This is a genomic window from Streptomyces sp. NPDC044719 (genome assembly GCF_056433405.1).
This window is the reverse complement of the sequence record NZ_JBWKHE010000006.1, coordinates 57,031-108,638: the sequence shown is the minus strand read 5'-3', so window position 1 is coordinate 108,638 and position 51,608 is coordinate 57,031. Positions and strand designations below refer to the sequence as shown.

Here is a 51,608-nt window from a genome sequence, read left to right as displayed (position 1 = left end):
CCGGTCGCGGGTGGTCCCGTGTGGACGCGTCCGGTGACTCCGGGGGCGTACTCGGGCCCGGTGGGTCAGTTCTGGTGGCGGCGGGTGAGGGCCTTGTTCAGGGCCGTGCGGAGTTCGGGGGGCGGGGGCGGGCCGTCGGACTCCGCGCTGGCCGTGACCGCGGCGGCCACGTCGCGGAGCTTGGTGTTGGAGAGCTGGGACGTCTCCCGGAGGATGTGCCAGGCCTGGTCGGAGGTGCAGCCGTGGGTGGCCATGAGGATGCCGCGGGCCTGGTCGATGACCGGGCGGGAGGCGATGGCCTGACGGAGCTGCTCGACCTCCGACTGGAGGAGGTGCAGGCGCTCCGCGCGTTCCATGGCGACCGCCGAGGCGGCGGCCGGGACGGGATCGTGGGGCGCGGGCCGCAGCGGATCCGTGGTGTCCAGGCCCGCCAGCTCCAGGATCCGGCGCGGCTGGCCGTTCCAGTTCGCGGTCGTCACCGCCGTCGCACGCGCCCGGCTGTAGTCCGCCAGGGCGTCCAGGAACTGCAGTCCGGCCGTGTCCATGAAATGCACGCCCCCCATGTCGAGGTCGACCCGGGTGATCGTGGCCGGCAGCTCGGCCAGCGTTCTGGCCAGGATGTCCGCACAGCCGTGAACGAGCTCACCACGCGGGGTGAGCTCGGCACGGTCCGCGTCGACGCGGCCACTGATGACCAGGGTGTTCAGCCCTCCTGTGAGGTGTGGTGATGCCGCTGACGTCATGTCACCGCCTTGTCGGTCCTCGTCGGTCGTCATCGGTCCCAGCCGGACTGTGCAACGATCACGTCGCCCCCCCGGGTGGACGTCGGTGTCAGGTGCGCCTGCCCGCCTTACGGCGTACTACACCCGGTTCGGGGGAATGAGCTTTCCCCGGACGGGTACGAGCGCTGTGGACCAGAGCGTGGGGAGAGGGGCTTGAACACTCGACATCAGGTGCCGGCCGCCGGGCCCCGCGTGCCGGGCCTGGCGGTGTTTCCGCTGGCCGGGCGGCAGGGAGTCCGGGCGGCGGGAGAAGTCGGCCTGACGACCCGTGCCATCTGGGAAGGCGTACTGGAGCAGGCCGTTCGCGAGGATGAGGACGTGTACTACCTGGAGCTCTCCGACGTGACGTTCGTCGACGTCGCGGGCGCCGGTGCGCTCGCGGCCGCGGCCGGCCAGCTCAGGGACGGCCGCAGGTTCGTCGTGCGCCGGCCGCCGCCGGCCCTGCGCCGGACGCTGGACCTGCTCTGGCCCGACCAGGCCGGGATCGAGGTGGCGACGTCATGACCACTGCCGTCACCGAGCCCTTCGGCCCCCTCGACCCCTTCGTCCACCCCGCGCTCTTCTACCGGGACGAGCAGGAGTACCTCGACGGCACCGTGTCCTTCGTGCGCGACGGCCTGGCGGCCGGCGAGCCCGCGGCGGTCGCGGTGCCCGGCAAGAACCTCGCGCTGATCCGGGACGCCCTTGGCGAGGCCGCGGGCAGCGTGAAGTTCCTGGACATGCGGGAGGCCGGGCGCAACCCGGGCCGGATCATCCCGGGCGTGCTGCGCGCGTTCGCCGACGCCCAGCCGTCCGGCCACCGGGTGCGGATCATCGGCGAGCCCATCTGGGCCGGGCGCTCCGCCACCGAGTACCCCGCCTGCGTCCAGCACGAGGCGCTCATCAACGCGGCCTTCCGGGGCCGTACGGCGACCATCCTGTGTCCGTACGACGTCGAGCAGCTCCCCGAGCACGTCCTCGCCGACGCGTACGCCACCCACCCGACCGTCATCCCCTCCGGCTCCCGGGCGGAGCAGGACAGCGAGGCGTACGCGCCCTGGGCCGTCGTCGACCGCTACAACGAGCCGCTGCCGCCCGTGCCGGACGCGCTGACGTTCCCCTTCGACTCCGACTCGCTCTCCCCGGCCCGGCACGTGGCCGTCGGTGAGGCGGCGCGGCTCGGTCTCACCGGCGTCAAGCTGGACGACCTGGCCCTCGCCACGGCCGAGCTCGCCACGAACAGCGTGGTGCACGGCGGTGGTTCGGGTGTGCTGCGGATGTGGGCCGAGGACGGGTTCGTGGTGTGCGAGGTGCGCGACGAGGGGCGGCTCGCGGACATCCTGGCCGGGCGTCGGCCCGTCCCTCGTGACCAGCGCGGCGGGCGCGGGATTCTGCTGGTCAACCTGATCGCCGACCTGGTGCGGGTGCACCGGAGCGACGTGGGGACGACGGTGCGCTGCTGGTTCGCCCGCTGAGGGCCTCGGCCTCCCCCGGGCGGCTCATGCCCCCAGCGGATCCAGCGCCAGCGGCTCGATCCTGCCCTCCAGCATGGCGCCGAGGCCCTGTACGGCGCACACGTCCGGGCGCTCGGCGATGCGCACCGGCATGCCGGTCGCCTCGTGCAGCATCTCGTCCAGGCCCGGCAGCAGGGCGCTGCCGCCGACCATCATGATCCCCCGGTCGGCGAGGTCGGCGACCAGGTCGGGCGGGCAGTCCCGGAGCACCTTGCCGATGCCGTCGAGGATGGCGGTGAGCGGCGTCTGGATGGCGTCCCGTACGGCGGCGGTGTCGACCTGGACCGAGCGGGCCAGGCCCGTGGCGACGTCCCGGCCGTGGATCTCCGTCGAGGCCGGGCCGTGCGGGGTGAGGCCGTTGCCGGACAGGGCGAGCTGCAACGGCCGTACCGACTGGCTGGGCAGCATCAGCTCGTGCTCGTGACGCAGGTGCTGCACGATCGCGTGGTCGACGGCCTCGCCGCCCACCGGGATGCGCTCGGCGGTGACGATCGCGCCCAGGGACAGCACGGCCACCTGGGTGGCCGCCGCCCCGCACACCATGATCATCGTGGCCTCGGGCTGCTCCACGGGCAGTCCGCAGCCGACGGCGGCGGCGATCAGCGTGTCGACCAGTTCGACGCGGCGGGCCCCGAGGCCGACCAGTGTCTCGATCGCGGCGCGCTGGGCCAGCGGGTCGGCGTCGTGCGGGGTGCAGGCGGCGGCGCGCAGGATCGGCTTGCGGCGCAGGCTGCGGCGCATCTTGTCGCCGAGCAGATGCCGCAGCATGCGCTGGGCCATCTCGATGTCGACGACGGTGCCGCCGGAGACCGGCCTCGCCACCCGGATGTAGTGCGGCGTACGGCCCGTCATCTTCTCGGCGAGCTCGCCGACCGCGATCAGGGCTCCGGTGCGGGTGTTCACGGCCGCGGCGGACGGCTGGTCGACGACGAGCCCTGCGCCCTTGACGTAGACGCGTGTGCGGGCCGCGCCCAGGTCGACGGCGAAGTGGCAGCGGCGCAACTGCTCCAGACTGGCGGTCATGGCAGGTCCTCCCGAGAGCACAGACCGTGGAGGGCCGCCAGACGGCGGGCCTCCCTCGCATCGTGCGCGGGAGGGACCGAAGCCGCCTTTCCAAGGGGGCCGGGTGGGGCGCCGCCGAACGGGGGGTTCCCGCTAGGCCGTGTCCGCAAAGTCCCGCCTGCCCCGCGACGCCTGGCACGCACTCTCGCCGCAGACGCCGCGGGGCCCGCCCTCCGGGCGGACGCCGGGACTTTGCGGACACGACCTAGGGCCGGAGTGAGCGTGTGGCGTTCAGCAGGGGGGCCAGGGAGGTGACCGTGGTCTCGCAGCCCGCTTCGTGGAGTTGCCGGCCGGCGGTGGTGTTGCGGGCGAGTCCGACGAAGCGCAGGCCTGCCTGCTGGGCCGCGGTGAGCTCGGCGACCGTGGAGCCGATCAGTACGCCGGTCGCCGCGGCGCCGCCGGAGGAGTGCATCGCGCGCAGCAGGCAGTCGGGGTGCGGGGTCAGCAGGGTGAGGTCCTCGCCGCGGCCGTGGATGCCGTCCAGCGGAAGGCCGTAGGGCTCCAGATAGCGGTGGACGGCCGGCGCGCCCACGTCCGACACCACGCTCACGCGGCGGCCGAGGTCGTGCAGGGCGCGCACCAGCGGCACGGAGTTGTGGGTGGTGGGAGCGTCGGGGACCGCCTCCAGTTCGCGGGCGTCGAGGCGTTCGCGCAGGAGCGGGCCGAGCCGGTCCCGTGCGAAGGCCCGCAGCACGTCCAGCGGATGCGTGAACGTGTCCCGCACCGCGCCCGGCAGCGCGTCCCGCGGGTCGCGGTGCTCGTCGACGAGGGCGAGCAGGTCGAGCGCGGCCTGTGCGGCGGTGGTCGCCGAGAACAGGCGGGCCATGGGCCCGTCGAAGCCGAGCAGCACAGTCTCGGCCTCGTCGAGGAGACGGGACAACGGCCGTTCCGAGGGAGCGGCCCCCTGCGGTCCGGGCAGGGCCGCCCCTTCCGGGGCCAGCTGCACCGACGCCGTCACCGACAGCCCGGGCACGGGCCACCGGCGCAGCCCGGCGTTGACCGCGCGCTGGGCGGCGCCCGCCCGGCGCAGCGGATGCCGGCGGGTGATCCGGGCCGCCTCCTCCAGCAGATGGTCGAGCAGCGGCCCGGACACCCGGGCGACCTCGCCGCGGACGAAGGCGACCGGGTCGTCCACGTGCCAGGACAGCTCGACCGCGGCGGCGAAGGCGCCCTTGCCGGAGCTCGGCAGGGAGACCCGGTGGTGGGAGTGGTGCGTGGTGAGGTCCACCTCGTAGTACGTCACGTGCCGTGGCGGCCGGGCGCCGTGCGGCTGGGCGGGGTTGAGGAGGGTCAGCGGGCCGTCGGGCCGGGTGTGGACGACGGCCGTGCGGCCCGGGGCCGGTATGCCGAGCCGGCGCAGGTCCTGCGTGATGAAGGGGCCCTCCACCAGGTCGCGGGCCTCCGGTTCGGGGGCCGTGGAGGGGGACAGCGGGCAGTACCAGGCGACGGGCGGCGTGTCGGTGGCGCCGCCTTGGTAGAGGGGCTGGAAGCGCTGGGGTCCCTGGGCCGCCGAGCTGCCGGCGAACTGCTCGTACACGTCCGGGGAGACGACCACCTGGATGTCGGCGGGCACGGGCGGCGGGACCGCCGGCGGGGTAGGCCGGTCCCAGAACGTCACGGTGAGGGGCGGCGGGTCCACGAGCCCGGCCAGGACCTCGGGGAGCCCGCGCAGGACCGCGACCAGCACGGGAAGGACGTAGGTGCCGGGCTCGGTGTGGACGACGTAGCCGTTGCCGCGGACCCGGACGTCGAACCGGTGGGTGGCGAGGGCGCCGCGGGAGAGCATCTCGTGCACCGCGTACTCGAGGGTGATGCGGGCCTCGGGGTGGCCGGTGAGGTCGTCGGCCTCGAAGAGGATCGTGGGGCCGGTGGCCTCTTCGGACGCCCTCTGCTCCAGTTCGGCCTGCCTGGTCTCGAGGTCCAGCCTGAGGCCGCGCAGGCGGTCCCGGGTGGCCGCGGCGGCGGGGCCGGGGATGCCGTCGAGGGGGTCGCCGTACCAGAGGTCGAGAGCGTGCCGGAGCTCTGCGGGCCGGCGCAGCGGGTCGCCGAGCAGCTCCTCGCAGTGGAGCGCGTCGACGTACACGTCCGGCAGGTGCACGGCGTACGCGTGCGAGAAGGAGACGAGAGCGCCTGGGGGCAGCACGGGACGTACCTCCGCTGCCAGCTGCTCGAGGCGGGCGGCGGCCTCGTTCTCCGGCGGGGGCTCCTCCCACAGCCCGCCGGCCAGCTCGGTGTGGGGAACGCGCCGTCCGTGGTCGAGGAGCAGCATGCACAGCAGGGCCTGGGCGTGCGGTGAGGAGGGGGGTTCGATGGGCTCCGTGCCCTCGCTGATGCGCAGCGGGCCGAGCAGGGTGACGTGGCGCGGCGGCGACAACGGGGCGATCGCGGTCACGCGTGCGGCGTGGTCGGCGGCTTCGGACAGCCGGTGTTCGTCGACCAGGTCGAGCAGACGCCCGTGCTCGACCGGAACCGACATGCCCGCGGTCAACTGGCCGAGCAGCCAGCTGAATTCGGCGAGATCCGACTCGGGGTCCTTGCCGTCGGACTCCTCGCCCAGGGCGAACCGGCTCAGCAGCACGGTGCCGTCGGGCCGCAGCAGCAGACCCGCGGGGCCGCGCTCCCCACGCACCAGCCCCTCCCTGTGGAGGGCCTCGAGGCCGGCCAGCCCCTGGCACAGCAGGCGGGCGAACGTCGGGAAGGAGATGCCCGACAGCACTTCGGACAGCGACAGGCCGTCCACGAACTCCGTCACCAGGTACGGCGCGTCGTCCTCCACCCCGAAGTCGAGCACGCGCACCAGATGCGGATGCTCCAGCTCGGCGAGTGCTCGTGCCTCCCTCAGGAACCGCTCGTGCGGAGCGGGCTGGTCGCGATACCGGCGGACGATGACCTGCTGGCCTGTGTGGACATCCACGGCCGTGGACACCCGGCTGCTCCACCCCCGCCGCCCGATCAGCCGGTAGCGGCCTCCGACAAGGTGCTCCGATCCGGCGCCGCCCAGCCGCCGTACCGTCTCTTCGCTCACCGTCGCGAACGCGGGCCCCGAGCCGTGCCGGCCGGTGTCCGTCTCGGCCCGGAACTCCCCGGCCGCGAGCCCCGCCCGTTCGTCGATCAGGCCGCCGACGCGTTCGAGGAACTCCCGGGTGCGGCCCCGGGCCGTGCGGGGCAGGGAGCGCAGCAGCAACTCCCTTACGCCGGGCCGGAACTCATAGGAGCCGGGCGGGCCGGGGGCCGCGGCGAGCATGCCGCTGAGGATCACCTCGGCGAGGTGCTGGGGGTGCGGGTCGCGGGCCACGGTGCGCTGGACGAGGCGCATCACCGGCACGGACGGGACCGCCAGGGCGAGATGCCCGGCGAGGCGGAAGGCCTCGGGGGACGCGGTCGCGCGGAAGCGCAGCACCAGGTCCTCCGAGGACACCGACGCGAGGTCGGGGGCCGGTTCGGCGGGTGGTGCGGGGACGGGCGGCAGCCAGGCCGCCGCGCCCGGGGTGCGGGCGCCGCCCGGGTCGGCGACCAGGGCCGCCCAGTGGGCGAGCCACGGGGCGGCCGGTTCCAGGACCGGCAGGGGCAGGGCCCGGTCGGGGGCAGGCGCGGCTTCGTACGGGGTGAAGGCGAGTGCCCCCGAGGGCGCCGCCGTGGCCGGGGCGGTCAGCAGGCCCGGTTCGGCGGGCAGTGCCGTGGTGGACCAGAGGTGTTCCGGCAGGGGCTGGACCACGGCGAGCGGCATGTGGCGGGCCCAGCGGCGCAGGGTGCGGTACCAGCGGTCGCCCGCCTCGCCCGGGCGCCACTGCGGGCCCATGCAGTCGCTGATGACGAGGGTGACCGTACGGCCGTCGTCGAGGACGGGGACCTGGCGGGCCCGGCCGTCGGGCGTGGCCGGATGCAGGGTGACCGTACGGAAGATGCCCGACTGGGCGAGGGCCGTGTGCAGTTCGCTCACCAGGGGGCGCCAGACCGGCATGGTGGGGCCCGTGTCGTGCACGAGGTTCAGCCGCAGCCAGCGGTCGGGGGCCGGGCGCAGCACCGGGAGCCACACGTCGGGGTGGGCGCCGAGCCGGGCGATCCGGTCGGCCGTCGCCCGTTCGTCCAGCACCCGCAGGTGCGGTGAGGGCACCTTGCGCTGCAGCGGGCGCAGGGCGCGCTGGAGTGCGAGGGGGTGGGGCAGCATCGGGGGTGCGGGGGCGAGGAGGGGGGAGCCGCCGCCTGCTCCGTCCCCCTGTGCGGGGCCCGGGGAACGAGGGGCGGGAAGGCGCAGGGGGACGCGGTCGGGCGCGGGGGCCGGGGGTGGTGGCTCGGAGGCACGTGGTGGCACGGGGGCGGCCAGGGGGTCGCCCTCGGGCGTGGAGGCCTCGGCTGTCTTGCCGGTCGTGACTGGGCCGATGGTCGCAGGCTCCTCCGCTGACGGCCCGTCCGCCTCCAACCGGCCCGCCAGCCACAGCAGTTCCGCGAGCTCCCGGGGCGTCGGCGACGCACCCGCCGCGGACAGCGCCGCGGCCAGGCGGGCGAGTGGGGACTGCCCCGCCTCGCGCTCAGTGTGTGCGTGTCCAGCCCCGGCCGCGCGGCGGCTGATCCCCGAGGAACCGTCACCGGGGACGCGGCCCGCCCCGCGAGCGCCTGCCCCGTCTGCCCGAGGGCCCTCCCACTCGTGCTCAGAATCCATCGCCGTCGGCCGTCGCGCTGAGGTACGGCATCAGCTGCTCGGCGAGGTCGTCGCGGGACTCGGCGTCCAGGCCGGAGACTCCGGTGAGGTAGAGGGCGTTCAGGAGCTGGTCGGTGGCGAGTTCGCCGCCGTTGGCCCGCTCGAGAAAGCGGGTGATCAGACGGTCCGCGGCGGCGTCCGGCGTGTCGAGGTGGGCGCGGACGATGTCGGTGAGCTGGTCCCGGTCGGGGCGGCGCAGCTTCAGCCGGACGCAGCGGCGCAGGAAGGCCGGCGGGAACTCGCGTTCGCCGTTGCTGGTCAGTACGACGAAGGGGAAGGCCCGGCAGCGGACCCGGCCGCGGTGGACGGCGACCGGCGTGTCCGTGCCGTCGGCGAGGACCTCGGCCGCCGTGTCCTCCGAGTGGCGGGCGGCGCGGACCAGTTCGGGGATCTCGTACTGGCCCTCCTCCAGGACGTTCAGCAGGTCGTTGGGCAGGTCGAGGTCGCTCTTGTCGATCTCGTCGACGAGCAGGGCACGGGGCCGGTCGTAGGGGAGCAGTGCCGTGCCGAGCGGGCCCAGGCGCAGATGGTCCTCGACGTCGCCGGCGGCCGGCCGGTCCCGCCCCTCCCGGTCCTGCCGCTCCCGGGCGGCGTACAGCCGGGACAGCGGGTCGTACTGGTAGAGGCCGTCGCCGAGGGAGCTGCGGCTGGTGATGTTCCAGCGCAGCACCGGGCCGAGGCGCAGCTCTCGGGCCACCGCGTACGCCAGTGAGGACTTGCCCGTGCCCGGCGGGCCGGTGACGAGCAGGGGGCGGCGCAGACAGAGCGCGGCGTTGACGAGCCGGACGCTCTCCGGGGTGGCCACGTACGACTTGGCCCGGTGCACACGGTCGGGCGAGACGGCCGTCGCGTCGTCGGTGTCGTCGGGCGGCGGCAGGGCGGGCCCGCCGTCGAAGGCGCGCCAGGGCGGTGGGGCGGGGAGGTGGTCGATGCCGTCGTGCGGCTCGTTCCTGCCGGTGTAGACCGACCAGTGCGGCATGGGGGGTGGTCTCCGCTCTCCGTTTTCGTGCTGGTGTTTCTCAAGGCGCCCCGGACCGCGTCCGGGTGGGTCAGGACACCGGCGACCCCGCGTGCGCGGCGGTGACCGCGTGCGGGTCGGTGAAGACGCGCGGGTCGTCCCAGAGCAGCTGGATGCCGTGGGCCCAGTGGTCCTCCTCCGCGTCGGCCTCCTCGCGCAGGGCCAGGACGTGGCGCGGGAGTTCGGCGGGCGGTACGGCCGCCACACAGGCGTCGAGCGCGTCGAGGAAGGCCTTGCCGGTACAGCCGTCTCCGGCGCACTCCTCCTGCCCGGAGTCGCAGCCGCCGCGCGACCACACGATGACCGGGGCCGGTGCGGTGAGCGAGGTGTCGAAGTGCGGCCGGGTGCGGGCGGCGGCCGGGGCGGTGCCGAACCCGGCGAGGCAGGCGTCGGGCCGCCGCATCCGCATCCGCAGCCGTCCGGGTTCCTCCGGGCCGCCGCACTCCACACGGTGCATCCGCGCGCCCGGCAGGGAGTCCAGGCGCTTCCACGCCCGGGTCAGGACATGCCGGGTGCTGGCCTTGCGCCGGGCGTGGTCGGTGACGACCAGCGGGTAGACGCAGCCGAGCGGGGTCGCGTCGTCGGGGGCGCTCTCCCAGAGGTCGACGGGCCAGTCCAGCCAGTCCCGGGGCAGCGCGAACGCGACCAGCTCGTCGGCGCCGGGCGTCAGATACCGGAAGGCCGCCTCGATGCGGTCCCGCACATAGGCGTGCAGCCGGTGCTCTTCGACCGTGCCGGAGTCCACCGGGTGCCGTCGCCCCTCGCTGTACGCGGACACCTCGACCCGGACCAGCCCGTCGCCCGCTCCGCTGTGCCCCAGTTCTACGAGGATGGGCGACCAGTCGGGCGCCGACGGCTCCACGGCCGGGGTGTGCAGCAGGGCTTCGAGCCGGTCGGCGAACCGGGACACGGTCCGCGCGGCGCCCGGGCCGTCGAGTTCGCACAGCACGAACAGGGCCGCCGACCACAGCGAGTCGAACCCCTCCTCGGGCGGCGGCGGGTCGAACGGATCGGCCGCCGCGGTGTAGAGCCGGGCCGGGTCGCAGTCCACGCCCGCGCGGGCCGCCTTCTCGACCAGGGCGCGCAGCCGCGCCCGGTCGGCACCGGTGTGGTCCGAGGTGGGCACGAGGCTCTGCAGGCCGGGCCAGTAGCGGGCCATGACCTGGGTGGGCATCATCCGGCCGTTGCGCACGTCCCGGCTGCCGGCCGCCGCCGTGACCATGCCGATGACCTCGCCGGTCTCGGCCAGGGTGACGGCGGCTCCGCTGAAGCCGGGGGCCAGGGGCTGGCCTCCGGGGTGCCAGGCCTCCAGTTGGAGCCACTCCCGTTTGATCAACTGGGCTGCGGTGACCCGGTACTCGGCGAGGGTGCCCTCGTCGAAGCCGGCCGGGAAGCCGTAGACGACGAGCTTGCGGGGGCTCGTGCCGTGCGCGGCGTCGACGGGTGCGAGCGCGGCCGGGGCGATGTGCATCTCCCGGTCCAGTTCCAGCACGGCGAGGTCACCGAGGTCGGTGCCGGCGCCGGTCCAGCCGCCGTGGGCGACGACCCGGGCGGGCACGGCCGGTGACCCGGGCCGCTCGGTGAAGGTCACCGTCAGACCGTCGCCGTCCTGCACGACATGGGCGCAGGTCAGCACCGTGCTGGGGGTGACCAGGAAGCCCGCTCCGGCCACCCGGCCGTGTAATTCGATCCGGGCGTGCCACTCGGCGCTGTTCAGGGTGGTCTCCAGGGCGCTGCCCACGGCGCTGTTCATGAGGCGGCGCCGGCCTCCCGAGCGCCGGACCCCTGCGCACCCGCCTCCGAAGCGGACGGGGACCAGGACAGCTTGACCACCAGATGGCCCTCGGCGGTCCCCTTGGCGATGAACGCGCCCGTCTCGGCGGACAGTTTCACCCCGAACTCGATCTCCACGCCGTCGGGCTTCAGCGAACCGTCGCGGAAGACGCGCAGCGCGGACTCGGCGGCGGCGCGCACCCCGTCCAAGGCACCCTCGAAGGTACGGGTCGCCTGGACCGTCCCGTCGCCCCGGGAGACCAGGCGGGAACCGGACCGCTCCTCCACCCCCTCGACCGCGACCACGGCACCGTCACCGGTCCTGAATTCGACCAACCCGTCCACGGCACCCCCGTCGTCCCACTGCACTGAGCATTTCCATTGTGACGGACGGTACTTGATGTCACGTGGGGCATCCACCGGATCTACGGTCCCACCGTCCCCCGGATCACCCCCAGCTCCACCAGATCCTGCGGCCGGATGCGGAGCTGGTCCGCCGTCGGCTCCACCTCGCGCGGCGGCCGCTTGAGGATGGCCGCCGCGAGCTCAGGGGCGATCACCGAGAAGTAACTGTCGGGCGTGGCCCAGGTGTTGCCGGGCGCGGCCAGGGCCAGCGCGCCGCCGGAGCCGCCCTCGCCGATCACCAGCGTCGTCACCGGCGTACGGGCGCCCGCCACCGCCACGAACAGGTCGGCGATCGCCGCGCCCGCGCCCTGCCGCTCGGCCTCCGCGTCGTTGGCCGCGCCCGGGGTGTCGACGAGGGTCAGCACCGGAATGCCGAGCCGGTCCGCGAGCCGGATCAGCCGGGCGGCGGTGCGGTAGCCGGCGGGGCGGGTCGCGGTCCCGGTCTGCGCCGCGTACGCGACCGTACGGCCCTGGTGCTCACCGAACCCGCACAGCATCCCGTCCGGGTCGGTGCCGCCGCAGCGGTCACCGCTGATCGCGACCCGGTGGGTGAAGTAGGCGTCCAGATAGGCGGCGGCACGCGGGCGCCCGGGCGAGCGGGCCCGCCGGACGGCGTCCCAGCCGGTGCCGGGCAGGCCCGCGCTGTCGCCGAGCGGTTCCGGCGGCGGGGCGGGCGTGCCGGACGGGGACGTCAGCAGCGGCAGCCACCGTCCCAGCACCTCGCGCAGTTCCTCCGGCCGTACGACCGCGTCCACCGCGCCCGCCGCCAGTTGCGCCTCGGCCGTGTACGCCGCCGGGTCCGCGTCCGCCGGCCGCACCCGGGAGCCGGCGAAGCCGATCTGCGCCCCGGGCAGCGCGAGGACCACGTCGGCGCCCGCGCCCAGGGTGGCCCAGCCGCCGCCGGTCGTCGGGTCGCGCACCACGGCGACCTGGGCCAGCCCGGCCTCCCTGGTGAGCGCCGACTGGCGGGCCACCCGCTGGAGCTGGGTCAGGGCGAGCATGCCCTCCTGCATCCGGCTGCCGCCCGTGGCGACCAGCGGCACGACCGGGAGGCGGTGGTCACGGGCGTAGGTGTACGCCGCCTCCAGCCGGTCCCCGGTGCGCTGTCCCAGGGAGCCGCCGAGGAAGCCGAACTCGAACGCGATCAGCACGGCCCGGGCGCCGCCGATCCGGGCGGTGCCGCAGACCACGGACTCCTGCTCGCCGGTGCGTTCGGCGGCACGGGCGCGGGAGGCGTCGTAGCCCGGCCACCCGAGCGGGCCGTCCGGCCTGGGATCCCTTATGGGCGCGGGGAGTTCGGCGAAGGTGGAGTCGTCGGCGACGAGGGCGACGATCTCGCGAGCCGAGTGCCGGTCACTCATGGGTCAGCGCCCGCTTCATGATCTTCCCCATGTCGTTGCGGGGCAGCGCGTTCAGGTGGTGGACGACCCGGGGGCGCTTGTGCGGTGCGAGGCGCTCGGCCACATGGTCGGCCAACTCGGCCAGGGCGGGCGGCGACTCGGGATCCGCGGGCACGATCCACGCCACGATCCGTTCGCCCAGGTCGGGGTCCGGTTCCCCGGTGACCGCGGCCTCCCGCACCCCCGGGTGTTCGAGGAGCGCGTTCTCGATCTCACCCGCCCCGATCTTGTAACCGCCGCTCTTGATCAGGTCGGTGGCCTTGCGGCCGACGATCCGGACATAGCCGTCGGGGTCGCGCACCGCCATGTCGCCGGTGCGGAACCAGCCGTCGGCGGTGAAGGCGGCGGCGGTGGCGTCGGGCCGGTTGAGGTACTCGGTGAACAGGTTCGGGCCGCGCACCTGGATCTCGCCGACGGTCTCCCCGTCGTACGCGGAGACCTCCGAGCCGTCCTCCTCGACCAGCCGCAGCTCCACACCGGGCAGCGGCACGCCGACCGTGCCCGGGCGGGCCTCGCCGTCGGCGCGGACGCTGGTGTTCATCAGCGTCTCCGTCATGCCGTAGCGCTCGATCACCCGCCGTCCGGTCGCGGTCGCGATCCGCCCGTGGTCGTGCACGGGCAGCGCGGCCGAACCGGAGACCAGCAGCCGCGCCCCGGTCAGCGCCTTCACCAGATCCGGGTCGCCGGTCACCGCCTCCGCGATGCGGTGGTACATCGTCGGCACGCCGAACAGCATGGTCGCGCCCCCGGCCAGCTCACGGGTCACGCCCTGGGTGCTGAACCGGCCCAGGTGGCGGACCGATCCGCCGCGCCGCAGCGGTCCGAGCGTGCCCAGGACCAGGCCGTGCACGTGGAACAGCGGCAGTCCGTGGACGAGGACGTCGTCGCCGCTCCACTGCCAGGCGTCGGCCAGCGCGTCCAGGGTCGAGGAGATCGCCCGGCGCGGGATGACGGCGCCCTTGGGCGGGCCGGTGGTGCCGGAGGTGTAGACGATCAGGGCCGGGTCGGCCTCGTCGGCGTGCTCCTCGGGGGCGGGGCCGGTGCCGTGCACGTCCACGTCGAGCCGGGGCAGGTCCCCCACGGGGGAGGGGAGTTGGTCCTCCGGGGCCGTGAGCACCAAGTCGGGGGCGCTGTCCGACAGGATGTGGCCGAGCTCCTTCCCGCCCGACTTCGGGTTGAGCGGTACGGCGGGGACGCCGGCCAGCAGGGCAGCGACGACGGCGACGGCGGTCTCCATCGTGGGCGTCGCCCAGACGGCGACCCGCCTGGCCGCGCCGATGTGTGCGGCGAGGGCGCCGGCCGCGGCGGCGAGTTCTCCGTACGTCAGCGAGCGCTCGCCGAACCGGAGAGCGGGGCGGTCGGCCGGGGCCTCGGTCAGGGCCGGGAAGAGAGGGGGCACGCGTCCGTCTCCTTAGTCGTTCTGCCTGTTCTGCCTGTTCTGCCTGTCTGTCTGTTCGTGGGGCATCGGCCGGCTATCCCCAGCCGGGAACGACCATCACCAGCCATGCCGCCGCCGGTACGACCGCCACCACGATTCCTCCGTACACCATCAGCTGCCGGAAGAAACGCTCGCGGTCGACGTCCGGCGCGGCGGCCAGGACCAGGGCGCCGTTCGTGGAGAACGGGCTCACGTCCACGACGGTCGCCGCTACGGCGAGCGCGGCGACCATGCCGATCGCGCCGATCTCGCCCCGTTCCAGGAAGGGGACGGCCAGGGGGATCAGAGCGCCCATGATTCCCACGGAGGAGGCGAAGGCGGAGACCAGCGCGCCGATGTAGCAGAGCAGGAGGGCGGCGAGGAGGGGGACTCCGATGCCGCCCACGCCCTCGCCGGCCCAGGTGATGGTGCCCATCTCGTCGAGGACGCCTACGTAGGTGAGGACGCCGCAGATGAGGAGGACGGTGGGCCAGGCGATCTCGCCCACTGCCTTGCGGCTGTCTTCGGGCCACAGTGTGCTGAGGACCACTGCGAGGGTGATGGCCGTGAGGCCTGCGTCGAGGTCGAAGACGAGGACGGCGACCACCAGGGCCAGGAGGGTGGTGAGGGTGGCGATGCGGGAGGGGGTGAGGCTGGTTTCTTCCGGGCTCGTGGGAGTGGCTGGGGTGGGGCTGCCGCCGTCGCTGCCGGTTTCGTCCACCGCGCCCTGCGCCCACAGCTTGAGGCCCCCGCAGACGACGAACACCACACCGGCGATCACCAGGTTCGCCGTCAGGGACGCCAGGAAGAGGACGAGTTCGTTGCCGGGGAGCTTTTCCCGTTCGACGATGCCGTTGACGATCGAGCCGTAGATGCTGATGGGGGAGAAGCCGCCGGCCTGGGCGCCGTGTACGACCATCGCGCCCATCAGGAGCGGGCTGATCCCGTAGCGCGTGGCGAAGCTCAGGGCGATCGGGGCGACGATCGCGACCGCGGCCGGGCTGACCGCGCCGATCGCCGTGAGCGCGCCGGTCAGCGCGAACATCACCCAGGGGATGAGCGCCACCCGCCCCCGCACGAGCCGGACGGCGGCGTGCACCAGCCAGTCGGTGGTGCCGTTGGCGCGGGCGATCGCGAAGAGGTACGTGACGCCGACCAGGACGACGAACAGGTCACCGGGGAAGCCGGCGAAGATGCCGTCCGCGTCGAGGTCGGCGACGAGCCCGCCCACCCCGAAGGCCGCGGCGAAGGCGAGCGCGCCCATGTTGACGGAACGGGTGGTGGCGATGACGAACACCACGACGAGGACGAGGATCGAGATGAGTTCGGGGGACATACGGGCTCCCGTCGTTGGGCCCCGGAGCGGCTGGGAGCATCTGGGAGTGGCCGAGTGGCTGAACCACTTCAGGTGCGTTGGCTGAAAGAGTGGGTGCGGCCCGGGCCCCCGTCAAGGGGTCGCGCGATAATTGGTTCAGCCACTCGGCCACCGGGCAGGCCGGTGTTACGCTCCCGGCGAGAGGGGGACTCCGTGACCGACGCCCTGCGCCCCATGACGAAACAGCGCCTCTACGAACAGGTGCTGGAGCGGCTGCGCCAGTACGTCGCCGAGGGCGGGCTGCGCGCCGGCGACCGGCTGCCGCCCGAGCGTGATCTCGCCCAGCGGCTCGGGGTCAGCCGCGCCTCCGTGAAGCAGGCGATCGTCGTGCTGGAGGTCCAGGGCCTGGTGGAGGCCCGGCACGGGGGCGGTACGTACCTCGTGCGGGACAGTCTCGACACCGAGCCCGTGGAGCGGATGGTCGAACGCCGCAGGCGCCTCCCGGATGTCCTGGAGGCCCGGGAGGCGCTGGAGACGAAGCTCGCCGAACTGGCCGCCGAGCGGCGCACGGAGGACGATCTGGCGGCGATGCGCTCGGCGCTCGCGCACATGACCGAGGAGATCGAGGCGGGCGGTCACGGCGTGGAGGGCGACCGCCTGTTCCACGCGGCCGTGACGGCGGCCGCCCACAGCGGTCTGCTCGCCGAGTTCATGCGCTCCATCGCCGAGCAGATCGCCGAGAGCCGCACCGAGTCGCTGCGCCAGCCCGGCCGTCCGTCCCGCTCGCTCTCCCAGCACCAGGCCATCCTCGACGCGATCGCCGACGGGGAACCCCGCCGGGCGGCCGCGGCCATGCGCCGCCATGTCCGCACGGTGGCGAAGGTGCGGCTGCTGGACTGGGAGCCGGGCCAAGAGGAGTAAAGGCCCGTGTTTCTACGCCGTTCCGGTCAGGCCGCCCGTTCCACCACGTCCGCCACCACACAGCTGACGTTGTCCGGGCCGCCCGCCTCGTTCGCCGCGCCGACCAGGGCCTTGACCGTCTCGTCCGGGGTGACCCGCGAGGTGAGGAGGTCGAGGATGCGGTCCTCGGGGACGACACTCGACAGGCCGTCGGAGCACAGCAGATAGCGGTCGCCCGGGTGGGCGTCGTGCAGGCGGAGGTCCGGGATCACCGTCGCCCCTCCGCCCGTCAGGGCCTTCAGGAGGAGGGCGCGCTGCGGGTGGGAGACGGCCTCCCCGGCGGTCAGGCGCCCCTCGTCGATCATCGACTGGACGACCGTGTGGTCGTGGGTGATGAGGAACAGTTCGCCGTCGCGCAGCAGATAGGCACGGGAGTCGCCGATGTGCACCAAGGCCAGCCGCGAGCCCGTCCACAGCAGAGCGGTCAGGGTCGTGCCGATGTCGTCGGCGCCGTCGGCCACGTCGTGGACGGCCTGGGTCGCGCCCCGCACCGCGTCCTCCAGGAGGTTGAGGACCCCGCCGGCCGGGATGTCCGCCGTGTCCAGGGAGCGCAGTGCCTCCACGGCGGCACTGCTCGCGGGCGCGCCCGCCGGGCCGAAGCCGTCGGCGACGGCGAGCAGCCGGGTGCCCGCGTACGCGGTGTCCTGGTTGGCGGGGCGGACGCGTCCGGTGTCCGAGTGGGCGGAGTAACGCAGTTTCAGCACGGCGGTGTCCTCTCCTGGCTCTCGCGAGTCCGTCGTCAGGTGGTCGACCAGGAACGCGGCGAGGTCCCGCCGTACCGCCGTCTCCGCCTCGACCCGTGCCCAGAAGGCGCGGATCTCCCGGGCGGCGGCCGTCGAGTCGCGGTCGTGCAGGCGGCACACCCGGCGGATCTCGGCCAGCGGCATGCCCAGCCGCCGCAGCCATGCCACCAGCCGGGCCTGCTCGAGCTGGGCCACCGCGTAGTACCGGTATCCGGTGTCCGGGTCCACCCGGGCGGGCCGCAGCAGGTCCAGCTCGTCGTACAGGCGCAGTGCCTTCGGCGAGAGCCGGCAGGCGTTCGCGAACGCGCCGATCGTCAGCATGTCCATGCGTCTCCCCGCGGTCCCGCGCTCCTCGCGCTCGTTCCGTTCCGTCACCGATGCTGGGGCTTCACCAAAGGTGAAGGTCAAACAGGGTGTCGTGGTTCCATCGAGGATTGTTAGCCTGCGGCGGACATCGTTCGATCGTCCGTACGAGAATGGAGCCGCCGTGGCCGGCACCCCGCGCATCGCGCTCGTCACCTACGACCCCGGTGGCGAGGTGAGCAAGGACCGGGACCTGCCGGTGCTCGCGGACGCGCTGCGGGAGGCCGGGACCGAGGCGGCCGTCGTCCACTGGGACGACCCCGAGGTGGACTGGGCCGGGTTCGACCTCGTCGTCATACGGTCCACCTGGGACTACAGCTGGCGGGCCGAGGAATTCACGGCCTGGGCCGAGCGGTGCGCGAAGGTGACGCGGCTCGCCAACCCGGTGGACGTCGTGCGGTGGAACGCCGACAAGAGGTATCTGGGCCGGCTCGCGGAGGCCGGGGTACCGACCGTGCCCACCCGCTACTTCGCACCCGGCGACCCCCTCGAGCTGCCCGACGACCACGAGTACGTCGTGAAGCCCACCTCCGGCGCCGGCGCCCGGTACGCCGCCCGCTACCCCGCCGGAGAGCGGGACGCCGCCACGCGCCAGGTCGAGCGGATGCACGCCGAGGGCTTCACCGTCATGCTCCAGCCCTATCTGACCAGCATCGACACCCACGGCGAGCGGGCCCTGCAGTTCTTCGGCGGACGACTGCTGCACGCCTCCCGCAAGGGCGCCGTCCTCGCGCCGGGCACCCCGTACGACGCCGACAAGATCGCCCACCCGGATCTCCGGCCCTGGGAGCCGGCCCCCGCCGAACTGGCCGTCGCCGAGCGGGCCCTGGCCGCCGTGCCCCTGGCCGGTGATCAGGAGCTGCTGTACGCGCGCGTGGACCTCGTCACCGGGCCGGACGGGGAGCCGTGCGTGATGGAGCTGGAGCTGATCGAACCGAACCTGTTCCTGTGGCTGCACCCGGAATCCCTGCCGAGGGTGGTCGAAGCGGTCCTCGCCGCCATGGACTGATCATGACCCGTGGGGGATACGTTCCCTGATGCGGCTTTTGGTGTACTGGTAGGGCCATGCCCTCCGAGCGACGGTCCTGGGCACCGCTGCTGGCGGTGTGTGCCGGGTACTTCATGGTGATCCTGGACGTGACCGTCATCAACGTCGCCGTGCCGGTGATCGGGCGGGAGCTGTCGGCCTCGCTGACGGGCATCCAGTGGATCACCGACGGGTACACCCTGGTCTTCGCCGGGTTCCTGCTGACGGGCGGTGCGCTGGGGGACCGGCTGGGCAACCGGCGGGTGTTCTGCACGGGCGTCGCGGTGTTCACCCTGTCCTCGGCCGCGTGCGCGCTGGCGCCGAGCGCCCCGTTCCTGGTGGTGGCCCGGCTGGTGGAAGGGCTCGGGGCGGCGCTGATCGTGCCCGGTTCCCTGGCGCTGCTCCAGCAGGCCTACCCGGAGAAGGCCGTACGCTCGCGGGCCTTCGGGCTGTGGGGTTCGATGGCGGGCATCGCGGCCTCCGCCGGGCCGCTGCTGGGCGGGCTGCTCGTCTCCACTGCGGGCTGGCGCTGGGTGTTCCTCATCAACCTGCCCGTCGGCGCGGCCTGTCTGGCGCTGACCCTGCGGCACGTCGGCCGCTCGCCCCGGCGTGCCGACCGGCCCCTGGACTGGCCGGCGCAGGTCGCGGTCGTGGCGGCGGTGGCCCTGCTGACGGCGTCGCTCAACGAGGCCGGACGGCGCGGCTGGACCGACCCGGCCGTGCTCGCCGGTGTGGGCCTGGCCGTACTGGCCGCCGCGGCCTTCGCGCTGCGCGAGCGGCTGGCCCGCTCCCCGGTGCTGCCCCTCGGCCTGCTGCGGTCGCGTGCCATGAGCGGCGGCGCCGTCATCGGCCTGCTGTTCAACTTCGGTTTCTACGGCATGGTGTTCACCGCCAGCCTGGAGTTCCAGCACCAGCGCGGCTTCAGCGCCCTCGGCACCGGGCTCGCGCTGTTCCCGGCGGTGGCGATGACCATGTTCGCCTCCGTCCTGTCCGGCCGGCTGACCCGCCGCACCGGCGACCGTCCGCTGGTGGTCTCCGGCATGCTCCTGGCCGCACTCGGGCTGGCCGGCTGGGCCGCGGCGGGCGCCGACCCCGCCTACGCGCTGCTGGTGGCCCCGATGATGGCAGCCGGATTCGGTACGTCCTTCGCCCTCACCGGCTCGACCACCACCGTGATGGGCGCCGCGCCCGAGGCGTACTCGGGGGCCGCCTCCGCCCTTTTCAACACCACCCGCCAGATCGGCAGCGCCACCGGCGTGGCCCTCGGCGGCAGCCTGCTCGCCTCGGCCACCGACTACGGAACCGGGATCCGCACCAGCATGCTCGTCGGCGCGCTCGCCTATCTGGCCGCCGCGGTCCTCGCGTGGCGGTGCGTGCCCGCGAAGGCCGGACAGCCCGGCGCGGAGCCCCTCACTCCTGACGGCCGGTGACGGCCACCCGCTGCAGCAGCCCCCAGGTGAACTCCGCGACGACCTCCCGCCGCACCCCCGCCGCGTCCGGCGCCGCGAACGCCAGCCCCCACCGGGTCGGCGCCGTGCCCTCCAGCGGACGGGCCGGGGCGAAGGCGCGGGCCGCCTCGTCGACCGTGCAGGACCAGGGGGCGAGATCGTCGAGAGTGCGCAGCTCGGGGCCCGCGGCGCCCGGCGCGCGGACCAGCCACTCGTTCCACACGGCGCCGTTCGGGGCGGTCAGGACCTCGAAGCGCAGGGCGGGCCAGAGCGGCACGGGCCACAGCCACGCCTCGCAGTCCAGGTCGCCGATGCGGCGGGGCGTCCGGGACTCCGCCGCACCGAGGACCGAGCGGTAGCGGGACAGGGGCGGGCGGGAGCGCGGAGAGCGGATCATCGCCTGCCAGCGTTTGTTCGCCTCGCGCATGTCCGCGAGGGAGACGCCCAGCTCGTGCCGGGCGTCCTCCACCAGGCCGGGATTGTGGTCGGCCATGCGGCGCAGCAGCACCAGCTGGAAATCGAGCGTGGTGAAGGGGCTAGCGGGGCGCTTTCCGGAGGGCATGGGAACCATCGTCGCCCACCGGGGCCGTTCCGGGGCGGCGGCCGTCGGGCAGGAAGAGCACGGAGTTGACATAGCGCGGGCCCCTGAGCAGAGGGGAGGGCAGGACGCGGCGGAGCAGGCCGTGGGAGACGACGTAGGAGGCGTCGGCCTGGTGGTCCTCCAACGGGAACTCGGCCAGCGGCACCCAGGTGTCGCCCGGCAGCACCCAGCCGTCGTAGCCCAGCAGGGCCAGATAGGTCACCACCGGGGCGATCGGCTGGATGCGGGACTCCAGCTCCACGAACAGGGCCGGCCGGTCACGGGCCAGCAGACCCGTCGCCCCGCGCAGGACCGCCGGCTCGTTGCCGTCCACGTCGATCTTGATGAAGCCGACGTCGCGCAGCCCCAGTTCGTCCAGCGTGACGCAGGGGACGTCCAGCGCCCGGCCGTGGATGTCACGGCGGACCAGCGAGGACACGCCCCGGTCGCCCGAGTCGTCCGACGGCAGCCACAGGCGGGCCAGGCCCGGACGGTCCGAGGCCGCCGCACGGACCACCCGTACGTTCGGCGGGACGGCGGCGGCCAGCAGCCGGGCCAGATGGGGCACCGGCTCGATCGTCACGACCTGCTCGGCGCGGCCGGACAGCCGGTGCGTCCAAGGGCCGTACCAGCCACCGACGTCCACCGCCGTACCGCAGTCCGGCGGGCACAGCTCGGCGAGCCGGGCCAGCTCCGGTTCGAACCGCGGATACAGGGCCCGGGCCGTCGCGGCCACCAGCCGGGTGGGCAGGAAGGGGGCGAGGCGGGCCGCCAGGCTGGTCACGGTGCCATCCTCTTGAGGAGTTCCTCGTGCTCGTCGTCCGGCACCTGCTCACCCGAGGACGGCAGCAGCTGCGGAATGCCGTCGAGGATCGGATAGCGGCGGCGCAGCCGCGGGTTGTACAGGGCCTCCTCCTGCTCGGCCTCCTCGGCCAGCAGATGCAGCGGGCCCTTGTCGAGCGGGCACGCCAGGATCTTCAGCAGCGGGTCATCAGGCTTCACGGTGATGCCAACTCCTTGGCTGGGGCGGGCTCCTGGGGAGCGGAGTCGTGTTTGGGCATGGTCAGCAGTACGGCGACGGCCAGGGTCGTGCCCGCCACCCGCAGCGCGAGCCGCAGCGGCTCGTCCGGCAGCGCCTCGCCGAACGACAGCGTGCCGAGCACCGCCGTGAACAGGCAGGTCACGGTCGTGCACACCGGCACGATCAGCGAGGCCCGGCAGCGCTGCAGCGCCGCCTGCGACATCACCAGGCCGAACACACCGGTGAACAGCAGCAGATACGGATACGGGGAGCTCAGCAGGTCCAGGACCGCGCCGCCGATCCCGCTGGTCGTCAGATGGCTCGACACCCCCTTGATGGCCAGCGAGCTGACGCCGTACAGCAGACCCACCGCCACGCCGTACTCCACGCCGGTCGTCGGGCGCCGGTGCCGGTTGCGGGCGCGCCGCTCGGCGGAGCCGTACAGCCACACCCCGGCCGCCAGCGAGGGCACGCACACCAGCAGGATCAGCGGGTAGGGCGCCTCCTGGCTGACGGAGTCCGAGCCCTCGCGCAGGGACAGCACCACCATCAGCAGCGCGAGCAGGATCGCGCCCAGCGCGTACCGCTCCCGGCCGGTCGTCTGCTCGCCGAGCAGCCGGGCCGACAGCAGCACGAGCAGGACCAGGCCGGAGACGAAGATGCCCTGCGCGGCGGCGATCGGCAGCGTCCGGTACACGGCGAGCTGCGCGGCGAACCCGGCCGCGAGCGAGAGCGAACCGCCGATCCACAGCGGGCTGCCGAGCACCAGGCGCAGCAGCCGGGCGGGCTGCCGGATCGTTACTTCCGGGAGGGCGGCGAGCGCGCGCTTCTCCAGGACGAATCCGGTGCTGTACAGGACGTTCGCCAGCAGGGCCGCGGCCACTCCCCACCACATGGGCTACGTCCTCCTGGCGTGCAGCAGCAGGATCGACGCCAGCCGCGGCCGGGCGCAGGCGAGCCGGTCGAGCGGGCGCAGCGGGCGCGGTACGCCGTGGAAGGGAGCGCCCTCGAGGCCCACGACCGTGAATCCGGACGCGGCGACGAACTCCGTGAGCGCACGGGCGGTGTAGAGGCGCAGGTGTCCCACGACCTCCTTCCCCGGGCGGCCGTGGATGCCGCGCAGGCTGACCTCCGAGAAGACCGGCTGGACACCGGCGAGCAGCAGGGCGCGGTTGTACCAGGCGGCCAGGTTCGGGGTGGACAGCATGAGATGCCCGCCGGGCCGCAGGATCCTGCGGATCTCGTCGAGCGCTGCGTCCGGGTCGACGAGGTGCTCGATCACCTCGCTGAACAGCACCGCGTCGGCCGACTCGGAGGCGAACGGCAGCCCGCCGCCGGTGAGTTCGCCGCGGACCGCGTACGGGACGCGGGTGCGGGCGCGTCTGAGGGCGTCCTGGGACCAGTCGACGCCGATGACGCGGTGGCCGGGCAGGAGGGGCGCGGCGGTGGCGGCGGCGGTGCCGTCGCCGCAGCCGATGTCGAGGACGGTGCGGGTGCCTTCGGCGGCCGGGCCGAGGGCCCGGGCCAGCATGCGGGCCTGGCGGAGGCTGCGGGGGGTGCCGGACGCCACCGGGACGGCGGGGTTCTCGTAGAAGTCGCGCAGGTCGCGGGGTGGGCGCCGTCCTGTGGTGGTCGTCGCCGGTGTCATGGGGCCACCTCCGTGGTGTGCAGATAGTGCTCGAAGAGGTCGCGGAGGTGGGCGCCGTCGCCGTGGCTGAGCAGCGCCCGGGACCAGCGCAGGGCCAGGTGGAGACGGCCGGCCGTGGAGGCGGTGGTGACGGTCAGGCCGCGCGGCATCCGGGCCGGGGCCGAGAACCACACCGCGTGCGCGCGGCCCGCCTCCTCGCCGAAGTCCAGCGGGTACGGGATACGGCCGATGTTGCTGAGCAGGGTCGTCGACGTCCAGGGCGCGGCCGCCCTGCGCAGACCGCGGGTGAGGGCGGCACGGGCGGCGACCGGGGCCCAGGGGGTGGTGAGAAGCGCCGCCCCGTGGCCCAGTTGGGGGCGGGGCAGGGCCTTCAGCGCGCGGGTTCGCTCCGCGGTCCGGCGGAGCAGGGTGGGCATCTCGGCCGTCAACTCGCCTGGTGCGAACGGTACTTCGACCAGGCGGGTGCCGTTGCCGATGGGCATCGTGGTGTCGCGGGGGCGGTCGTCCACGGGCATGGTGATGCGCAGGGGGCGGGGGCGGGCGCCGTGTTCCCTGTTCCAGTGGGCGATCGTCAGGGCGGTGGTGACCATGAGCTGGTCGTTGACGGTGTAGGGGGAGCCCTTGGGACGGTGCGGGAGGGGCAGCTCGGTGACGAGCATGCCGTTGCCGGGGGAGGGGTCGGGGGTGCCCTGCGCCACCCGCGCGGGGGGTGACCAGTTGGCCGGGGTGTCCGGGGCCTCCTGTGCGGGCTCCGCGGGGCGGGTCGGGGGTGCGGCGGGGTTGTTGTCCCTGCCGCCGTAGAGCTCCGCGGCGGTGGCGAGTATGCGGAGGCAGGCCGGGCCGTCGAGGGCGGTGTGGTTGATGGTGAGAAGGAGGACTGATCCCACTGCCTCGAGCCGTATCGGCGGCGATATCGACAGGGGTGGTGCCTCGGTCAGCGCCCTCGTCCTGGCGTCCTGCAGCGCACGTGGGCCCTGCGGGGTGAAGGTCACCACCTCCGTGTCCGGCTCGCCCGTCAGCTCCCACTCGTAGCGGCGGCGGAACCACGGTCCCCTCGCCTCTCGCATCAGGATCCGGGGGTGCCGGTGCAGGGCCTCCGTGAAGGCCTTGCGCAGACGGGGCTCGTCGAGGGGGCCCGGGAGGTGGACCTCGATGTGGACCGTTTCCGGCTCCTCCTCCTGAAGGCAGTGCCGGGACACCTCGTCCACCACCGGGAACGGGATGCGGGTCGGAGGGGTCATACGGGCTCGGTCCTCTCCGTCGCGGGTTCGCGCAGGCTCACCAGACCCGCGAAGAGGCCGATCAGCGCCAGCAGTTGGGCCACGTGCCCGAACGCGCCCGTGCCCGACCCCACCGGCTCCCCGGCCCCGATCGCGGCAGCGACCCCCGCCCCCGCCAGCGCCACGAACGCGATCGGCACCAGCAGGGCGTGCCGCCGCGAGGCCAGCAGGGCCAGCGCCGGGACCAGCAGCGCGAACCAGCCCGCGATCACCGCTCCGATCAGCGTCAGCGCCACCGTGCCGAGCCACAGCCCGGGCAGCGGCGGGACCGGCTGAGGCGCGTCGGGGTTGGGGGCACGGCGGCGCCACCCGGCCAGGCCCAGCAGCACCGCGATGCCGGCGCCGCTGCCGATCAGCCCGGCGTCGTAGGTGGTGGCCGGTTCGTACGACAGCTTGACCGCGCCGCCCGCCCCGGCCGGGATCCGCCAGCCCTGCTGCCAGCCGTCCAGCCGCACCGGGGTCAGCTCCTTGCCGTCCAGGGTGGCCTTCCAGCCGTCGTTGAAGTTCTCGTACGTGGTGAAGTACGAGGCGGCGCCGGAGCCGACCGTCACCTCGCGCCGGTCGCCCAGCCAGTCCTGGATCTCCAGCTCACGCCCGGCCGTGGCGGCCTCGGGAATCGTCCCGCGGCTCAGGGTCACGTCCGTGAGGGCGAGCGGGCCCGCGTCACCGCCCTCCAGCCGGTGTTCACCGGCGGGGAGCCGCACCTCCGAGTCGCCCCGGCCCTCCTGGCAGAGCGTCACCTCGACGCCCCGCCGCTCCACCAGATCCCGCACCGTCCCCTTCACGCCCGTCTGGTACAGCTCGCCGTCCAGTGCCACGTCCGGCCCCTTCCCGCACGGCAGGGAGAACGTCCGGGTGCCGTCCGGCTGCGGGGTGCGGTACTGGTCGAGGGCCGGGAGGTACGCCTCCGTCAGGCCCACCGGGAGGCGCAGGTCCTCGTCGGCGACCGGGTTGTGCAGGGTCAGCGGGGCGGTCTCGGTGACCGTGATGTCGAGCCGGTCCGTGGTGATCGGCGGGAAGCGGACCCAGCCGTTCTCGTCGACTCCGGCGATCGTCGCGCCGTCGGGGGAGCTGATGTGCACCTGGGAGGCACGGGTGGACAGGCCGCCCGCGGGGGCCAGCACCAGCTCGCCCACCGCCTGTTTGCCCTCCCAGCTCAGGTGGATCGTCGGCCGGTCGCCCGCGATCCAGGCCGTAGTCAGATCGCCGTCGGTGAGGTTGCGCGCGGTCAGGCCCGCGCCGAGGCTCGCCGTGGAGTCGGCGGTGGCGACGATCCTGGTCCGCTGTTCGGGCGCGACCTCGTAGAGCAGCCGGTCGAGTTCCTCGCCCGGCACCGGCACCGCGTTCGCCTTCACCTCGTACGTCCCGGCGGCCGGGGTCGTGAAGCGGCGGTGCAGACCGGCCTCCGTGCCGACCGCGGACAGGCCGGTCGGGTCGGAGGCGCGGTGCAGGGAGACCACGGTGGCGGCCGCGGTGGCGTTGTCCGCGTCGGCCGGCAGCTTCAGCAGCCGGGTCACCTGGATGTCCGGCAGGTCGATCTCGGAGAAGCCCGCGCCCGTCAGACCGGCCCGGCGCTCCACCGAGTCCACGATCGTCAGCTTCATCCACCGGCTCGTGCCCTCGGGCGCCTTGATCCGCTGCGTCCTGCCGTTCGGCTGGAGGAAGCTCGTCTTCGAGCCCTTCTCGGTCTCCACCCGTACCTTCGTGGCCGCCGCCCGCACGCTCTCCTGCGGCAACGGCGTGACCTTGAAGGACGACGGCATGTCGTACGGGCCGGTGAAGCCGACGCGCAGCCACTGCCCGTCCGGGGTGTCCGGCGCGCCCTCCGCCCACGCGGTGTCCGGGTTGCCGTCGAAGGCGTTCACCGGGTCGTACTGCGGCAGGTGGAAGAGCCAGTTGCCGTACGAGGACGCCGTCACCGAGTCGGCGCCGCGCAGTTCGGCCACCGTCTGGTGGTCGGTTCCCTCGGCGGGCAGGATCTGGCGAGGCTCCTCGCCGGGGTCCTGCTGGGCGTCGGGCGCGTTGCGCTCGTCCTCGGTGTACGTGTACGACGTACCGGCGTTGACCAGGCCGAACCGGGTGTCGGCCCGCCGCATCCCGTCGCCCACCACCTGCACGGCGGGCGTGCCGAGCCCGGGATGGTTGTCGCCGGTCAGGACGGTCGCCCGCCCGCGCAGCCGGGACGCCAGCGGCAGCAGTGCCTCCGGGCCGCCGGACACCACGGCCGTGTCGGAGACCGGGGCCAGTCCCGCCTGCCCGGGCCGGAGCACGTCACCGGCCGGCCGGTAGATCTCCACCGCCCGCTGCCGCGCGTACAGCCCCTCGACCTGAAGCGGTGCGTCCTGCGCGATCCGGCCGCCCGTCATCACCGGGCCGAGCCCCGTCACCCGCTCGTACCCGGACTGCTCCAGCGTCCGCTTGACCGTCGCGGTCGGCACCGCGCCGATCTGGTCGGGGTCGAGATCGTTGCGTACGACGACGTAGTACAGCCCCGCCCGGCTCAAGTAGTCGGCGAGACCCGGGACTTCGCCTCCCGTCAGCAGCGCCTGCTCGACGGCGTCCATCGCGCGCCGGTTGCCGGGCGTGCCGAAGGGAACGTAGTCGCGCTGCGCCCAGCGCGACTCGGCGAGCACGTCGAGCGGCTGGTCGATGGGGGAGCCCCAGGTGTACATGCCGTGCGCGGTCGCCGGGACGACCAGGGCCCGGGAGTCGGGGGAGTACTTCTCCAGCCAGTCGGCCGTGGCCTGCCAGTAGGTGGGCAGCTTCTGGAAGGAACCCGGGTTGAGGATCGAGCCGTTGAGATACGGCAGCAGCAGCCCCGGCAGGATCAGCACCGCCGCGACCAGTGGGGCGAGGCGCCGGCCGCGCACCGGGCGGGCCCCGCGCGGCTCGGCGGCGACACCCACCAGATGGATCAGCCCCAGTACGAGCGCCAGCGCCAGCCCCGCCTGGAACTTGTAGATGTTCCGGAACGGCGACAGCCACCCGTCCAGCCAGCCCTGCACCACCCCGTGGAACGGCGCCCCGAACGCCCCGCCGTACCCGGCGAGCAGCACCAGCGCCGCCACGAGCACCGTCAGCACGAGCCACCGCCGCTCGGGCAGGTCCCGCCGGGCGAGTCCGGCGAGCCCCAGCCCGGCCGCCAGCGCCGAGCACACGATCACGACGGCCGACGAGGCCACGGCCCATCCCGCGGGCAGCCACGCCTCACCGAAGTGCAGGTAGGCGACCCAGTTCCCGGCGCCGCGCAGCGCCTCGGTCGCCGACATGGTGTCCGTGGTCGTCCGCGCGGTCTCGATATAGGGCAGGAAGTTCTCGCCGTAGACCCCGAGCAGCAGCAGCGGCACCCACCACCAGGCCGTCACGACGATCACGGCCGGGGTCCACCAGGCGATCAGCTTGCGCTGCCGGGGCCCGGGCGGCCGGGACAGCAGATAGAGCCCGACCGGCAGCAGCGAGGCCAGGGTCGCCGAGGCGTTCACCCCGCCCATGAACGGCACGAGCAGCGCCGAGCGCAGGGCCGCGACCCGGGCGGCGTACCGCTCGTTGGTCAGCGGCAGCAGCACCCACGGCAGGAACGCGCCCGGCAGCGCGGCGGCCGACGTCGACCCGATGACCGTCGTGAACACCGGCCACAGCGCATAGGCCACGGCCCCGAGCAACCGCGAAGTCCCACTCCCCACCCGCAGCCGCTCGGCCAGCCGCAACGCACCCCAGAAGGCGACGGACACGACGACCGACAGCCACAGCCGCTCCGCCAGCCACACCGGCAGCCGTACGAGGTCGGCCAGCCAGTAGAACGGCAGCATCGGCCAGAGATAGCCGACGTACTGGTCCTGGATCCCGCCGAACCCGGCCCGGTCGTGCCACAACTGGCCCAGGTCGGCGAGGAACTGCCCCGGGTCGACGGTGACGCCCAGCTTGGTGTCGAAGGTCTGCCGCCCGGGTTGCACCACCAGGAACAACACGAACACCACGGCCCAGAAACCCAGCAGCCAGCGCCGCGACCGCGGGCCCTCGGGGGGACCCGCCGCGGTCGCGGTGGTGGGAACGGCCGCCGGTGGAGGAGCCTGGACCGTGGTTGTCATGTAGGACACCGCCGCAGAATGAGGAGGAGGTTCCAGGTGGCGAACTCGCGGATCCCGGGCGCCTTGACGACGGTCTCCGCGAGGAAGGGCCAGTAGCGGGAGCGCGCCGAGACGACCGTGACGTCGTCGCGGGCACGCACCTGCCGCAGGGTGGAGCCGATGTGCACCGCGAACAGGTTCTCGCCGAGCGTGTGCTTGGCGGGCCGGCCGGTCCGCCGCAGATAGCGGGCCCGGGCCCGCTCGGCACCGAAGTAGTGCCACGGGGCCCACTCGTGCCCGCCCCACGGCGACAGCCAGTTGGTGAACGACACATAGATCAGCCCGCCCGGGCGCGTCACCCGGGCCAGCTCACTGAGAAAGGTCTCCGGATCGGCCACGTGCTCCAGCACGTTGGAGGAGAAGGTGACATCCGCGATGCCGTCCCGGAGGGGCAGCAGGTATCCGTCGGCGACGACGGTGCTCTCGGGCGGCTTCTCGCCCAACTCGGCCATGTCCGGCTCGAACAGATAGGCATGGGCCCCGCGCCGCCGGAACTCCTCGGTGAAGTAGCCACTGCCGCCGCCGATGTCCAGGACGGTACGCCCGGCGACGGGCCCGTCGTACGCCTCGACCTGATCGACGGCGTCCCGGGCGAGCAATGAGTAGCAGTATTCGGGATCGTCCTGTTCATGAAGAAAGGCACGGAACAGCGCGACAGATCTTCGAAACGAAGGGTCGCTGCGATAGGGGCGCGGGGAACTGCGCACGGGTGGTGTCACGGCCCCCAGCCCCTCACCGCCTCCGCGGCCACCACCCGAAACTGCCGCACAGTCCGATCCCACCGGAACTGCGCGGCCCGATCCCGAGCCGCCTTCCCCATCGACTCCCGCTCCCGCCCGGCCAGGGCCAGCGCACACCAGGCCGCGGCGAACGAGGACTCACCCCGCGCGAGCACCCCGGTCTCACCGTCCACGACGGAGTCCTTGAGCCCGGGTACGTCGAAGGCCACACTCGGGGTCTCCCGGGCCGCGGCCTCCGTGACGACGAGGCCCCACCCCTCCACGGCGGAGGGATGCAGCAACAACCAGGCCGCACACAGCAGCCGGTGCTTCTCGGCCTCGGAGACATACCCGGTGAACTCCACACCGGGCCCGGCCAGCCGCTCCAGCCGTTCACGCTCCGGCCCGTCCCCGACGATCACCAACCGCCCGCCGGTCACCGGCCGCACCCGCTCCCACAACCGCAGCAGCAGATCGATCCGCTTGTACTCGACGAGCCGCCCGACGGCGACGAACAACGGCTCGGGCGAGCGCTCGGCTCTCGGCCCCGGCTCCTCGACCCCGTTGTGCACGACCCGGATACGGTCCCGCTCGACCCCGATCGCCCGCAGCGCATGGGCCGTCGAGGAGGACACGGCCACCATCAGACTGCCCTGCTGCGCGCCGGTCAGCGCCCAGTGTTCGAGTCTTCGGCCGATGCGCGCCGCCGGGGCCAGCGGCCCGCCGAAGCGCATCTTCCACAGATCCGTATGGACGTGGTTGACCAGACACAGCGTGGGACCGCGATGCCACAACGGCGCCAGGTACGGCATGCCGTTGCACACCTCGACCAGCAGATCGCAGTCGCCGATCTGGCGGGCGAAGGCGGAACGGGCGCGCAGATAGTGCCCGTACGGGCCACCCGCCGACACGACCCGGTAGTCACGGAAGGCGGCGGGCCCTCCGCACAGCAGGGTCACCTGGTGGCCCAGCCGGGTCAGCCCGTCGGCGAGCTTGTCCACCAGCAGCTCGGAGCCGCCGGCGGAGGGGTTGTCCAGATCACGATGGGCGAGGAAGACGATCCGGCGCGGATGTGGGGGGAGCGCCGGAAGGGGTCGCTGCGCGCCCTGGGAAGCGGCGCGCAGCGGGGACGGTACGTGCTGGGGCATGGGTGCTCCAACTCGTCTCGGGGTGCGGAACTCAACGTGGGAAAACGTGGGGGGTTCGTTCCGAACGGGAGTCTGGGAAGGGGAGTCTTGAAGAGGTCGGCCTGTGGGGGGCCTGAGATCTTCCTGGGAGGGGAGTGTGGACGGGATGTGCTCGGGTGGGGTTGGACAGTTTTCGCCCGGACGATCGCCACGGCTACTCACCGGCGTGACAATTTCGGGCTTTGTTAGAGCTGACGTCACATCACATCGTGAGGGTGGGCTGGGGCGTATCGGGCGTTTCGGACGGAACAGGCTGCTCCGGCTCCTTCCGCCCACGCGCCACGAGAACACCACCCATCACCGCGAGCACAAAACCGGTCAGGGCCGCGCCGATCGGCAACGTCTCGCCCACCAGGCGCAGTTGGCCGCTGTCCCGCTTCGCCTGCCGCACCGCTTCCTTCTGTGTCGCGGTCGTGAAGGAGACCTTCCGGCTGTCCAGCAGCACCGCCGCGTCCTTCTCCCCGCCCGGCGCCCGCAGGGTCCGCTTCGGCCCGGTCTGCGCGTAGATCACGCGGCCGGTGGCCTGGTCGACGACCAGCTCGAACCCGTGGTTGGAGTACCACTCCTCGGCCAGCACCTGCGGCCGGTCCGGCTGGTCGACGATGCTGCCGGGCACCATGCGCGTGCCGGTCCTGGTCGGGGGCACCGAGCCGGTGAACTTGTAGCCCGTGTAGCCCTGGACCTTCTCGGTGCCCCGGTAGCGCAGGACGACCGTGTCGCCGAGGGTGTTGTCCCACCACTGGTACGAGCGTTTCTGCACGTCGAAGGGGAACTTCAGATAGGCCTCACCCTCGATGTACGGTTTCTCCCCGCAGCAGTGCACGGGCCGGGTGGTCTTGCGGTCCATCACCCAGCGGTGCGGCGTGAAGTCCAGCGCGTCGTGCGGATCGGCGGCCGGCAGCGACTTGTCCGTGTCGACCGTGGTGATCACGTCCCAGACGGCCTTGCCGCTGCGTTCGCTGTCCTCGACATTGCCCCGGACCCGCTGGGTCACGGTGATCTTCCGGTCGGGAACCGTCTCGATCCGGTCAGTGTCGAAGACGCTGCCCCGGCCGTTGTAGACGGCCGTCGTGTCGATGTCGATCGGATTCACCGCGGCACGCGGCTGCACATACCAGGCGAGCAGGGGCGCCAGCACCAGCAGGAACGTGCCGAGACCCAGCAGGACCAGGGAAAACGGAGAGGTTGTACGGCGCATCCGGGCACTCCAGTGGCTTGGGACGGCTCGACGTACGAGAAGACCGGCACGGCGGCGAAGCACGCGCATGCGGTTGGGCCGGGAACCGTAGGCCGCTCTTGACGGGGTGTCAATGCTTGTCGAGACTGGGGCGCGACAGGCAGGGACGGGGTGCCCGGGTGGGGTGACCTCCGGATGATCTCCGGACGAATCCGGACAGAGAGGCTGACCCTGCGATGTCCAGACTGCTCGCTGCCGCGCTGACCGTAGCGCTCGGCGCCGCCCTCGCGGTGGGCGCCGCGCTGGGCGTCGTCGCGCTGCTCGAAGCCACCCCCGACCAGCCGAACACCCCCTTGATCACATACGAGCAAGCAGGTCAGGGGAGTTGACGGTGACGGCTGCCCGCACCGGAACCGTCACCACACGCTCGGCCTGGCACGACGTACCGCGCTTCCAGGTGCGCCGGTTCGCGGCGATCGCCATGGCCGAGGCGCCCGCGCTCGCCGAGGAGATCCTCCGCGAGATACAGCGCGAGTACCCGCATCTTCCGTTCGTCGTGGACGACTCCGGCGAGCCGATGGCCCTGGTCGGCATCCGCCGTGCCATCGAGGTCTTCGTGCAGCACCTGGAGCATTCGGAGGGCCGGCCCACCGTCCCGCCCGGCGTCTTCCAGGACTTCGGCCGCGGCGAGGGCCTGAACGGCCGCTCGCTCGACTCCCTCCAGGCCATCTACCGCATGGGCGTACGCCTGGCCTGGCGCCGCTTCGCCGACATCGGTCAGCGGGTGGAGATCCCGCCCCCGGCGATGTACGAACTCGTCGACGCGGGCTACGAGTACCTGGACGGCCTCGTCGACCAGTCCGTACGCGGCTACGCGGAGGCGGCGGCCCGCCAGGCCGGCGAACGTCTGCGCCTGCAGCGCCGCCTGATGGAGCTCCTGCTGGCCGAGCACCACCGTGGCGACCCCTCCGAAGCACTCACCGAGCGGGCCGCCCGCATCGGCTGGCCCCTGCCGGCCAAGGTCGCCGTCGGCGTCCTGCTGCGCCCCGCCCGGGAGGCCATGGCCCCCGCCGTCGGCCAGGGCGTGCTGCTCGACATGGAGTACGAGCAGCCCCGCATGGTCGTGCCCGACCCGGGCGCGGCGGGCCGCCCCGAGCTGCTGCACCGGGCCCTGGCCGGCTGGTCCGGCGCGATCGGCCCACCGGTCCCGCTCACCGACGCGGCGAAGTCCCTGCGCTGGGCCGAGGCGGCGGTCCGCCTGATGGAACGGAACCTCCTCCCCTCCGGCGAGGTTCTCCACTGCACCGAGCACACCGAGGCCCTGGTCCTCCTCCAGCCCGAGGAACTCATCGACGACCTGGCCCTGCGCTGCCTGGCCCCCCTGACCCACTGCGGCCCCACCCACGGCCGCCGCCTCGCGGAAACGCTCCTGGCCTGGCTGGAGACCAGAGGCGGAGCCCCCGAGGTCGCGACCCGCCTCGGCGTCCACCCCCAGACGGTCCGCTACCGCCTCCGCCAGATCCGCGAACTCTGGGGCGACGAGATCGACAACCCGGACCGCCGCTTCGAACTGGAACTGGTACTGCGGGCACAGCGGCTGCGGGGGGAGCTGGGGGCGGCACGGGGGCGGCGGTAAGCCTCCGGCGGCCTGTCCGATGATCACCGACGTGCCCGTGGTGGGCTCGTCGGTTTCCGCCCGCTCTGCCTCTGCCCATTGCCCGGCCAAACCTCTATGGCTAGCCTGTGTTCGTCATGCCGATCGCCTGTTGGTATCTCGAACACAGGCGCCTGAGACACATAGGGAGGGGCCGGTCGTGGGACGACTCGTACCAGCCGTGACCCGGGCTCTCGACATTCTCGAGCTCTTCCTCGACGGGGACGGGACGCTGTCCGCCCCCGACATCGTGCGCAAGCTGCAGCTGCCGCGCACCACCGTGCACGAGCTGGTGACCACGCTCGCCGCCCGGAAGTACATCGTGCCGGTGCCCGGCCAGCCGGGACGCTACCGGCTCGGCGTGCGCCCGTACCAGCTCGGTGCCCGTTACGCCGAGCAGCTCGACCTCGCCGCCGAGGGGCAGCTGGTCGCCCGGTCCGTCGCCGAGACCTGCGACGAGACGGTGCACGTGGCGATCCTCGAGGACACGGACGTCATCTACATCGCCAAGGTCGACTCCACGCACGCCGTGCGGATGGTGTCGGCGGCCGGCCGCCGGCTGCCCGCCCACTGCACCTCCGTCGGCAAGATGCTGCTGGCCTCCCTTCCCGAGCAGGAACTCGCCACCCGGATCCCGGACAATGCCGGGCTGGTCGCGATGACCCCCAACAGCATCACCGACCCGGCCGCCCTGCGCGAGGCCCTCACCGAGATCCGTGAGCGGGGCATCGCCGTGGAGAACCGCGAATCCAACCCGGACGTGAGCTGCGTGGCCGCCCCGGTCCGCGACCGCACCGGCCAGGTCGTCGCCGCTCTGTCGATCTCCGTGCCCATGATCCGCTGGAGCGAGGAGCGCCGCGCCGAGCTGGAGCAGCTCGCCGCGAAGGGCGCCGCCGACCTGTCGGAGCACCTCGGCCACCGGAGCGTGGCATGACGACGAAGCCGTACGAGGTCGCCGTACGGGCCGAGGCCGAGCTCGGCGAGGGCCCGACCTGGGACGCGGCGACCGGCCGACTGCTCTGGATCGACATCCTCGGCTCCCGGCTGCACAGCTACGACCCGGCCACCGGCCGCCGCACGGTCCGCCGCACCGAACAACACGTGGGCGCGGCCAAGCCGCGCGCCGGCGGCGGGCTGGTGCTGAACCTCCGCGACGGGATCGGCCTCCTCGATCCCGACGGTGACGGGGGCGGGTTCCGGTGGCTGCACCACGAGCCCGTGCCCGGCCGTCGCGCCAACGACGCCGCCGTGGCACCCGACGGCACGCTCTGGGCCGGCACGATGCGCTACGACGAGGCACCGGGCGGCGGCTCGCTGTCCCGCGTCGGCGGTGACGGCACGGTCGAGGTCGTCCTGGACGACGTGGCCGTCAGCAACGGCACGGGGTGGAGCCCCGACGGACGGCTCCTGTACTACATCGACTCCCCGACCCGGCGGGTCGACGTCTTCGACTACGCGGACGGTCGGGTGTCCGGCCGCCGGACCCTCGCCGAGATCGAGGACGGCGCGGGCTTTCCCGACGGGCTGACCGTCGACGCCGACGGCTGTGTGTGGGTGGCGCTCTGGGAGGGCTCGGCGGTACGGCGCTACACACCGGACGGCGAACTGGACCGGGTGATCGAGCTGCCGGTGCCGTTGGTGACGGCCTGCGCGTTCGGCGGGGCCGGCCTGAGCGACCTGTACATCACGACGGCTCGGGCGGGACTGACGGAGCCGCCCGCACTGGCGGGTTCGGTGTTCGTGGTGCCGGGCGCGGGCAAGGGGCTTGCTCAGCCCGCGTTTCGAGGCTGAAGTCTGCCGGTGGGGTAGGCCGCCCACCCGTGCCGCCCCCAGCGGCACGGGTGCCCGCAGCTAGGTGAGTCCTGCGGCCTTCCGCTCCGCGGCCGTCAACGGCGGACCGGTCAACGCCGGCTTGAGCGGTCCCACCGCCGCCGCCAGCAGCACCGACGGAGTCAGCAGCACCCCCGCCCCCCGCTCCAGCGACGTCACGTCGGTCACCCGCCGGGCGATACGGCCGTTGCCCGTCGCCGTGTACATCAGCCGGTCCACGTACGCGGTCACCAGCCGGTCCCGGAGCGTGGGGCCCTGCTCCGTCGCGCCCGGGTAGAAGACGTCCTGGCCGATGGCGAGGTCCCAGGCCGCGCCGACCGGGCGGGACACCGCCTTCTGGATCCGCCGGGACAGCCCCGGCGGGGCCCAGCCGTGCCGCCGTACCGTGTCCCGCAGCAGCAGGGCGCTCTGCGCGGCGACCGCCAGGCCGTGCCCGTAGACCGGGTTGAACGCGGCGAGCGCGTCGCCGAGGACGGCGAAGTTCTCGGGCCACGCCGGCATCCGCTCGTAGAAGTGGCGGCGGTTGACGGTGGTGCGGGTGAAGGACACGTCGGACAGCGGCTCGGCCTGTTCGAGCAGGTCGCCGATGATCGGGTGCCGCAGGTCCTCACGGGCGAAGCGGACGAAGTCGCCGTTCTCCCGGGACGGCCGACCGCCGCGCGAGCCGCACAGGGTGACGATCCACCGGCCCTCCTCGACGGGCAGCAGGAAGCCCGCCCGGCCGGGTCCGCCGTCCCGCCGGTCGGGCTGGACGTTGACGACCGGGAAGCAGTCGCGGGCCGCGGCGGGGGCGAGGTAGAGGCGGCTGGCGTAGGCCAGGCCCGCGTCCACCTCGCGTCGCTCGACGGCGGGCAGCCCGAGCGCGGCCAGCCAGTGCGCGGCCTGGGAGCCGCGGCCCGAGGCGTCGACGACCAGGTCCGCGTCGAGGACGATTTCGGGGCCGGCGTACGGCCGGATCCGCACGCCCGTGACCGCGGCGGCCGTGCCGGTCAGGCCCACCGCCTCCGCGCGCTCGACGACCTCGATCCGCTGGTCGGCCAGGACCCGCGCGCGGACCGTCGCGTCCAGCAGGTCCCGGCCGGCCAGGAGCACGTGGTGGGACTCGGGCCAGCGCCGGAACCAGCCCCGGGTGCCCAGGGCGACGATGTCCGTCGTGACCGGCCGCCGGTTCGCCCCGGCCTCCCTGAGCGCGCCGGTGATCCCGGGCAGCAGTTCCTCCATGGCCCGCACCCCGCCCGACCAGAGCATGTGGGCGTGCCGTGCCTGCGCCAGTCCCTTGCGGGGTCCGGGGGCGGCGGGCAGCGCGTCGCGCTCCACGACGACGACCCGGTCGGCGACATCGGCAAGCGCGCGTGCCGCGAGCATGCCGGAGTGGGATCCCCCCAGGACGACGGCGGTTCTGGCGGGGGTGGAGCTGTCAGTCATGCGCGGGCGTTCTCTCTCCCGGGGGCGGCCGCGCGCGAGCGTACCGCCTCGATGTGGTCGCGGTGCCGCAGGGCTCGGGACACGGCCTGGATCTCCTGCAGCAGATAGGTGGTGTCGGAGCCGGAGGGGGAGGCGGTGCTGTCGCTGCGCGGGGCCCGTTCCCGGGCGGCGACGGCGTCCAGGATCATGACGGCGGCGGCCAGCGCCTTCGCCCGGCCGGGCTCGTGACCGAGCCCCAGGGCCGCGTCGTAGGACCGTTCCCGCAGCTCCTCGTCGAGGTGCCGGGAGAGCTGGAGGAGCACGTCGCGGATGTACGTCTCGCGGCGGATCAGGCGCAGTTCGCCGGTGGCGCGCGGGGCGAAGGGGGTGCCGCCGCCGTTGACGGTGCGCAGCAGCAGATAGAGGGGGCGCAGCTGCCGGTGGGCGAGCCGGATGCGCCAGCGTTCGTGCAGGTACTGGCCGCCGTGCGGAATGATGAACCCGATCGCGACCATGGTCGCCGACAGGCAGGCGGCCGAGGGGGCCAGGTAGGTGCTCAGCCAGTCCAGGTCGTTGCCGGTCAACCGGGCGATGACGGCGGTGAGTTTGGCGGCGTCGAAGAGCAGGTTCGTCGCGTAGCCGACGCCGAGGAACCTCAGCCCCCAGCGCAGCCAGGCGTCGAGTCCGTCGGTGCGGACCCAGTTCCAGATCAGCCGGGCCGTGATCGAGCAGGCCACGGTGTGCGCGAGGAGGTAGAGCAGGATCTCCTCGCGCATGAAGGGCGTGTTGGCGTAGTACGTGTCCAGGTCCTGGCGGCGCTCCACGGGGACGTCCGCGAGCCAGAAGAGCACCCACAGGGCGACGACCACACCCGCGTAGGCGAACACGACCCACCGGGCGGCGCGGCGCGTCGAGGCCGAGCGGTCGGACAGGCCGTTGCGCCAGGCGACGATCAGCAGCAGCCACGACGCGCACAACGCGGTGAGCAGCGAGTACACCAGCGGCGCCGCGATGTTCGGCACGCCGGTGACACGGTTGGTCCAGCCGATGACGGCCGGGGACGCGAAGACGAACACGGCGCAGGCGAACAGCAGCAGCCCGCCGACCGCGCGCAGCATCGGGTCCCGCCACATCTTCACCAGGCTGGGCAGCTTGATGACCAGGGCGACGGTCAGCGCCCCGATCGGCAGCCAGAAGGAGACGGAGAAGCCGTCCAGGACGTCCCGGGCGTTCGTCATCGCGCACTGCCTCCGCGTCCCCGGTAGCCCATCGACCGCCGCACCGGATCGAGAGCGGCGTCCGCATCGCGCGGCGGACCGTCCGCGAAGGAGCGGAACGCCGCCGCCAGCCGGTGCCCGAACGCGTCGGCCTCGGCCTCGTCCCGCTCGCGCGAGCCGTCGCGGGCGGCCACCGTCAGCGCCAGGGACTTCCAGCCGGGCTCGCGGTCCAGGGCCCGCACCGCCGCCGTGCCGGCGACATGGTGGTGGTCGTGCCCCGCGTGCAGATGCCACAACTCGTGTCCCAGGATGACCAGTTGCTGCACCGCCTCGGCGCGCTCCTCGACGATGACGAGGTCGAAGTCCTGGAACTCGACCCACAGCCCGGTCACTTCGATCTCGTCGGGAAAGCGCTCGAAACGCAGCTCGACGGGACGCCCTCCGCGCCGCGCGCTCATCTCCTCGCACAGCGCCCGGCACAACGACCGTACGTCGGTGGGGGACTGCTCTCTGGCCCGGACCCCGGCGGCGAGCCCGGCGGCCAGGCCGCGCATGGCGGAGCCACGTCGCGAGCGCCTGAACGCGGCGGTGACTCGGGCGGCCCTCATCCGCGCGCCCGCGATGTCCATCGCTCCCCCTTCTCACCGCCGGCCGACGGCTTGGCAGCGGGTCCGAGACTACGCGCCCGAAAGTGTTCACGTCATGCGATCCAACGGCCGTAGTTCAACGGAGAACGACCGTTCTTGTACGGAACGTCGTGTCCACAGTCCGGCCGGGCCATTGACGCGCAAGCGCTTCCTCTTTACGGTCCCGTTCGAAGTGACGAGCGATTGTCGAAATACCGAACCAGCACACCGACAGTTAGGGCACACCGACAGCAAAGGCAGGGCATGGGACGACCTGACCTGAACCGCAGACAGCTGCTGGGCGGACTCGGAGGACTCCTGGTCGCGGGCAGCTTCGGCTTCGCCGCGGTCGGCACCGGAGCCGACGCACTCGCCTCCAGCGCGAACACCCGCGTCCGGTACTGGAACCTCTTCAGCGGCGGCGACGGCTCCAACATGATCGCCATGCTGGACGCCTTCCGAAAGGACAACCCGGACATCGCGGTGAAGGACTCCACGCTCCAGTGGGGCAGCCCCTTCTACACCAAGCTCGCCATGGCCGCCGCGGGCAACCGCGCACCCGACCTCGGCGTCATGCACCTCGGCCGGGTCACCGGCTTCTCGCCCGGCCGTTTCCTCGACCCCTGGGACGTCGGCCTGCTCGGCAAGTACGGCGTACGGGAGGAGGACTTCAACCCCGCCCTGTGGAAGCGCGCCGTCCTCGACGGCAAGCTCTACGCCCTCCCGCTCGACATCCACGTCCAGCTCTGCTTCTACCGCAAGGACGTGCTGAAGAAGGCGGGGCTGCTCGGCGACGACGGGCGGATCGTGCCGGTCACCTCCCCCGACGAGTGGTTCGACGTCCTCAAGGAGGCCAGGAAGGCCACCAGGAAGGGCCTCCAGACCATCGGCATGTGGGCCAACGACCAGAACTTCCAGTGGTGGTTCTTCGTCGCCTTCTACACCCAGCTCGGCGGCACCTGGTTCAACGCCGCCCACACCGAGGTCACCTTCGACACCGACAAGGCCACCCAGGTCCTGGAGTTCCTGCGCCGCCACACCGCCGACGGCTACGCAGATCCGGGCATGGGCTCCGTCGGCGCCGAACAGTTCGTCAACGGCGCGCCCTTCGCCTGGGAGGGCAACTGGTCGGTCCCCGTCTACTCCGGAGCGAAGCTCGACTACGGCGCGACCCCGCTGCCACCCGTCTTCGGCAAGCAGGCCACCCACGCCGAGTCGCACGCCTTCGTCCTGCCGCACCAGTCCGACCGCGGCGGCCCCGCCAACGAGGCCGCCCACCGACTCGCCGCCTACGTCGTCCGGCACGCTCAGCAGTGGGCGGCGGGCGGCCACATCCCCGCCTACACGCCGACCCTGTCCACCGCCGCGTACAGGGAGCTCGACCCGCAGAGCGAGTACGTGTCGGCCATGGACCACCAGGCCACCGAACCGAAGGTGTGGTTCGCGGGCTCCACCGGCATCCTCGCCCAGCGCGTCGGCCCGATCGTCGTCTCCGCCACGGTGGGCTCCGCCGAGCCCGGGACCGCCGCCCGCCGGATGAACAGCGCGCTCACCCAGCTGCTCGCCATGAAGAACCCCATGGACGGCCACACCGCCGCAGAGGGAGGTGCGGCCGCATGAGTGCGACCAGCGCCCAGACCGGTATCGCCGCACCCGCACGCGTGAAGACCGCCGCCGCGAGCGCCCGCCTCCGCCCCGGCCAGGGCTTCCAGCACGGCGGCTGGTTCGTCGCCCCGTTCCTCGCGCTCTTCGCCCTGTTCGTGATCTGGCCGCTGCTGCGCGGCGTCTGGCTCAGCTTCACCGACGCCAACATCTCCGGCGAAGGCGCGAGCTTCGTCGGCCTCGACAACTACCGTGAGGCCCTCGAGGACCCGCTGATGTGGGACTCCCTCGGCCACAGCGCGTACTTCACGCTCCTGGTCGTCCCCTGCATCACGGTCCTCGCCTTCCTCCTCGCGATGCTCGCCCACCACATCGAACGCGGCAAGTGGCTGTGGCGGCTGTGCTTCTTCGCCCCGTTCCTGCTGCCGTCCACCGTCGCGGCCAACCTGTGGCAGTGGCTGTTCAACCCCGGCACCGGAATGATCAACCACGTCTTCGGCATCGAGACGCCCTGGCTGACCGACAAGTCCTACGCGATGCTCGCCATCGTCATCCAGACCCTGTGGTGGACGGTCGGCTTCAGCTTCCTGCTCTACCTCGCCGCGCTCCAGGGCATCCCCGGCCACCTCTACGAAGCCGCCAGACTGGACGGCGCGAACGCCTGGCACCGCATGGTCCACATCACCCTGCCGATGCTGCGCAACATCACCGGACTCGTCATCGCCCTGCAGATCCTGGCCTCGCTCCAGGTCTTCGACCAGGCCGTCGTGATGATGGACTTCCTCCCGGGCCCCGAGGGATCGACCCGCACCTTCGTCCAGTACACCCTCGAAGAGGGCTTCACCAGCTACCGCGTGGGCTACGCCTCCGCCATCTCCGTCATCTTCTTCGTGATCATCGCGGCCGTCGCCCTCGCCCGGATGTGGCTGCTGCGAGGCCGTGAGGAGGCCGCCCGATGAGCACAGCCGCGCACCCCCGCAAGCCGTGGACACCGAGCCAGATCGTGCTCACCCTCCTCGGCGCCGCCGTGTCCGCCGTCTTCCTGGCCCCCTTCGCCTGGGGCCTGTTCACCTCGCTCAAGTCGGAGACAGAGGCGGTGGAGGTCCCTCCGCACTGGCTCCCCGAGGACTGGACGGGCCAGGCCTGGAAGGCCCTCTTCGAGACCGGCAACATCACCAACTGGTTCGTGAACTCCCTGGTCGTCTCGGTCTGCGTGACGTCCGTCGTCCTGCTGGTGAGCGCACTCGCCGGATACGGCTTCGCCCGCACCGAGTTCCGCGGCAAGAACGCCCTGATGGGGCTGGTCATGGCGGGCCTGATGATCTCCCCGGCGGTGCTCGGCGTGCCGCTGTTCACCACCGTCCAGCAGATGGGCATGGTGGACACCTACTGGGGCATGATCCTGCCGCAGTGCGCCCCCGCCGCGATGGTCTACATCCTCTACAAGTTCTTCCAGGGCATCCCGCGCGAACTGGAGGAGGCCGCGTTCATCGACGGCGCGGGCCGCTGGCGGGTCTTCTTCACCATCGTCCTCCCGCTCTCCCGCCCCTCCCTCGCGGCGGTCGGCATCTTCACCTTCATCGCCTCCTGGAACAACTTCCTCTGGCCCTACATGGTGACCAACAACCCCGACCTGATGACCATGCCGAACGGCATCGCGACCGTCATGAACTCCTACGGCATCCAGTGGGCCCAGCTCATGGCCGGCGGCCTGATGGCGGGCCTGCCCCTGATCATCGTCTTCGTGTTCTTCCAGAGGCAGATCGTGGCGGGTGTCGCACATACCGGTTTGGCAGGGCAATAACGCCCTGCTTTTCAGGGGCGCGGGGAACTGCGCGACAAGCCCCCACAGACCCGCAGACGAAACTGAACCTCGAAAGGCAAGCATGCACACCGCCCGCTTCACCCTCGACCCCGCTTTCACGGTCGGCGAGGTCAACCCTCGCCTCTTCGGCAGCTTCGTCGAACACCTCGGCCGCTGCGTCTACACCGGCATCTTCGAACCCGACCACCCCACCGCGGACGCGGCAGGCCTCCGCCAGGACGTCCTGGACCTCGTGAGGGAACTCGGTGTCACCGCCATCCGCTACCCCGGCGGCAACTTCGTCTCCGGCTACAAGTGGGAGGACTCCGTCGGCCCCGTCGAGGACCGCCCCCGCCGCCTCGACCTCGCCTGGCGCTCCACCGAGACCAACCGCTTCGGCCTCTCCGAGTACATCGCCTTCCTGAAGAAGATCGGCCCTCAGGCGGAGCCCATGATGGCCCTCAACCTCGGCACCCGGGGCGTCGCCGAGGCCCTCGAACTCCAGGAGTACGCCAACCACCCCGCCGGCACGGCCCTGTCCGACCTCCGTGCCGCGCACGGCGACAAGGACCCCTTCGGCATCAAGCTGTGGTGCCTGGGCAACGAGCTGGACGGCCCCTGGCAGACCGGCCACAAGACCGCCCAGGAGTACGGCCGGATCGCCGCCGAGACCGCCCGCGCCATGCGCCAGATCGACCCGGGCGTCGAACTCGTCGCCTGCGGCTCCTCCAGCCAGGCCATGCCGACCTTCGCCGCCTGGGAGGCGACGGTCCTGGAGGAGACGTACGACCTCGTCGACCACATCTCCCTGCACGCCTACTACCAGCCCGAGAACGGTGACCTCGACTCCTTCCTGGCCTCCGCCGTCGACATGGAGTCCTTCATCGAGAACGTGGTCGCCACCGCCGACCACATCGGCGCGAAGCTGAAGTCGAAGAAGAAGATCAACCTCTCCTTCGACGAGTGGAACGTCTGGTACATCTCGGAATGGCACGAGATCGAGAACTCCGGCGCGCGGGACTGGGCGGAGGCCCCCCGTCTGCTGGAGGACAACTACAGCGTCATGGACGCGGTCGTCTTCGGCTCGCTCCTCATCGCCCTCCTCCGGCACGCCGACCGCGTCACGGTCGCCTGCCTCGCCCAGCTCGTCAACGTCATCGCGCCGATCATGACGGAGCCGGGCGGCCCGGCCTGGCGCCAGACGACGTTCTTCCCGTTCGCGCAGGCGAGCCGGTACGGCCGCGGCCAGGTCCTCGACGTACGCGTCGACTCACCGACGTACGAGACGAAGAAGTACGGCGAGGCCGACCTGCTGCACGCCACCGCCGTACGCGCCGAGGACGGCATGGTCACCGTGTTCGCCGTCAACCGCAGCCGCACCGAGGCGCTGCCGCTCGAGGTCGCCCTGAGCGGCCTCGGCCTGTCGTCGGTCGTCGAGCACAGCGCCCTCGCGGACGCCGACCCCGACGCCCGCAACACCCTCGACGACCCCGAGCGGGTCGCGCCGCACGCGGTCGAGGACACGGCTCTTAAGGACGGCACGCTGAGCACCGTCCTGGAGCCGCTGTCCTGGAACGTGATCCGGCTGGCCTAGACAGCCGGGCGGGTCAGCGTTCGATACGGGGCAGGGCGGACGAGGACGGTGAGGTGGAGGTCGTGCCGACCGCCCAGTAGCCGCCCGAACCCGGCACGGACGCCAGCGAGTTCATCACGACGGGGGTCGTGGCCACCGGCCCCCGCTCGCTCACCCAGGCCGTGCCGTCCCACCGCAGGTAGTGGGCCCGGGTCTGGTCCCAGAAGTCCCAGCCCGCGATGCGGTCGGGGCGGCCCTGCGCGTCGCCCACGATGCCGGTCAGCATGCCGACGCCGAACGGTGCCGTGACGCTCTCCCAAGTGCTGCCGTCCCCGTGCAGCAGGCGCACGCCCGGTGGCTTTCCGGGCGGACCGCCGATGCCGTAGTCGTAGCCCGTCAGCCAGATGTCGCCGGGGGTGACCGGGAGCAGCCCGGTGAAGGAGGCACGGATGCCGCCGGGCGCCGGCAGTACGGTCCAGGCGGCACCGTCCCAGCGGGCGACGAGCTCACTGCCGTAGACGTAGAGGTCGCCGCACGGCGCGCGGTGGACGCCCGACGGGGCGACGGTGGTCGTGGCCGGGGGTGCCGCCAGCCAGGTCCAGCTGCCGTTGTGGCCGTGCAGCAGCACTTGTCCGTCGCTGTTCCGGCCGGAGATCCAGACGTGGCCGGTGGGCCCGGCCGTGACTCCGGTGAGGGAGGTCCCGGCCGCCCCGCGCCCCGGGAAGTCGGCGTCTTTCCAGGCCGTGCCGTCCCAGGTGAGGAGCCGGGCGGTGCCGGAGCTGTCGGTGCCGACCGTCCAGGCGGAGCCGTCGGGTGCGGCGGCGACGGAGTTGAGGTGACCGCCGAAGCCGGGGCCGGTGCGCCGCCAGGCCGTGCCGTCCCACGCCAGGGCCAGGGCCGTCCCCCGGACGCTGCCGCTGCGGCCTTCCTCACCCACGGCCCAGGCGAGGGACGGCCCCGCGGCCGCCACGTCGATCAACTGCGCGGCGCCGGTGGCCCCCGGGGCGGTGACGGCCTGCCACACGCGCGCCTCGCCGAGGGGACCCTCAGCCGCCGCCCAGGCCGTCCCACCGCTCGCCGGAACGAGCCCGGCCCCGGCCACCGCACCTAACCCGCTGATGAAACGCCGTCTTCGCACGAGTTCCCCTCCCGGTCAAAAGCCCTTGAAAGGCCAACACGGTGAACCAGCGTGCCGCAGAAGGCAATGCACGAGGACGGCTCGATCCGGTCACGCCGGTCGCTCCGGTCACACGGGCTTGACCGGCACCCCTCCCGCCGCCGCGCCCAGCAGGGTCAGCCGTACGTCCTTCGGCCCGGCAGGTGTGGTCCCGTCCGACAGCACCGCCAGCGCCAGTGTGTTGGCCCCCCGTGTGCGGAGGATCCCGTTCGGCAGCACGAAGGTGTGCTGCGGCCCTACGTCGTTGATGTACTGGCCCATGTTCCAGCCGTTGAGGAAGATCTGCACGCGGTAGGCCCGGCCCGGGTCGTCGTCGAGGACGAGTCCGATCGAGGCGTCGACGCCCGGGTCGATGTCCAGCCGGAAGTCCGTCCGGTACCAGGTGACGCCCTGCCGCCGGTCGGCCCGGGGCAGCTCGGCGTCCTTCCAGTCCCCGTCGTCGTGCTCGGGCAGATGCCAGCCCTCGCGCTCCCCGTGCAGCCCGCCGTTGTTCATCGGCCCGCGCACGGGATCGGGCGTGGACGCGCCCTGGATACGCCACTTCACCTCGGGGGAGCCGCCCTCGAAGGTGACGGCGGTCAGTCCGCGCGCCGCCTTGTGCGTGTCGAGGGCCTTGCCGTCCATGTCGTGCTGCATCGGCCGCACGAGCACGGACAGCACGTGCCGGTCACGCTTCCCGTCCCGGGCCTCACGGAACCGCTCCCGCAGTTTCTCGGGCAGGGCAAACGTGGCCTTCGCGGTCCACGTCCCCTGCCGGGCCCGGCTCTTGTCCGGTACGGGCATCCGGTGCGTGCCCAGCGGCTCGCCGTCAAGCCAGGCCATCAGCAGGCCCTGGGTGCCCGTGCTGTAGGCGAGGGAGACGGACTCGATGCCGTTCTCGTCGCTCCACTCGCCCCGGTACCAGACGTCGCCGTAGTGGAAGCCGTAGTCGTCGGCGAACAGGACGGGCTGCCCGTCGGGGACGGGCGTCGTGCTGAAGGACGTCGTCCGGTCGGCCGCCGTCCAGCCCGAGTCGTCGAAGCCGGGCTCGGCCTCCGGGTTCTCGGTCCGCCGCCGCCAGTCGTCCAGCGCGGGCAGGGCCGGCCGGGTCACGCCGGGGAGCGGCCGCAGTGCCAGCAGGCTCCCGGAGGCGCTGATCCGCGCGGGCACCGCACGCCCGTTCCACGTCACATGGGTGATCCCGGGCGGCCCCCACACCTCCAGGCCGGTCGTGCCGACGGTGTCACCGGTGAGGTGGACCGTCGAGCCGCGCAGGGTGGCGGACCGCAGCAGCGACGGGCCGTAGACGAGGAGCCGGCCGGACGGTGTCTCGTACGGCCACAGCCGCAAGGAGGTCGCGTCGTCGGCGAACAGGACCAGCATCGGCGTGTCCACGCCGTCGCCCTCGACCCGCACCCGGCTCAGCCCGCCGGCGCCCAGCGGAGCGGTGATGTTCAGCTTGTTGAGGTTCCAGGACCACGCGGGCTCCGCGTCCAGCCGCATGGGAGTCGGCTCGTCGGGGCACTCCAGCACGACCTGCGCGAGATCGCCCCGCCGGCCCGCGAACACGGCGATGTCCTGCCGTCCGGCGGTCAGGCTCAGCATCGGCTGCACGGTGGCGTGCACCAGCGTCCGTTTCCCGAGCCTGAGATCGGCGGCGATCAGCTTGGCGTCCCGCGCGGGGACCATGACCGGCACGTCGATCCCGGCGTCCGGCAGCGTCACCGAGACCGCCTCGGCGGAGTCGTTGCGCAGGACGTAGAAGTGGGCGCCGGTGTCGGGGTTGGTCAGGGGGTAGACCTTGATCCGCTTGTCGGTGGCGCGCACGGCCTTCGCCCGGTTCAGCTTGGCGAGGTCGGGCAGATGGCGCAGCGACTGCCCGATCTGGTGCATCGAGGCGAGCTTGGGGGTGGCGTTGCGGGCCTCGTCGAAGGCCGCGCCGTAGTCGTACGACGTGTAGACGGCCGGTGCGGGCAGCCAGCCCCAGGAGGTGCCGCCGAACGTCATGTAGACGTTGTGCAGCGTGATGCCGTTGGCGAGGTTGGTCAGGTAGAAGCGCCGCTCGTACGCCGCGTCCCGGGTCCGCCGCGCCTCGGCGTACCCCTTCCCGTCGAACCAGGAGCCGCCCCACGGGTCGAACCAGCCCCCGCCGAACTCGGGCACGAACCCGGGCGTGCGCGCACTGGCCGTGGCCCCGCCCTTCGCCCCGCCGGTCCCGAAGTGCCCCCAGTCGGGCGGCACCTGCTCCGGCTCCGGATACCCGTCGAACCCGTAGAGCCAGCGGCCCTTCTCACCGCCGGTGCCGAACGACCCGGGCGCCCAGTGGCCGTTGCGGCCCTTGTCGTTGTGGAACAGCGGTACGTCGATGCCGTCGGCGCGGACCTTCTCGTACAGGTACGCCATGTAGGCGCGCCCGGCCGGGTCGTCGACGTGCGCGTCGTACTCGTTCTCGATCTGGTACAGCAGGACCGTGCCCGTACCCCGGGTGAACAGGTGCTTGGCCACGACGGCGTTGACGGCGGTCAGCCACTCGTCGACGTACTTCAGATACGTCGGGTCGGAGGTCCGGGCCGTGCCCTCGGTGGCGGTCAGCCAGCCGGGGAAGCCGCCGGCGTCGACCTCCGCGTTGATGTACGGGCCGGGCCGCAGGATCACGTACAGGCCGGTCTCGGCGGCCACGCGCAGGAACAGGTCCAGATCGCGCACCCCGGTGAAGTCGTACCGGCCGGGAGCGGCGGAGTGGTAGTTCCAGGCGACGTACACGCTGACGGCGTTGTAGCCATGGGCGCGCATCTTCTCCAGCACGTCCCGCCACAGGGACGGGCTCGGCAGCCGGAACGGGTGCATCTCGCCCGACCAGAGCACCAGGCGGCGGCCGTCGACCAGCAGCGAGTACCGGTCGAAGCCGATGTGATGCCGCTCGCCGTCCGCGCTCGGCACCGGTGGCGGTGGGCCCGTGGGCGCGGTCCGGCCCGGGTTGGCGGAGGTCGGCGACCCGCTGCCGGTCAGCGCGAAGCCGAGCGCCGCCGTGCCGGCGAGAGCGTGGAAGGTACGCCTGCTGAGCTCCAAGGGAGCGCCTCCTGTTGTGCTGCCGTGCTGTATGCGGTGCTGGTGCGTCATTGTCTACAGGCCGACCGGGACAATGGTCCTATGAGGATCTCGGCACGAGCGGACTATGCGGTACGAGCGGTCGTGGAGCTGGCCGTCCGGCAGGGGGAGGGGCCGGTCAAGGCGGAGGCCGTGGCCACCGCGCAGGACATCCCCCACAAGTTCCTCGAGGGCATTCTCGGCGATCTGCGGCGCGGCGGTGTCGTCGACAGCCGCCGAGGCGGGGGCGGCGGCTACCGGCTGGCCCGCGAGGCCACCGAGATCACGGTCGCGGACGTGATCCGGGCGGTGGACGGGCCGATCGTCTCGGTGCGCGGCGAGCGGCCGACCGGCCTCGCCTACAGCGGCACCGCCGAGCCGCTGCTGCCGCTGTGGATCGCCCTGCGGGCCAATGTGCGCAGGATCCTGGAGGGCGTGACGGTCGCCGACCTCGCGGCCGGCGCGCTGCCCGAGCAGGTGGAGCGGCTGGCGGCGGAACCGGCGGCCTGGGAGAACCCCTGACGGGCCGCGTCCGCGGGTGCTCCGGTGGGCGAATCCCTGGGTGATCCTCATCGCGTCCTCGGGGAGTCTCCTGGGGCTGAGGCACTGGACACTGGCTAAGGCACCCTATGCGCCCTCCTGCGCCCGGTGCGAAATCCCGCCACTGTGAATGGCCGGAGTGCGCCCTGGCCGACCCCTCCCGCCCTGCGTACGATGCGACCGCTCCCGGCCTTCACAGCTCCTTCATGGAATGGTCACAGGCCGGGGGTGCGTGCGCGGTCGCCCGCTCTGATCTTGACATGCGCATGCCCATTTCATGATCCACCCCCCACGAACCGATGGGAGAACCATGGCCGGTGGCCTGCTCCTGAGCGGCGCGGTAGCCGCGCTCCTCACCAGCGCACTCCCCGCGACATCCCCGTCCTCCGGGTTCGACGACCCGCCCCCGGACAAGATCATCATCCAGGTCGCCACGGTGAACGGCTCCGGCTGTCCGCAGGGCACGGCAGCGGTCGCCGTCTCCGAGGACAACACCGCCTTCACGGTGACCTACAGCGACTACCTCGCCCAGGCGGGCGGGAACTCCGACCCGACCGCGTTCCGCAGGAACTGCCAGCTCAACCTGAAGGTCCACGTCCCCGGCGGCTTCACCTACGCCATCGCGAGCGCGGACTACCGGGGCTTCGCCTCCCTGCAGCGCGGCGCGAGCGCCTCCCAGAGGGCCTCGTACTACTTCCAGGGCTCGCCCAGCACGGTGTACAAGAACCACCCCTTCAGCGGCCCCCTCAACGACAACTGGCAGGCCACCGACGAGACGGACTGGGCCCAACTGGTCTACGCACCCTGCGGAGTCCAGCGCAACTTCAACATCAACACCGAGATCCGGGTCAACGCCGGCACCCAGTCGGCCGACAAGGTCAGCTTCATGACGATGGACTCGACGGACGGGGACATCAGCACGGTGTACCACCTGGCGTGGAAGGAGTGCCCGTAGTCCTGACGGGCTGAACGGGAGCGGCCCACCCGCAGGGGTGGGCCGCGCTCTTCGTCTGCTCCTCTACGGCACTTCTACCGCTCGTCGAGCGCCGCGGCGGTGGCTTTCACAAAGGCCTCCGGGTTGTCCAGCATGATGTTGTGGCCGCAGTCGGGGATCGCGACGACGGATACGCCCGACTCGACCAGGGCGTCCGCGCCCGGGAGTGGACTGTCGGCCTCGGGGAGCAGGAAGGTGCGGGGGATCTTCAGGTCGAGGAGGAGCTCGCGCATCGTGGGGGTCGTGCCGCGGGTGAGGTGGAGTGCGCTGCGATGCAGGGCCTCCCGGCCGGCCAGCCGCATGGTGGACCACCAGTGCGCCCCGACCCGGTCGCGGACCTCCTCCCAGCCGCCGCCCCGCGTGAACTCCTCCTCGGTGTAGGAGGCGATACCGCTGCTGCCCGACGATCCGGGCGCGCGTGGGATCGGGTCGAGGTTCGCGTCGATCAGGACCAGGCGGGAGACCAGGTGGGGGTGGCGGGCGGCCAGGACGATCGCCACCGAGCCGCCCATGCTGTGGGCGATCACTTCGGCGGCGGAGACGCCCGCGGCCGTCAGGGCGTCGGCGAGGGCGTCGGCGTGTGATTCCAGCGTGTAGTCGAAGTGCGTCGGGCGGTCGCTGTGGCCGTGGCCCAGGAGGTCCAGGAGCAGGGAGCGGCGGCCGGACAGCGTCGGGTCGACCGCGACTTCCGTGAAGTAGGCAGGCGAGCTGGCGCCCAGCCCGTGCACGTAGACACGCGGCGGCTCCTGCCCCGGCAGCTCGACCCAGCGGATTCGGTCGCCCTCGGGCGTTACGGCGGCGCTGCGCACGGTCTGCATCTCCTGCGGTCGCGAGTTGGTGAGGAGATGAGAGTAGTCAGCCGTGGGGATGGCAGGGTCTTGGGTCATGGAGTTCTTCTGCTATCACCGTGACCGGGTCGGCTCGCTGCCCTTGCGTGAGGAGTTGGGGGAAGCGCACTGGGCCTATATGGACCAGTACGAGGCCGAGTTGATCGCCCGTGGGCCGACCTTCGCCGATGACGGGGAGACACCGACCGGCAGTGTGCACATCGTCGATCTGCCGGACTCCGCCGCCGCCCGGGCGTTCGCCTTCGACGAGCCCAACTACCAGGCCGGGGTGTACCGGGACGTGCTGCTGCGGCGGTGGCGCAATCTGCTGGGGCGGACCATGTGGGAGTTTCCCGGTGGGTCGAGTGACGGGAAGCGGTTCTTGGTACTCGGCTTCGGCTCCGGGGATGCCGTGGATCTTGACGTGCCGTATGGCCGGGACGAGCTGATCGCCTACGGGCCGCTGCTGTCCGACGACGGTGAGGTCTGGGTGGGTACGGCAGCGCTCGTGAGGGCCACGGACGCGGAGGCGGCGCGTGCGGTGCTCACCCAGGGGCGGTACGCAGGCATCGAGGCGCATGCGTGGGAGTTCGGGGGGCGACGGTGATGAGGGGCCCCGGAGCCCACTGAGGGATGGTTGGGTCCGGGGCCGTGTGCTGTGTCAGCCCTGTTCCACCCCAAGGGTCAGCGCGCCCGCGTACCCCGCCGACGTCGTACTGCCGAGGGGCGTGAGGGTGAGGAGGCCTGACGCCGCGCCTCCCTCGTCGTAGATGGAGTCCTGGGCGAGTGTGGTGCGGGGGACCGTGTTGACCTTGTACGCGGCGAGGGCCGCGACCTTGGTCGTGATCGTTTCGCTGAAGAAGAGCTGGCCGGTGTGGAGTTCCTCGCCGCCGGTGAAGGAGCCGTCGGGGGTCAGGGTGACGTCCGTGTGGACCTTGATGTGGATGTGCACGCAGCGGCCTCGGTACCAGCCGGGGTAGATCGTGGTGATCCTCGCGACGCCGCTGGAGTCGGTGAGGACGCCGCCGCGCAGGAACGTGCCGTTGTCCGGCTCGTCGTGGCCGTTGTTGCCCACGAAGCCGGAGTACTCGCCGAGCGCGTCCGAGTGCCAGATCTCGACCAGGGCGTTCTTGAGCGGGACGCAGGTGTCGTCGTCCACGACCGTGAGCGTCAGGTTCAGGGGGATGCCCGTCTTGTCCTCGCTGATGTCCGAGCGGACGTACTGCCCGTCGAGGTAGTACGGGCCTTCGGTCATCTCCTTGGTGAGGGTGCAGACGGCGGTGGCGGCGACGGGGGTTGCGGCGGTCGGGGTGTTGGAGGCGGCTGAGCCTACGGCCAGGGCAGCTGCGGTGGCACCCGTGGCCAGGAGGACGGTGCGGCGGCCGATGGGGTTGGGTTCGTGTGTCTCCGAGGTGTCTGTCATGAACACGGCACCGTAGGGCGGCCAGCTGTCGGGGAGCTGTGAGTTCGGCAAAGTGATGGCTCGTCAAGTGCTCTGTCAGACAGGGGGTTTGTGAGGTGCTGGTGGGGCCGCCCGCTTCTCGGCAGTGTCGTGCTGGAGCGAGCGGGCGGCCGGGGGAGGAGCGGTGGCCAGGGCCGTCGGGCCCCTCGGTCGGCGGCGTGGCCGTTCGGCGTTGCGGGGACGTGAGG

At 72.7% G+C, this 51,608-nt stretch carries 43 protein-coding genes; 16 read left to right on the top strand and 27 right to left on the bottom strand.

Translation table 11 applies throughout. The features are described from left to right. Nucleotides 1-65: 65 nt before the first annotated feature. On the bottom strand, nucleotides 66-743 hold the full coding sequence (locus tag AC07DF_RS24115; protein ID WP_478974939.1) for an ANTAR domain-containing protein: 678 nt from the start codon (nucleotides 741-743) through the stop codon (nucleotides 66-68). Nucleotides 744-935: 192 nt separating this feature from the next. On the opposite strand from AC07DF_RS24115, the gene AC07DF_RS24110 reads away from it, so the two are divergent. Both AC07DF_RS24110 and AC07DF_RS24105 read left to right on the top strand, forming a co-directional pair. Then, nucleotides 936-1,286 carry an STAS domain-containing protein gene (locus AC07DF_RS24110; protein WP_478974936.1) on the top strand — a complete coding sequence of 117 codons (351 nt, stop codon included), beginning with the start codon at nucleotides 936-938 and terminating at the stop codon, nucleotides 1,284-1,286. Beyond that, entirely contained in the window at nucleotides 1,283-2,236 is a 954-nt protein-coding gene (locus AC07DF_RS24105) for an anti-sigma factor RsbA family regulatory protein (RefSeq protein WP_478974933.1), read from the top strand. The genes AC07DF_RS24110 and AC07DF_RS24105 overlap by 4 nt, the downstream gene beginning before the upstream one ends. A gap of 24 nt (nucleotides 2,237-2,260) precedes the next feature. Here the strand turns inward: AC07DF_RS24105 and AC07DF_RS24100 are convergent, their stop codons facing one another. The 8 genes from AC07DF_RS24100 to AC07DF_RS24065 all read right to left on the bottom strand — a co-directional run bounded on the left by AC07DF_RS24100 (nucleotide 2,261) and on the right by AC07DF_RS24065 (nucleotide 15,385). Continuing rightward, nucleotides 2,261-3,298 (bottom strand): rod shape-determining protein, encoded by a 1,038-nt coding sequence (locus AC07DF_RS24100; protein ID WP_478974930.1) that lies wholly within the window; start codon nucleotides 3,296-3,298, stop codon nucleotides 2,261-2,263. 244 nt (nucleotides 3,299-3,542) lie between these two features. After that, nucleotides 3,543-7,835 (bottom strand): SAV_2336 N-terminal domain-related protein, encoded by a 4,293-nt coding sequence (locus AC07DF_RS24095; protein WP_478976211.1) that lies wholly within the window; start codon nucleotides 7,833-7,835, stop codon nucleotides 3,543-3,545. 151 nt (nucleotides 7,836-7,986) lie between these two features. Next, on the bottom strand, nucleotides 7,987-9,015 hold the full coding sequence (locus tag AC07DF_RS24090) for an AAA family ATPase (RefSeq protein WP_478974927.1): 1,029 nt from the start codon (nucleotides 9,013-9,015) through the stop codon (nucleotides 7,987-7,989). Nucleotides 9,016-9,085: 70 nt separating this feature from the next. Then, nucleotides 9,086-10,807, bottom strand: coding sequence for a VMAP-C domain-containing protein (locus AC07DF_RS24085; protein WP_478974924.1), 1,722 nt, complete (start codon nucleotides 10,805-10,807; stop codon nucleotides 9,086-9,088). After that, a complete protein-coding gene (locus tag AC07DF_RS24080; protein WP_478976208.1) occupies nucleotides 10,804-11,172 on the bottom strand; it encodes a CU044_2847 family protein in 369 nt (122 codons plus the stop codon). Before AC07DF_RS24080 ends, AC07DF_RS24085 begins: the two co-directional genes overlap by 4 nt. An 80-nt stretch (nucleotides 11,173-11,252) precedes the next feature. Then, nucleotides 11,253-12,593: a carboxyl transferase domain-containing protein gene (locus tag AC07DF_RS24075; protein ID WP_478974921.1), complete on the bottom strand. Its 1,341-nt coding sequence runs from the start codon at nucleotides 12,591-12,593 to the stop codon at nucleotides 11,253-11,255. Next, nucleotides 12,586-14,031, bottom strand: a complete 1,446-nt coding sequence (locus tag AC07DF_RS24070) for an acyl-CoA synthetase (RefSeq protein ID WP_478974919.1) — start codon at nucleotides 14,029-14,031, stop codon at nucleotides 12,586-12,588. Before AC07DF_RS24070 ends, AC07DF_RS24075 begins: the two co-directional genes overlap by 8 nt. A gap of 73 nt (nucleotides 14,032-14,104) precedes the next feature. Next, nucleotides 14,105-15,385, bottom strand: coding sequence for an SLC13 family permease (locus AC07DF_RS24065; RefSeq protein ID WP_478974916.1), 1,281 nt, complete (start codon nucleotides 15,383-15,385; stop codon nucleotides 14,105-14,107). Nucleotides 15,386-15,577: 192 nt separating this feature from the next. Here AC07DF_RS24065 and AC07DF_RS24060 point away from each other — a divergent pair, with 192 nt between their 5' ends. Then, a complete protein-coding gene (locus tag AC07DF_RS24060) occupies nucleotides 15,578-16,285 on the top strand; it encodes a FadR/GntR family transcriptional regulator (RefSeq protein ID WP_478974913.1) in 708 nt (235 codons plus the stop codon). Nucleotides 16,286-16,311: 26 nt separating this feature from the next. Here the strand turns inward: AC07DF_RS24060 and AC07DF_RS24055 are convergent, their stop codons facing one another. Beyond that, nucleotides 16,312-17,394 (bottom strand): MerR family transcriptional regulator, encoded by a 1,083-nt coding sequence (locus AC07DF_RS24055; RefSeq protein ID WP_478974911.1) that lies wholly within the window; start codon nucleotides 17,392-17,394, stop codon nucleotides 16,312-16,314. A gap of 160 nt (nucleotides 17,395-17,554) precedes the next feature. On the opposite strand from AC07DF_RS24055, the gene AC07DF_RS24050 reads away from it, so the two are divergent. Both AC07DF_RS24050 and AC07DF_RS24045 read left to right on the top strand, forming a co-directional pair. Further along, nucleotides 17,555-18,439, top strand: coding sequence for an ATP-grasp domain-containing protein (locus AC07DF_RS24050; protein WP_478974908.1), 885 nt, complete (start codon nucleotides 17,555-17,557; stop codon nucleotides 18,437-18,439). Between the two features lie 56 nt (nucleotides 18,440-18,495). Further along, a complete protein-coding gene (locus AC07DF_RS24045; RefSeq protein ID WP_478974905.1) occupies nucleotides 18,496-19,887 on the top strand; it encodes an MFS transporter in 1,392 nt (463 codons plus the stop codon). On the opposite strand, the gene AC07DF_RS24040 is transcribed toward AC07DF_RS24045, so the two are convergent. The 10 genes from AC07DF_RS24040 to pgfA form a co-directional block, all read right to left on the bottom strand. Beyond that, nucleotides 19,868-20,476 (bottom strand): hypothetical protein, encoded by a 609-nt coding sequence (locus AC07DF_RS24040; protein WP_478974902.1) that lies wholly within the window; start codon nucleotides 20,474-20,476, stop codon nucleotides 19,868-19,870. The two genes, AC07DF_RS24045 and AC07DF_RS24040, sit on opposite strands and share 20 nt — an antisense overlap. Next, complete coding sequence (locus AC07DF_RS24035) at nucleotides 20,442-21,269, bottom strand: FkbM family methyltransferase (protein WP_478974899.1); 828 nt, start codon at nucleotides 21,267-21,269, stop codon at nucleotides 20,442-20,444. Before AC07DF_RS24035 ends, AC07DF_RS24040 begins: the two co-directional genes overlap by 35 nt. Next, the gene (locus tag AC07DF_RS24030) at nucleotides 21,266-21,487 is read right to left on the bottom strand and encodes a Trm112 family protein (protein WP_184592281.1); all 222 of its coding nucleotides are present in this window, start codon (nucleotides 21,485-21,487) and stop codon (nucleotides 21,266-21,268) included. The genes AC07DF_RS24035 and AC07DF_RS24030 overlap by 4 nt, the downstream gene beginning before the upstream one ends. Continuing rightward, entirely contained in the window at nucleotides 21,484-22,389 is a 906-nt protein-coding gene (locus AC07DF_RS24025; RefSeq protein ID WP_478976206.1) for a hypothetical protein, read from the bottom strand. The genes AC07DF_RS24030 and AC07DF_RS24025 overlap by 4 nt, the downstream gene beginning before the upstream one ends. 15 nt (nucleotides 22,390-22,404) lie before the next feature. Further along, entirely contained in the window at nucleotides 22,405-23,154 is a 750-nt protein-coding gene (locus tag AC07DF_RS24020; protein ID WP_478974895.1) for a class I SAM-dependent methyltransferase, read from the bottom strand. Then, nucleotides 23,151-24,395: a condensation protein gene (locus tag AC07DF_RS24015; protein ID WP_478974892.1), complete on the bottom strand. Its 1,245-nt coding sequence runs from the start codon at nucleotides 24,393-24,395 to the stop codon at nucleotides 23,151-23,153. The genes AC07DF_RS24020 and AC07DF_RS24015 overlap by 4 nt, the downstream gene beginning before the upstream one ends. Next, nucleotides 24,392-28,522 (bottom strand): alpha-(1->3)-arabinofuranosyltransferase, encoded by a 4,131-nt coding sequence (locus AC07DF_RS24010; RefSeq protein ID WP_478974889.1) that lies wholly within the window; start codon nucleotides 28,520-28,522, stop codon nucleotides 24,392-24,394. Before AC07DF_RS24010 ends, AC07DF_RS24015 begins: the two co-directional genes overlap by 4 nt. Continuing rightward, nucleotides 28,519-29,280: a class I SAM-dependent methyltransferase gene (locus AC07DF_RS24005; RefSeq protein WP_478974886.1), complete on the bottom strand. Its 762-nt coding sequence runs from the start codon at nucleotides 29,278-29,280 to the stop codon at nucleotides 28,519-28,521. The genes AC07DF_RS24010 and AC07DF_RS24005 overlap by 4 nt, the downstream gene beginning before the upstream one ends. Next, nucleotides 29,277-30,428, bottom strand: coding sequence for a glycosyltransferase family 4 protein (locus tag AC07DF_RS24000; protein WP_478974883.1), 1,152 nt, complete (start codon nucleotides 30,426-30,428; stop codon nucleotides 29,277-29,279). Before AC07DF_RS24000 ends, AC07DF_RS24005 begins: the two co-directional genes overlap by 4 nt. A 241-nt stretch (nucleotides 30,429-30,669) precedes the next feature. Continuing rightward, nucleotides 30,670-31,665 carry a cell envelope lipid trafficking protein PgfA gene (gene pgfA / locus AC07DF_RS23995; protein ID WP_478974880.1) on the bottom strand — a complete coding sequence of 332 codons (996 nt, stop codon included), beginning with the start codon at nucleotides 31,663-31,665 and terminating at the stop codon, nucleotides 30,670-30,672. Between the two features lie 215 nt (nucleotides 31,666-31,880). Between pgfA and AC07DF_RS23990 the strand changes: the two genes are divergently transcribed. The 4 genes from AC07DF_RS23990 to AC07DF_RS23975 all read left to right on the top strand — a co-directional run bounded on the left by AC07DF_RS23990 (nucleotide 31,881) and on the right by AC07DF_RS23975 (nucleotide 35,089). Further along, nucleotides 31,881-32,033, top strand: coding sequence for a hypothetical protein (locus AC07DF_RS23990; protein ID WP_478974877.1), 153 nt, complete (start codon nucleotides 31,881-31,883; stop codon nucleotides 32,031-32,033). A gap of 2 nt (nucleotides 32,034-32,035) precedes the next feature. After that, nucleotides 32,036-33,280 (top strand): PucR family transcriptional regulator, encoded by a 1,245-nt coding sequence (locus AC07DF_RS23985; RefSeq protein ID WP_478974874.1) that lies wholly within the window; start codon nucleotides 32,036-32,038, stop codon nucleotides 33,278-33,280. Between the two features lie 178 nt (nucleotides 33,281-33,458). Further along, on the top strand, nucleotides 33,459-34,232 hold the full coding sequence (locus AC07DF_RS23980; RefSeq protein WP_478974871.1) for an IclR family transcriptional regulator: 774 nt from the start codon (nucleotides 33,459-33,461) through the stop codon (nucleotides 34,230-34,232). After that, complete coding sequence (locus AC07DF_RS23975) at nucleotides 34,229-35,089, top strand: SMP-30/gluconolactonase/LRE family protein (protein WP_478974868.1); 861 nt, start codon at nucleotides 34,229-34,231, stop codon at nucleotides 35,087-35,089. Before AC07DF_RS23980 ends, AC07DF_RS23975 begins: the two co-directional genes overlap by 4 nt. A 60-nt stretch (nucleotides 35,090-35,149) precedes the next feature. Here AC07DF_RS23975 and AC07DF_RS23970 read toward each other — a convergent pair whose 3' ends face one another. The 3 genes from AC07DF_RS23970 to AC07DF_RS23960 are packed head-to-tail and all read right to left on the bottom strand — an operon-like array spanning nucleotide 35,150 to nucleotide 38,378. Further along, nucleotides 35,150-36,553: an NAD(P)/FAD-dependent oxidoreductase gene (locus AC07DF_RS23970; RefSeq protein ID WP_478974865.1), complete on the bottom strand. Its 1,404-nt coding sequence runs from the start codon at nucleotides 36,551-36,553 to the stop codon at nucleotides 35,150-35,152. Next, nucleotides 36,550-37,770 (bottom strand): MAB_1171c family putative transporter, encoded by a 1,221-nt coding sequence (locus AC07DF_RS23965; protein WP_478974862.1) that lies wholly within the window; start codon nucleotides 37,768-37,770, stop codon nucleotides 36,550-36,552. Before AC07DF_RS23965 ends, AC07DF_RS23970 begins: the two co-directional genes overlap by 4 nt. Further along, complete coding sequence (locus tag AC07DF_RS23960; RefSeq protein ID WP_478974859.1) at nucleotides 37,767-38,378, bottom strand: toxin-antitoxin system, toxin component family protein; 612 nt, start codon at nucleotides 38,376-38,378, stop codon at nucleotides 37,767-37,769. Before AC07DF_RS23960 ends, AC07DF_RS23965 begins: the two co-directional genes overlap by 4 nt. Before the next feature lie 261 nt (nucleotides 38,379-38,639). Between AC07DF_RS23960 and AC07DF_RS23955 the strand changes: the two genes are divergently transcribed. From AC07DF_RS23955 to arfA, 4 genes are all read left to right on the top strand, one after another. Next, nucleotides 38,640-39,995 (top strand): extracellular solute-binding protein, encoded by a 1,356-nt coding sequence (locus tag AC07DF_RS23955; protein ID WP_478974856.1) that lies wholly within the window; start codon nucleotides 38,640-38,642, stop codon nucleotides 39,993-39,995. After that, nucleotides 39,992-40,936, top strand: coding sequence for a carbohydrate ABC transporter permease (locus AC07DF_RS23950; protein WP_478974853.1), 945 nt, complete (start codon nucleotides 39,992-39,994; stop codon nucleotides 40,934-40,936). The genes AC07DF_RS23955 and AC07DF_RS23950 overlap by 4 nt, the downstream gene beginning before the upstream one ends. Further along, on the top strand, nucleotides 40,933-41,781 hold the full coding sequence (locus AC07DF_RS23945) for a carbohydrate ABC transporter permease (protein ID WP_382493099.1): 849 nt from the start codon (nucleotides 40,933-40,935) through the stop codon (nucleotides 41,779-41,781). The genes AC07DF_RS23950 and AC07DF_RS23945 overlap by 4 nt, the downstream gene beginning before the upstream one ends. An 82-nt stretch (nucleotides 41,782-41,863) precedes the next feature. Beyond that, nucleotides 41,864-43,375, top strand: coding sequence for an arabinosylfuranosidase ArfA (gene arfA / locus AC07DF_RS23940; RefSeq protein WP_478974848.1), 1,512 nt, complete (start codon nucleotides 41,864-41,866; stop codon nucleotides 43,373-43,375). 13 nt (nucleotides 43,376-43,388) lie between these two features. On the opposite strand, the gene AC07DF_RS23935 is transcribed toward arfA, so the two are convergent. After that, nucleotides 43,389-44,492, bottom strand: coding sequence for an NHL repeat-containing protein (locus AC07DF_RS23935; protein WP_478974845.1), 1,104 nt, complete (start codon nucleotides 44,490-44,492; stop codon nucleotides 43,389-43,391). A gap of 108 nt (nucleotides 44,493-44,600) precedes the next feature. Then, a complete protein-coding gene (locus tag AC07DF_RS23930; protein WP_478974842.1) occupies nucleotides 44,601-47,579 on the bottom strand; it encodes a glycoside hydrolase family 35 protein in 2,979 nt (992 codons plus the stop codon). Nucleotides 47,580-47,660: 81 nt separating this feature from the next. Here AC07DF_RS23930 and AC07DF_RS23925 point away from each other — a divergent pair, with 81 nt between their 5' ends. Both AC07DF_RS23925 and AC07DF_RS23920 read left to right on the top strand, forming a co-directional pair. Beyond that, on the top strand, nucleotides 47,661-48,119 hold the full coding sequence (locus AC07DF_RS23925; RefSeq protein WP_478974839.1) for an RrF2 family transcriptional regulator: 459 nt from the start codon (nucleotides 47,661-47,663) through the stop codon (nucleotides 48,117-48,119). A 328-nt stretch (nucleotides 48,120-48,447) separates the two neighbouring features. After that, nucleotides 48,448-49,092 (top strand): DUF4360 domain-containing protein, encoded by a 645-nt coding sequence (locus AC07DF_RS23920; protein WP_454360830.1) that lies wholly within the window; start codon nucleotides 48,448-48,450, stop codon nucleotides 49,090-49,092. A gap of 74 nt (nucleotides 49,093-49,166) precedes the next feature. On the opposite strand, the gene AC07DF_RS23915 is transcribed toward AC07DF_RS23920, so the two are convergent. Then, nucleotides 49,167-49,940 (bottom strand): alpha/beta fold hydrolase, encoded by a 774-nt coding sequence (locus AC07DF_RS23915; protein WP_478976203.1) that lies wholly within the window; start codon nucleotides 49,938-49,940, stop codon nucleotides 49,167-49,169. A 76-nt stretch (nucleotides 49,941-50,016) separates the two neighbouring features. Here AC07DF_RS23915 and AC07DF_RS23910 point away from each other — a divergent pair, with 76 nt between their 5' ends. Beyond that, nucleotides 50,017-50,565, top strand: coding sequence for a YciI family protein (locus AC07DF_RS23910; RefSeq protein ID WP_478974835.1), 549 nt, complete (start codon nucleotides 50,017-50,019; stop codon nucleotides 50,563-50,565). Nucleotides 50,566-50,619: 54 nt separating this feature from the next. On the opposite strand, the gene AC07DF_RS23905 is transcribed toward AC07DF_RS23910, so the two are convergent. Then, nucleotides 50,620-51,381 (bottom strand): intradiol ring-cleavage dioxygenase, encoded by a 762-nt coding sequence (locus AC07DF_RS23905; protein WP_478974832.1) that lies wholly within the window; start codon nucleotides 51,379-51,381, stop codon nucleotides 50,620-50,622. Nucleotides 51,382-51,608 lie beyond the last annotated feature (227 nt).

Bases quoted from the DNA above. Each gene is read 5' to 3' on its own strand.
- AC07DF_RS23950 (WP_478974853.1), top strand. From the start codon at position 39,992: ATGAGTGCGACCAGCGCCCAGACCGGTATCGCCGCACCCGCACGCGTG.
- AC07DF_RS24020 (WP_478974895.1), bottom strand. From the start codon at position 23,154: ATGACACCGGCGACGACCACCACAGGACGGCGCCCACCCCGCGACCTG.
- AC07DF_RS23905 (WP_478974832.1), bottom strand. From the start codon at position 51,381: ATGACAGACACCTCGGAGACACACGAACCCAACCCCATCGGCCGCCGC.
- AC07DF_RS24090 (WP_478974927.1), bottom strand. From the start codon at position 9,015: ATGCCGCACTGGTCGGTCTACACCGGCAGGAACGAGCCGCACGACGGC.
- AC07DF_RS24085 (WP_478974924.1), bottom strand. From the start codon at position 10,807: ATGAACAGCGCCGTGGGCAGCGCCCTGGAGACCACCCTGAACAGCGCC.
- AC07DF_RS24055 (WP_478974911.1), bottom strand. From the start codon at position 17,394: ATGGACATGCTGACGATCGGCGCGTTCGCGAACGCCTGCCGGCTCTCG.
- pgfA (WP_478974880.1), bottom strand. From the start codon at position 31,665: ATGCGCCGTACAACCTCTCCGTTTTCCCTGGTCCTGCTGGGTCTCGGC.
- AC07DF_RS23970 (WP_478974865.1), bottom strand. From the start codon at position 36,553: ATGACTGACAGCTCCACCCCCGCCAGAACCGCCGTCGTCCTGGGGGGA.
- AC07DF_RS23990 (WP_478974877.1), top strand. From the start codon at position 31,881: ATGTCCAGACTGCTCGCTGCCGCGCTGACCGTAGCGCTCGGCGCCGCC.
- AC07DF_RS23960 (WP_478974859.1), bottom strand. From the start codon at position 38,378: ATGGACATCGCGGGCGCGCGGATGAGGGCCGCCCGAGTCACCGCCGCG.
- AC07DF_RS24075 (WP_478974921.1), bottom strand. From the start codon at position 12,593: ATGAGTGACCGGCACTCGGCTCGCGAGATCGTCGCCCTCGTCGCCGAC.
- AC07DF_RS24045 (WP_478974905.1), top strand. From the start codon at position 18,496: ATGCCCTCCGAGCGACGGTCCTGGGCACCGCTGCTGGCGGTGTGTGCC.
- AC07DF_RS24100 (WP_478974930.1), bottom strand. From the start codon at position 3,298: ATGACCGCCAGTCTGGAGCAGTTGCGCCGCTGCCACTTCGCCGTCGAC.
- AC07DF_RS24065 (WP_478974916.1), bottom strand. From the start codon at position 15,385: ATGTCCCCCGAACTCATCTCGATCCTCGTCCTCGTCGTGGTGTTCGTC.
- AC07DF_RS24010 (WP_478974889.1), bottom strand. From the start codon at position 28,522: ATGACAACCACGGTCCAGGCTCCTCCACCGGCGGCCGTTCCCACCACC.
- AC07DF_RS24015 (WP_478974892.1), bottom strand. From the start codon at position 24,395: ATGACCCCTCCGACCCGCATCCCGTTCCCGGTGGTGGACGAGGTGTCC.
- AC07DF_RS23965 (WP_478974862.1), bottom strand. From the start codon at position 37,770: ATGACGAACGCCCGGGACGTCCTGGACGGCTTCTCCGTCTCCTTCTGG.
- AC07DF_RS24115 (WP_478974939.1), bottom strand. From the start codon at position 743: ATGACGTCAGCGGCATCACCACACCTCACAGGAGGGCTGAACACCCTG.
- AC07DF_RS23945 (WP_382493099.1), top strand. From the start codon at position 40,933: ATGAGCACAGCCGCGCACCCCCGCAAGCCGTGGACACCGAGCCAGATC.
- arfA (WP_478974848.1), top strand. From the start codon at position 41,864: ATGCACACCGCCCGCTTCACCCTCGACCCCGCTTTCACGGTCGGCGAG.
- AC07DF_RS24105 (WP_478974933.1), top strand. From the start codon at position 1,283: ATGACCACTGCCGTCACCGAGCCCTTCGGCCCCCTCGACCCCTTCGTC.
- AC07DF_RS23910 (WP_478974835.1), top strand. From the start codon at position 50,017: ATGGAGTTCTTCTGCTATCACCGTGACCGGGTCGGCTCGCTGCCCTTG.
- AC07DF_RS23975 (WP_478974868.1), top strand. From the start codon at position 34,229: ATGACGACGAAGCCGTACGAGGTCGCCGTACGGGCCGAGGCCGAGCTC.
- AC07DF_RS23955 (WP_478974856.1), top strand. From the start codon at position 38,640: ATGGGACGACCTGACCTGAACCGCAGACAGCTGCTGGGCGGACTCGGA.
- AC07DF_RS23925 (WP_478974839.1), top strand. From the start codon at position 47,661: ATGAGGATCTCGGCACGAGCGGACTATGCGGTACGAGCGGTCGTGGAG.
- AC07DF_RS23920 (WP_454360830.1), top strand. From the start codon at position 48,448: ATGGCCGGTGGCCTGCTCCTGAGCGGCGCGGTAGCCGCGCTCCTCACC.
- AC07DF_RS24040 (WP_478974902.1), bottom strand. From the start codon at position 20,476: ATGGTTCCCATGCCCTCCGGAAAGCGCCCCGCTAGCCCCTTCACCACG.
- AC07DF_RS24000 (WP_478974883.1), bottom strand. From the start codon at position 30,428: ATGCCCCAGCACGTACCGTCCCCGCTGCGCGCCGCTTCCCAGGGCGCG.